The organism is Bacillus sp. FJAT-14266 (genome assembly GCF_001719225.1).
GTDB lineage: Bacteria > Bacillota > Bacilli > Bacillales > Bacillaceae > Bacillus > Bacillus subtilis.
Genome location: NZ_CP017072.1, coordinates 1965130 through 2021142, shown reverse-complemented (window position 1 = coordinate 2021142; position 56013 = coordinate 1965130). Strand labels below are relative to the sequence as shown.

At 42.8% G+C, this 56013-nt stretch carries 67 protein-coding genes, 1 pseudogene and 2 riboswitches (1 of these 70 only partly in view); of the genes and pseudogenes, 7 read left to right on the top strand and 61 right to left on the bottom strand.

Annotation, left to right across the window (positions count from 1 at the left end; all coding sequences use genetic code 11):
- Positions 1-25 precede the first annotated feature (25 nt).
- Genes BGM23_RS10705 through BGM23_RS10695 form a run of 3 tightly spaced genes read right to left on the bottom strand, consistent with a single transcriptional unit; the run spans position 26 to position 1706 of the window.
- Positions 26-220 (bottom strand): capping complex subunit for YIEGIA, encoded by a 195-nt coding sequence (locus BGM23_RS10705; RefSeq protein WP_014480135.1) that lies wholly within the window; start codon positions 218-220, stop codon positions 26-28.
- Positions 217-1110, bottom strand: coding sequence for a YIEGIA family protein (locus BGM23_RS10700; RefSeq protein WP_003230562.1), 894 nt, complete (start codon positions 1108-1110; stop codon positions 217-219). Before BGM23_RS10700 ends, BGM23_RS10705 begins: the two co-directional genes overlap by 4 nt.
- Positions 1107-1706, bottom strand: a complete 600-nt coding sequence (locus tag BGM23_RS10695; RefSeq protein WP_032726048.1) for a YphA family membrane protein — start codon at positions 1704-1706, stop codon at positions 1107-1109. Before BGM23_RS10695 ends, BGM23_RS10700 begins: the two co-directional genes overlap by 4 nt.
- A 77-nt stretch (positions 1707-1783) precedes the next feature.
- On the opposite strand from BGM23_RS10695, the gene BGM23_RS10690 reads away from it, so the two are divergent.
- Positions 1784-1915: a YpzI family protein gene (locus BGM23_RS10690; protein WP_010334754.1), complete on the top strand. Its 132-nt coding sequence runs from the start codon at positions 1784-1786 to the stop codon at positions 1913-1915.
- A gap of 42 nt (positions 1916-1957) precedes the next feature.
- Here BGM23_RS10690 and fni read toward each other — a convergent pair whose 3' ends face one another.
- The 17 genes from fni to BGM23_RS10605 all read right to left on the bottom strand — a co-directional run bounded on the left by fni (position 1958) and on the right by BGM23_RS10605 (position 17825).
- A complete protein-coding gene (gene fni / locus BGM23_RS10685) occupies positions 1958-3007 on the bottom strand; it encodes a type 2 isopentenyl-diphosphate Delta-isomerase (RefSeq protein WP_046663913.1) in 1050 nt (349 codons plus the stop codon).
- Positions 3008-3019: 12 nt separating this feature from the next.
- Complete coding sequence (gene rpsA / locus BGM23_RS10680) at positions 3020-4168, bottom strand: 30S ribosomal protein S1 (RefSeq protein WP_014477197.1); 1149 nt, start codon at positions 4166-4168, stop codon at positions 3020-3022.
- A 232-nt stretch (positions 4169-4400) separates the two neighbouring features.
- Positions 4401-5075 carry a (d)CMP kinase gene (cmk, locus tag BGM23_RS10675; protein ID WP_024572170.1) on the bottom strand — a complete coding sequence of 225 codons (675 nt, stop codon included), beginning with the start codon at positions 5073-5075 and terminating at the stop codon, positions 4401-4403.
- A 78-nt stretch (positions 5076-5153) separates the two neighbouring features.
- Positions 5154-5330 (bottom strand): YpfB family protein, encoded by a 177-nt coding sequence (locus BGM23_RS10670; RefSeq protein ID WP_003230553.1) that lies wholly within the window; start codon positions 5328-5330, stop codon positions 5154-5156.
- 44 nt (positions 5331-5374) lie between these two features.
- On the bottom strand, positions 5375-6028 hold the full coding sequence (dgrA, locus tag BGM23_RS10665) for a cyclic di-GMP receptor DgrA (RefSeq protein ID WP_038427785.1): 654 nt from the start codon (positions 6026-6028) through the stop codon (positions 5375-5377).
- A 93-nt stretch (positions 6029-6121) separates the two neighbouring features.
- Positions 6122-7474, bottom strand: coding sequence for a germination protein YpeB (gene ypeB / locus BGM23_RS10660; RefSeq protein WP_029726759.1), 1353 nt, complete (start codon positions 7472-7474; stop codon positions 6122-6124).
- A 34-nt stretch (positions 7475-7508) separates the two neighbouring features.
- Entirely contained in the window at positions 7509-8426 is a 918-nt protein-coding gene (gene sleB, locus BGM23_RS10655; protein WP_014480142.1) for a spore cortex-lytic enzyme, read from the bottom strand.
- A 138-nt stretch (positions 8427-8564) separates the two neighbouring features.
- A complete protein-coding gene (gene prsW / locus BGM23_RS10650; RefSeq protein ID WP_003230542.1) occupies positions 8565-9221 on the bottom strand; it encodes a glutamic-type intramembrane protease PrsW in 657 nt (218 codons plus the stop codon).
- Between the two features lie 119 nt (positions 9222-9340).
- Positions 9341-10315, bottom strand: a complete 975-nt coding sequence (locus BGM23_RS10645) for a YpdA family putative bacillithiol disulfide reductase (RefSeq protein WP_029317974.1) — start codon at positions 10313-10315, stop codon at positions 9341-9343.
- 108 nt (positions 10316-10423) lie between these two features.
- Positions 10424-11698 carry an NAD-specific glutamate dehydrogenase gene (gene gudB / locus BGM23_RS10640; protein ID WP_003230536.1) on the bottom strand — a complete coding sequence of 425 codons (1275 nt, stop codon included), beginning with the start codon at positions 11696-11698 and terminating at the stop codon, positions 10424-10426.
- 154 nt (positions 11699-11852) lie between these two features.
- On the bottom strand, positions 11853-12437 hold the full coding sequence (locus BGM23_RS10635) for a genetic competence negative regulator (RefSeq protein ID WP_003230533.1): 585 nt from the start codon (positions 12435-12437) through the stop codon (positions 11853-11855).
- A gap of 158 nt (positions 12438-12595) precedes the next feature.
- Positions 12596-13375 (bottom strand): metallophosphoesterase, encoded by a 780-nt coding sequence (locus BGM23_RS10630; protein WP_029726758.1) that lies wholly within the window; start codon positions 13373-13375, stop codon positions 12596-12598.
- 85 nt (positions 13376-13460) lie between these two features.
- Entirely contained in the window at positions 13461-13904 is a 444-nt protein-coding gene (locus tag BGM23_RS10625; protein WP_014480147.1) for a YpbF family protein, read from the bottom strand.
- Between the two features lie 62 nt (positions 13905-13966).
- Positions 13967-14704: a LysM peptidoglycan-binding domain-containing protein gene (locus BGM23_RS10620; RefSeq protein ID WP_046663505.1), complete on the bottom strand. Its 738-nt coding sequence runs from the start codon at positions 14702-14704 to the stop codon at positions 13967-13969.
- Complete coding sequence (locus BGM23_RS10615; protein ID WP_038429217.1) at positions 14655-15257, bottom strand: CPBP family intramembrane glutamic endopeptidase; 603 nt, start codon at positions 15255-15257, stop codon at positions 14655-14657. The genes BGM23_RS10620 and BGM23_RS10615 overlap by 50 nt, the downstream gene beginning before the upstream one ends.
- Before the next feature lie 26 nt (positions 15258-15283).
- Complete coding sequence (locus BGM23_RS10610; protein WP_015251799.1) at positions 15284-16774, bottom strand: RecQ family ATP-dependent DNA helicase; 1491 nt, start codon at positions 16772-16774, stop codon at positions 15284-15286.
- Positions 16767-17825 carry a YpbB family protein gene (locus BGM23_RS10605; RefSeq protein ID WP_004398594.1) on the bottom strand — a complete coding sequence of 353 codons (1059 nt, stop codon included), beginning with the start codon at positions 17823-17825 and terminating at the stop codon, positions 16767-16769. The genes BGM23_RS10610 and BGM23_RS10605 overlap by 8 nt, the downstream gene beginning before the upstream one ends.
- 265 nt (positions 17826-18090) lie before the next feature.
- Between BGM23_RS10605 and BGM23_RS10600 the strand changes: the two genes are divergently transcribed.
- Positions 18091-18339 carry a ferredoxin gene (locus BGM23_RS10600; RefSeq protein WP_003225461.1) on the top strand — a complete coding sequence of 83 codons (249 nt, stop codon included), beginning with the start codon at positions 18091-18093 and terminating at the stop codon, positions 18337-18339.
- A 39-nt stretch (positions 18340-18378) separates the two neighbouring features.
- On the opposite strand, the gene fmnP is transcribed toward BGM23_RS10600, so the two are convergent.
- A complete protein-coding gene (fmnP, locus tag BGM23_RS10595; RefSeq protein WP_004399159.1) occupies positions 18379-18951 on the bottom strand; it encodes a riboflavin transporter FmnP in 573 nt (190 codons plus the stop codon).
- A 153-nt stretch (positions 18952-19104) separates the two neighbouring features.
- Positions 19105-19239: riboswitch (FMN riboswitch) on the bottom strand.
- A gap of 208 nt (positions 19240-19447) precedes the next feature.
- Between fmnP and serA the strand changes: the two genes are divergently transcribed.
- Positions 19448-21025, top strand: coding sequence for a phosphoglycerate dehydrogenase (gene serA, locus BGM23_RS10590; protein WP_004398713.1), 1578 nt, complete (start codon positions 19448-19450; stop codon positions 21023-21025).
- Positions 21026-21067: 42 nt separating this feature from the next.
- On the opposite strand, the gene aroD is transcribed toward serA, so the two are convergent.
- The 15 genes from aroD to scpA all read right to left on the bottom strand — a co-directional run bounded on the left by aroD (position 21068) and on the right by scpA (position 34945).
- The gene (gene aroD / locus BGM23_RS10585) at positions 21068-21835 is read right to left on the bottom strand and encodes a type I 3-dehydroquinate dehydratase (protein WP_015714185.1); all 768 of its coding nucleotides are present in this window, start codon (positions 21833-21835) and stop codon (positions 21068-21070) included.
- 111 nt (positions 21836-21946) lie between these two features.
- Positions 21947-23050 carry an anti-sigma-X factor RsiX gene (rsiX, locus tag BGM23_RS10580; protein ID WP_015714186.1) on the bottom strand — a complete coding sequence of 368 codons (1104 nt, stop codon included), beginning with the start codon at positions 23048-23050 and terminating at the stop codon, positions 21947-21949.
- Positions 22986-23570: an RNA polymerase sigma factor SigX gene (gene sigX / locus BGM23_RS10575; protein ID WP_003230521.1), complete on the bottom strand. Its 585-nt coding sequence runs from the start codon at positions 23568-23570 to the stop codon at positions 22986-22988. The genes rsiX and sigX overlap by 65 nt, the downstream gene beginning before the upstream one ends.
- A gap of 203 nt (positions 23571-23773) precedes the next feature.
- Positions 23774-25543, bottom strand: a complete 1770-nt coding sequence (gene resE / locus BGM23_RS10570; protein ID WP_015714187.1) for a sensor histidine kinase ResE — start codon at positions 25541-25543, stop codon at positions 23774-23776.
- Positions 25540-26262: a DNA-binding response regulator ResD gene (resD, locus tag BGM23_RS10565; RefSeq protein ID WP_003246107.1), complete on the bottom strand. Its 723-nt coding sequence runs from the start codon at positions 26260-26262 to the stop codon at positions 25540-25542. The genes resE and resD overlap by 4 nt, the downstream gene beginning before the upstream one ends.
- A gap of 80 nt (positions 26263-26342) precedes the next feature.
- Positions 26343-27518 carry a cytochrome c biogenesis protein ResC gene (gene resC, locus BGM23_RS10560; RefSeq protein ID WP_015714189.1) on the bottom strand — a complete coding sequence of 392 codons (1176 nt, stop codon included), beginning with the start codon at positions 27516-27518 and terminating at the stop codon, positions 26343-26345.
- Between the two features lie 19 nt (positions 27519-27537).
- A complete protein-coding gene (gene resB, locus BGM23_RS10555; protein WP_015251793.1) occupies positions 27538-29166 on the bottom strand; it encodes a cytochrome c biogenesis protein ResB in 1629 nt (542 codons plus the stop codon).
- Positions 29163-29702: a thiol-disulfide oxidoreductase ResA gene (gene resA, locus BGM23_RS10550; protein ID WP_003230513.1), complete on the bottom strand. Its 540-nt coding sequence runs from the start codon at positions 29700-29702 to the stop codon at positions 29163-29165. The genes resB and resA overlap by 4 nt, the downstream gene beginning before the upstream one ends.
- Positions 29703-29796: 94 nt before the next feature.
- Entirely contained in the window at positions 29797-30531 is a 735-nt protein-coding gene (gene rluB, locus BGM23_RS10545; RefSeq protein ID WP_004398815.1) for a 23S rRNA pseudouridine(2605) synthase RluB, read from the bottom strand.
- A 91-nt stretch (positions 30532-30622) separates the two neighbouring features.
- Positions 30623-31159, bottom strand: a complete 537-nt coding sequence (gene spmB / locus BGM23_RS10540; protein ID WP_003230509.1) for a spore maturation protein SpmB — start codon at positions 31157-31159, stop codon at positions 30623-30625.
- 4 nt (positions 31160-31163) lie between these two features.
- A complete protein-coding gene (gene spmA, locus BGM23_RS10535; RefSeq protein ID WP_004398980.1) occupies positions 31164-31754 on the bottom strand; it encodes a spore maturation protein SpmA in 591 nt (196 codons plus the stop codon).
- Positions 31742-32890, bottom strand: a complete 1149-nt coding sequence (dacB, locus tag BGM23_RS10530; protein ID WP_003230505.1) for a D-alanyl-D-alanine carboxypeptidase DacB — start codon at positions 32888-32890, stop codon at positions 31742-31744. Before dacB ends, spmA begins: the two co-directional genes overlap by 13 nt.
- Before the next feature lie 122 nt (positions 32891-33012).
- Positions 33013-33552, bottom strand: a complete 540-nt coding sequence (locus tag BGM23_RS10525; protein ID WP_014477219.1) for a YpuI family protein — start codon at positions 33550-33552, stop codon at positions 33013-33015.
- Between the two features lie 54 nt (positions 33553-33606).
- A complete protein-coding gene (gene scpB / locus BGM23_RS10520; protein WP_015714191.1) occupies positions 33607-34200 on the bottom strand; it encodes an SMC-Scp complex subunit ScpB in 594 nt (197 codons plus the stop codon).
- Positions 34190-34945, bottom strand: coding sequence for a segregation/condensation protein A (gene scpA, locus BGM23_RS10515; RefSeq protein WP_015714192.1), 756 nt, complete (start codon positions 34943-34945; stop codon positions 34190-34192). Before scpA ends, scpB begins: the two co-directional genes overlap by 11 nt.
- 273 nt (positions 34946-35218) lie before the next feature.
- Here scpA and BGM23_RS10510 point away from each other — a divergent pair, with 273 nt between their 5' ends.
- Positions 35219-35743 (top strand): DUF309 domain-containing protein, encoded by a 525-nt coding sequence (locus BGM23_RS10510; protein ID WP_015714193.1) that lies wholly within the window; start codon positions 35219-35221, stop codon positions 35741-35743.
- A 13-nt stretch (positions 35744-35756) separates the two neighbouring features.
- On the opposite strand, the gene ribT is transcribed toward BGM23_RS10510, so the two are convergent.
- The 7 genes from ribT to sipS form a co-directional block, all read right to left on the bottom strand.
- The gene (gene ribT, locus BGM23_RS10505; RefSeq protein WP_003223910.1) at positions 35757-36131 is read right to left on the bottom strand and encodes a GNAT family N-acetyltransferase RibT; all 375 of its coding nucleotides are present in this window, start codon (positions 36129-36131) and stop codon (positions 35757-35759) included.
- A 112-nt stretch (positions 36132-36243) separates the two neighbouring features.
- On the bottom strand, positions 36244-36708 hold the full coding sequence (gene ribH, locus BGM23_RS10500) for a 6,7-dimethyl-8-ribityllumazine synthase (RefSeq protein ID WP_003223915.1): 465 nt from the start codon (positions 36706-36708) through the stop codon (positions 36244-36246).
- 32 nt (positions 36709-36740) lie between these two features.
- Positions 36741-37937: a bifunctional 3,4-dihydroxy-2-butanone-4-phosphate synthase/GTP cyclohydrolase II gene (locus BGM23_RS10495; RefSeq protein ID WP_015714194.1), complete on the bottom strand. Its 1197-nt coding sequence runs from the start codon at positions 37935-37937 to the stop codon at positions 36741-36743.
- A gap of 14 nt (positions 37938-37951) precedes the next feature.
- Entirely contained in the window at positions 37952-38599 is a 648-nt protein-coding gene (gene ribE, locus BGM23_RS10490) for a riboflavin synthase subunit alpha (protein WP_014480161.1), read from the bottom strand.
- 10 nt (positions 38600-38609) lie between these two features.
- Positions 38610-39695 (bottom strand): bifunctional diaminohydroxyphosphoribosylaminopyrimidine deaminase/5-amino-6-(5-phosphoribosylamino)uracil reductase RibD, encoded by a 1086-nt coding sequence (gene ribD / locus BGM23_RS10485; RefSeq protein ID WP_015714195.1) that lies wholly within the window; start codon positions 39693-39695, stop codon positions 38610-38612.
- A 129-nt stretch (positions 39696-39824) separates the two neighbouring features.
- Positions 39825-39969: riboswitch (FMN riboswitch) on the bottom strand.
- A 119-nt stretch (positions 39970-40088) separates the two neighbouring features.
- The gene (locus BGM23_RS10480) at positions 40089-40433 is read right to left on the bottom strand and encodes a hypothetical protein (protein ID WP_003230488.1); all 345 of its coding nucleotides are present in this window, start codon (positions 40431-40433) and stop codon (positions 40089-40091) included.
- A 234-nt stretch (positions 40434-40667) separates the two neighbouring features.
- Positions 40668-41219, bottom strand: coding sequence for a signal peptidase I sipS (gene sipS / locus BGM23_RS10475; RefSeq protein ID WP_015251786.1), 552 nt, complete (start codon positions 41217-41219; stop codon positions 40668-40670).
- Between the two features lie 239 nt (positions 41220-41458).
- Between sipS and BGM23_RS21415 the strand changes: the two genes are divergently transcribed.
- Positions 41459-41698 carry a hypothetical protein gene (locus tag BGM23_RS21415; RefSeq protein WP_015251784.1) on the top strand — a complete coding sequence of 80 codons (240 nt, stop codon included), beginning with the start codon at positions 41459-41461 and terminating at the stop codon, positions 41696-41698.
- On the opposite strand, the gene BGM23_RS10470 is transcribed toward BGM23_RS21415, so the two are convergent.
- The 3 genes and pseudogenes from BGM23_RS10470 to BGM23_RS10460 all read right to left on the bottom strand — a co-directional run bounded on the left by BGM23_RS10470 (position 41641) and on the right by BGM23_RS10460 (position 42682).
- Complete coding sequence (locus BGM23_RS10470) at positions 41641-41847, bottom strand: zinc ribbon domain-containing protein (RefSeq protein ID WP_003230483.1); 207 nt, start codon at positions 41845-41847, stop codon at positions 41641-41643. The two genes, BGM23_RS21415 and BGM23_RS10470, sit on opposite strands and share 58 nt — an antisense overlap.
- Before the next feature lie 119 nt (positions 41848-41966).
- Positions 41967-42170, bottom strand: a complete 204-nt coding sequence (locus BGM23_RS21410; RefSeq protein ID WP_231940261.1) for a phosphatase PAP2 family protein — start codon at positions 42168-42170, stop codon at positions 41967-41969.
- A 309-nt stretch (positions 42171-42479) separates the two neighbouring features.
- Positions 42480-42682 (bottom strand): annotated as a pseudogene (locus tag BGM23_RS10460) (hypothetical protein).
- A 484-nt stretch (positions 42683-43166) separates the two neighbouring features.
- Here BGM23_RS10460 and BGM23_RS10455 point away from each other — a divergent pair.
- Positions 43167-43379 carry a spore germination protein gene (locus BGM23_RS10455; RefSeq protein ID WP_003230479.1) on the top strand — a complete coding sequence of 71 codons (213 nt, stop codon included), beginning with the start codon at positions 43167-43169 and terminating at the stop codon, positions 43377-43379.
- Between the two features lie 143 nt (positions 43380-43522).
- Here the strand turns inward: BGM23_RS10455 and BGM23_RS10450 are convergent, their stop codons facing one another.
- A complete protein-coding gene (locus BGM23_RS10450) occupies positions 43523-43954 on the bottom strand; it encodes a peptidylprolyl isomerase (RefSeq protein ID WP_003223931.1) in 432 nt (143 codons plus the stop codon).
- A gap of 256 nt (positions 43955-44210) precedes the next feature.
- Between BGM23_RS10450 and BGM23_RS10445 the strand changes: the two genes are divergently transcribed.
- On the top strand, positions 44211-45083 hold the full coding sequence (locus BGM23_RS10445) for a DUF1002 domain-containing protein (protein ID WP_009967658.1): 873 nt from the start codon (positions 44211-44213) through the stop codon (positions 45081-45083).
- A 29-nt stretch (positions 45084-45112) separates the two neighbouring features.
- Here BGM23_RS10445 and lysA read toward each other — a convergent pair whose 3' ends face one another.
- The 14 genes from lysA to deoB form a co-directional block, all read right to left on the bottom strand.
- Positions 45113-46432, bottom strand: a complete 1320-nt coding sequence (lysA, locus tag BGM23_RS10440; RefSeq protein WP_004398851.1) for a diaminopimelate decarboxylase — start codon at positions 46430-46432, stop codon at positions 45113-45115.
- Between the two features lie 105 nt (positions 46433-46537).
- Positions 46538-48019, bottom strand: coding sequence for a spore germination protein SpoVAF (gene spoVAF / locus BGM23_RS10435; RefSeq protein ID WP_003230471.1), 1482 nt, complete (start codon positions 48017-48019; stop codon positions 46538-46540).
- Positions 47970-48581, bottom strand: coding sequence for a stage V sporulation protein SpoVABEA (spoVAEA, locus tag BGM23_RS10430; protein WP_003230469.1), 612 nt, complete (start codon positions 48579-48581; stop codon positions 47970-47972). Before spoVAEA ends, spoVAF begins: the two co-directional genes overlap by 50 nt.
- A gap of 7 nt (positions 48582-48588) precedes the next feature.
- Complete coding sequence (gene spoVAE / locus BGM23_RS10425) at positions 48589-48939, bottom strand: stage V sporulation protein AE (protein ID WP_003230467.1); 351 nt, start codon at positions 48937-48939, stop codon at positions 48589-48591.
- Between the two features lies 1 nt (position 48940).
- Positions 48941-49957, bottom strand: a complete 1017-nt coding sequence (gene spoVAD / locus BGM23_RS10420) for a stage V sporulation protein AD (RefSeq protein WP_003230465.1) — start codon at positions 49955-49957, stop codon at positions 48941-48943.
- Between the two features lie 12 nt (positions 49958-49969).
- A complete protein-coding gene (gene spoVAC, locus BGM23_RS10415; protein ID WP_029726751.1) occupies positions 49970-50422 on the bottom strand; it encodes a stage V sporulation protein AC in 453 nt (150 codons plus the stop codon).
- Positions 50423-50434: 12 nt separating this feature from the next.
- Positions 50435-50860 (bottom strand): stage V sporulation protein SpoVAB, encoded by a 426-nt coding sequence (spoVAB, locus tag BGM23_RS10410; protein WP_003230463.1) that lies wholly within the window; start codon positions 50858-50860, stop codon positions 50435-50437.
- Entirely contained in the window at positions 50850-51470 is a 621-nt protein-coding gene (gene spoVAA / locus BGM23_RS10405) for a stage V sporulation protein SpoVAA (protein ID WP_015714205.1), read from the bottom strand. The genes spoVAB and spoVAA overlap by 11 nt, the downstream gene beginning before the upstream one ends.
- Positions 51471-51596: 126 nt before the next feature.
- Positions 51597-52364 (bottom strand): RNA polymerase sporulation sigma factor SigF, encoded by a 768-nt coding sequence (sigF, locus tag BGM23_RS10400; RefSeq protein WP_003230458.1) that lies wholly within the window; start codon positions 52362-52364, stop codon positions 51597-51599.
- An 11-nt stretch (positions 52365-52375) separates the two neighbouring features.
- On the bottom strand, positions 52376-52816 hold the full coding sequence (gene spoIIAB, locus BGM23_RS10395; protein WP_003230452.1) for an anti-sigma F factor: 441 nt from the start codon (positions 52814-52816) through the stop codon (positions 52376-52378).
- Positions 52813-53166 (bottom strand): anti-sigma F factor antagonist, encoded by a 354-nt coding sequence (gene spoIIAA / locus BGM23_RS10390; protein ID WP_004398633.1) that lies wholly within the window; start codon positions 53164-53166, stop codon positions 52813-52815. The genes spoIIAB and spoIIAA overlap by 4 nt, the downstream gene beginning before the upstream one ends.
- Before the next feature lie 95 nt (positions 53167-53261).
- A complete protein-coding gene (dacF, locus tag BGM23_RS10385; protein ID WP_004398637.1) occupies positions 53262-54431 on the bottom strand; it encodes a D-alanyl-D-alanine carboxypeptidase DacF in 1170 nt (389 codons plus the stop codon).
- Positions 54432-54585: 154 nt separating this feature from the next.
- Positions 54586-55401: a purine nucleoside phosphorylase I, inosine and guanosine-specific gene (locus tag BGM23_RS10380; RefSeq protein WP_017695927.1), complete on the bottom strand. Its 816-nt coding sequence runs from the start codon at positions 55399-55401 to the stop codon at positions 54586-54588.
- A gap of 12 nt (positions 55402-55413) precedes the next feature.
- A protein-coding gene (deoB, locus tag BGM23_RS10375; protein ID WP_015251776.1) for a phosphopentomutase crosses the window boundary here: on the bottom strand, positions 55414-56013 show its 3' portion. 585 nt of this gene lie beyond the right edge of the window; the window shows 600 of its 1185 coding nt (coding positions 586-1185); its start codon lies off the right edge, out of view; the stop codon is at positions 55414-55416.

Here is a 56013-nt window from a genome sequence, read left to right as displayed (position 1 = left end):
GTTTTTACTGGGATCACAACTATTCTTAAAAATGTTTCACGATCAAATACACGTCATCTCCGATTCTGTGAGCTATTCCATCAAGGATCGCCTCAAGATTTTTAGCGAAAAGCTCCATCTCCTTTTGGTCATTGCAAAAAAAGACAGGTGCTCCCCCTGCAACCCGGTTTGGATTTGTCGTGATTACAGACAAAATCACTTTCGTAAGAGATTCACTCATCCTATCACCTTATCCTGATTCTTGATAAATTCAGTCGGCATTCTAATCGCATTTTCCAGGGTTGGAACATTGCTAATAATTTGAACAGCCGTTTCGGGATGGTGAATTTGCGGGAGAACAAATACTGCCACTCTCCCATCATTTAAATCCCGTTTTGCAATTGGTGTCAAAGATGGCTCTCCTGAATCCCGATAAACCCCGAGCACATTGGAAACATCAAATAAAATGGCCTGACGCTGCCCTAAATTTGCTATCGTCGCTGCTGAATTAAAGTTTTTCGGCGTCAAAATAAAGCCCATGCCATGCTTTAAAATCAGTTCCTGTTTCTCTGGAAGCCCGATATTCATCATATAAATATTATCAACAAACAGCCCAGGACCGTCAAAGCGCGGCTTTATGTACTCGATATCTACAATATCCTTCAACACACTGCCCGACATAAACTTCATAGCCAGTAAAAAACAAACGACAGCCGCTATGACAGCAGCCCAGATGGATAAAAACACATACGCAGAGGTTGTCAAAAGCGCTGTAAAGATCACAATATAATTTCTGCTTTCAAACGCAATGGCAATCCCCTCAATATATGTGCTTCCCCTTGAGACAAGTTCATACGAATCCATTTGCGTCAATGTGTTCCGCTCCATGTTTCGGACATCTCTAAATTGCGTCGCTGCCAATGTTAAAAATGTGATGGCCGTAAATTCCTCCTGCAAAAGCGCCGGCATAATAATTGCACCTAAACCAGCCGCTATCAACCCCAGTGCGATGTGAATCACTTTCCCATGAACATAGGTCGGATACTGGCGGTAATCCGTTTTCAGCATATAAAGCCTTGTCGCAATTCCGGCAATGACCCCAGCAATAATCGGATAGATGTAATCACTCATGACATTTTGGTAGCTCCTTTGTTTGATCTTTTGCTTTTCTGACCAATCTGGCTTGCGAGGTGTTCGTATTTAGATATGCCAAACAGCAATATCATCCCCGCAGAACACGCATTCAGCCATTGAAAGCCGCCGACAGCCATAGCCCCGGCCAACTTCTGGATCACAAATGAATACACCAGTTCGCCTTGGCACATCCCTAGGACAAATAAGACAAGCTGCTTCTCAAAATTCCTTTCAACAGAAGCTGTTAAAAGCACTATTAATATAACAGCAGCCCACTCAGGTTTTATGATGAACCAAACCGGGTCATATAATGCAAAAAGATAAACAAACGCATACGCGGCAACAAGCGTCAGATAGACCATGATGTAACGAAAACGATACATTCCCAAATACCCGGCATAGACACATCCGCAAACGAAAAACATCATATATGCAGCATTCAGGGAAAAATATAAAGCAATGTCATGTATGCTTAGAATAATATTAGTTAAAATAAAGACAGAGACGGCAATTCGTCTTTTCGTCTTTTCAAAAATAAATGTTGTCAAAACCCACAGAAACCACATTGACCAATAGTAATAAAATTGTTCCATTTTACTTCCTCCATATTCCCAGTATGGAGTTCAAGCACATTTTTTAAACAATCGATCTCACATTAAGGAGTATGATCATGGGAAAAGACAGACAAGAGAAAAAACTCAAAGCTTCAGGCAGAGTCGAATCAGACCGCGACCAGTCCATTCACTATGACGGGGCGACAAGCCTTGAACAAAACGGAAAATTCAAAAAGCGAAAATCATAATACAAAAAGCCCAAACCACATATGGTTTTGGGCTTTTATCATTTATCGCACACTATAGCTTGATGTATTGACCCCTCTCTCTGTGAGCCAATGATGGGTTTCACCTTTGATCACAAGGGGCGCCTTTTGTAAATCGGCAATCGTTCTGGCGCCCAGCACGGTCATAATCATCTTTAATTCCTCAAGGATCAGCTGAATCTCCTCAAGCAGTCCTTCCTCACCACTGTCAGTCAGCGCTTTTAAAAAATGCCCTGCCATTCCGGTGCAAGAGGCCCCCAGCGCAATTGCCTTTGCCACGTCAAGCGCATCTTGCAGACCGCCAGAGGCGATCATGGTGCTTGCAGGAAACTCAGAGCGGATTTCCGCCAAACTTGCAGCTGTCGAAATGCCCCATGAATTAAAAAAGGAGATTTGCCGCTGTCTTCGGAGATTTTCGATTTTCGAGAAATTTGTTCCCCCATAACCGCCAATATCAATAGCTGCAGCACCAGCTTCATACAGCTTTCCTGCTGATGCTTTGCTCATACCGAAGCCGACTTCTTTCACAATGACCGGTACACTGACCCGGCTGCAAATTTGTTCAATGCGTTTCAATGCGCCGCTAAAGCTTCTGTCCCCTTCAGGCATCACAATTTCCTGAATCACATTGAGGTGGATCTGCAGTGCGTTTGCTCCAATCATCTCAACGGCTTCCTTTGCCTGAGCAGCCGTTGCCTCGCTTCCCAGGTTGGCAAAAATCAGCCCGTTTGGGTTTTCCTTTCGAACAATTTCATAGGAAAGACGCTCTGATGGATCTTTTAATGCTGACATTTGCGATCCCACAGCAAGGGGAATTCTAGCCTGAGAAGCCGCTCGCGCAAGCGATTTATTAATCTCATATGTAAGTTTTCCGCCGCCGCCAGTCATTGCATTGATAAAAATCGGCGAACTGCTTGAAAGTTCGCCGATTTTTGTGGAAATATCTACTTGTTCTAATGCAAGATCGGGCAGACTGACGTGAACAAACGTAATATCATCAAGACCTGTTTCCCGCTTCTGGCCGGTGGACAAGGCATGATTGATGTGTTGTCTTTTTCGTTCTGCTCGAGTCACGTTTATCACCAATTATTTTAGTTTATTCAGCTTATCTCCGATCAGATCTCCAAGCTGGAAGCCAGTGCTTGTTTCTTCCTTCGCTTGATATTGACGGTAATCTTCCTGATCAGCTTTAGGCGTTTCTTCAAGTTCACGCATGCTTAATGAAATGCGCTCCTCATTTTCATTCACATCAAGTACCTTCACTTTTACAGTCTGTCCTTCTTCAAGGACTTCATGCGGCGTGCCGATGTGTTTATTGGAAATTTGAGAAATATGAACGAGACCTTCAACACCTGGAAGGATTTCAACAAAGGCACCGAAGCTTACAAGACGCTGTACAGTTCCTTCAAGCACATCGCCAGGCTTCACTTTTTCGCCGATTTGGCTCCAAGGTCCAGGCAGTGTATCTTTGATCGATAAAGAAATACGTTCATTATCACGGTCAACCGATAACACTTTCACTTTTACTTCTTGTCCCTCTTCAACAACGTCAGACGGCTTCTCTACATGAGAGTGGGAAAGCTGTGAAATGTGTACAAGTCCGTCAATGCCGCCAATATCAACAAACGCGCCAAAATCAGTCAGGCGCTGTACTTTGCCATCAAGTACACTTCCAACTTCAAGAGACTGAAGAAGTTCTTGTTTTTTATTCGCTTGCTCACTTTCAACAACAGCACGGTGTGAAAGGATCACGCGGTTTTTATCACGGTCAAGCTCTACAACGAGCAGTGACAGTGTTTTTCCTTTATAGTCAGTGAAGTCTTCAACGAAATGTGCTTCAACAAGTGATGCCGGAATAAAACCGCGAACGCCGATATCAACGACAAGGCCGCCTTTCACGACATCTTTCACTTCAGCTTCAAACACTTCTTTTGTTTCAAATTTTTTCTCAAGGTCTTCCCAAGCGCGGTCTGCATCAACAGCACGTTTAGATAAAATCAAAGCATCGTCTTCCACTTTTGTTACTTTCAGGTCAAGCTCGTCGTCTACTTTAACAACATCCGATGCTTTCTCTACATGAAGACTTGATAATTCACTGATTGGAATAATACCGGATTGTTTAACATTGATGATTTCTACATCTACATGTTTGTCCTCTACCTTTGTCACAATCCCTTTAACTACATCTCCAACCTCTGGCACTTGAACATCAATTTGATTCATTTCCTCTGTCATTTGAATAACCTCCTTGGTCCAAACCTACACAGCTTAATTAAAACGGTTTGAAAGCTGAACATATAACATGCCCGCTTTTAGCCGAATATGTATTAAAGAATCATCCAAAAAAGTTTTTTGAATGATCAATAAAAAGTTTTATTAGTATTAACTTCTAATAAAAGGACAGGTTTGTCAAGCAATAACATTCTATCTTCGTTGAAAAATTCAAAAAAAGTGGCATTTGCCATCCTCAGCGGGACTTTTGCTCCACAGCCTCGAGGATTTTATCAGCTACCTCTTGAATGGAAAGCGATGTCGTGTCGATTTCAAGAGCGTCTTCTGCTTTACGCAACGGAGATACTTCGCGCTCTGAATCAAGCTTGTCTCTTCTTGCAATTTCCTCAATTAATGTTTCGAAGTTGACATCAAAGCCTTTTTTCACATTTTCTTCATAACGACGTTTCGCTCTCTCTTCCACAGATGCCAAAAGAAAGATTTTTACTTCTGCATTTGGCAGCACATGCGTCCCGATGTCACGACCATCCATGACGACGCCGCCTTTTTCCCCAAGCTGCTGCTGGCGTTTCACCATCTCTTCTCTGACACTTCTGTGCTTGGCCGCAATTGAAACTTGGTTGCTGACTTCATCTGTTCTGATCGCCTCAGTTACATCGGTGCCGTTTACAAGCACTTTTTGTCCATCTTTTGTTGTAATCAGCTCAATGTCTGTCCGCTTTAGCAGCTCAGCCAGTTTTTCTTCATCTGTCAAATCAACGTTTTCCTGTAAAGCCGCGTACGTAATCGCCCGATACATCGCTCCTGTATCAATATATATGTACGATTTTTTCTCAGCCACAATTTTGGCAACGGTGCTTTTCCCCGCAGCTGCCGGGCCGTCGATTGCAATCGATAATTTCTTTTCCATAATTCCTCTCCTTGCTCTTTTCTCCTCTATGGATTGTATCACGAACTTTATGAAAAAGGGTGAAAAATTGATGAATAATTAATGTTTGAAGGTTTCAATCCTATTGTTTTCCTCCATTTTATCCACCCCTTCATATTGAATCACTTTTGATACGTATGGTTCAATATGCTGATAGTGAAAAAGAAATTGGACACCAAGTAAAATGATGGCCTGAATGAACAATAATTTGATCAGCAGCCGTTCAAATGTTTTCATTGGAGCACCTCCATTACAAATAGTATGGAAGTGTTTGCCGATGTTTATTCCATTCGGGCCTTTCTTCTCTTATTTAACTGGCGCCTGATGCAGTATTGAAGCAAAGCCTGCTGGTCACCTGCTGCAATTTCTGAATACTCTAAAGTCATTTTTCGTTTTTCTGACTTGGGGTCATTAAAGATTCGTCTGACAACTGCTTCTGTTTCTATTTGACGTGTGTGCTCCTCTTCAGGAAGACGGATGATCAGGCGCAATGATTCCCCCGATTGAAAAGAAAGGCCATCAGCTAAAACCACGGCGATGCCGCCTGCACTGATGTTATAGGATAGTGTGCGGATCTCTTCTTCATTTCCCGGCTGAATTTGCACATCTAATACCGCATCAGTTCTTACATATTGGCGGCGCTGGATTCTTTTCATTTTTTCACGTGGAGGCACTTCAAGACAGATCATTTGAAGTTTGTCCTTCACTTTACCTTTTATACGGCTTGTAAAGCGATAAGGAACTTCGTCTTTTCCCACAAACTCTACCGTTACTTCCATATCGTTATGTAAAATCACAGTTCGCCCTGTAACTATATCAACAGGATACGCGATCAAAAGTTCATTGTTTTCAATGCTGACCGCCTTGCTTTTTGCCTTTTTCAATTCATTTTCTTCTATATATTCTAAAAGTACATTTTCTCCAATCTCTATCATCGACTTCACTCTTTCGCATTCAATATACTCACGTTTTTATTAAAGCACGTAATGAAAAAAAGGAAAAGACATTTAGTCCTTTCCTCCTGTTTTTTATAGGTCTTTATATATAGGTTCTGCATTTTTTAGTTTTTCAACCTTTTCTTCCGATCCGTCTTTGGCATTGATATACATTCTGAATGTGTCATTTTCAATTGTCCCAAGCATTTCGTAGCATAACACTTCTTGACCTAGTTCATTTGTAATCAAAGCGAGCCTTGTTTCTCTCACTTGTACATTTTTATTTAATTTAGACTTTGCCTCTGCTTCAGTAATTGCAGGCTTAGGTATGGTTCTTTTTCTGTGAGATGTGAGGAAGTCTCTTGCTGAAAAGCCGACAACCTCACCGTCATCCAAGGCCACTTTCATACGAATTGCCTCCGGGTACATCCGGACTTTATTTTCAACAGGAACATATGAAAATACACCGATTTTATCATATTGCGCACTTTCATCAATTTCCAAATCATCTGTTTCAAATCCGTTTTTCTTTAAAAATGCAAGCGCTCGGTTCGATCCGTCATTTAAACTGATTTTCTGATCTTTCACTTCTCTGTTTTGGATCAAGTATACCGGATGCCCGCCCTTCTTCGTAATATCCATATAAATCACTGCTTTATGGTCTGGATCTTTCATGCTGATGCTATATACATCGCGATTTGTTTTTTTTCCGCTCTTTACCACTTTAATTGAATAATTGTCATCTGGGGCAAAGCGCTCAGCAATTTGTTTTGCTTCCTGTTCAGAAATTTGTTTTCCCTTCAGATGGCTGAAGCCTTTCTCTTCTTTTTTCGTGCTGGTAAAACTCGGACCAAGATCAGTGCCAGTGGAGAATGCACCAACATTTTTTTCGACTGTTTTAAAGCTGTTGATAATCGTATTATCACTTTGTTTTTCGTCAGAAGCCAAGGCCATTTCTACGTCCATCCAGCGAAGGTTTTTGCTCATGACAAGGTGCTGAACATGACGCAATTCGTTTTGTATATCTTCGGACTGCTGATATAGCTTATTTAGTGATGTATACTCGTTTTTATCAAGCGGCTTTTGGTCCAAATCTCTGACTGACGTTTTATAGCTGAAATCGCCGATCTTTGATAATAGCTCTTCAGTTTTATTAAACGGCATTAATGTAAGCGGCAGCTGACTGACACTGTTATGAGCTTCTGATGTAATCCTCCACACATCGATCAATGCAGGCGACAGTGATTTTTGGCTGTTCATGGCAAGTGTTGTTCCGATTTTATCATGAAGTTGATCCATCTGATAGGTAAGCTCATGAAACGCCCGCTGATAGTTATTTTCAGCATGAAGAAGAACTGCGTCTTTTTCCTGGTGTTCTTTGTATCCCCAGTAGCCTGTACCGACTATTGCAATACCAAGCACGGCGATTAAAATTCCTCTGATCATTTATCACACCTCTTTTTATGCTTTCTCATATCTGCTACTCACAGAAAATGTGTTTACCGATTCTTTTAATCTGCGGACGCCCCCAAATCCACGGACTTGTAGCCGTATCCGGATTAAAGTAGTAAAGTGCTTCCTCTGATGGGTCCCAGCCATTGATGGCATCCAGCACTGCTTCTCGGGCCGTTTCATTCGGCTGCATGTAAATTTGTCCGTCAGCTACTGCTGTGAAGGCAAGCGGCTCAAAAATAACCCCCGCTACTGAATTTGGAAATAACGGGCTGTTCAAACGGTTTAAAATGACTGCTGCAATAGCAACCTGCCCCTCGTACGGCTCGCCCCGGGCTTCGCCATAAACCGCTTGAGCAAGCAGCCTGATATCGTTGTTGGAAAATCCGCCAGGCATGTTCGCTGCTACCGCATCCTGTTTTCTTGCTTTTGCTGGTGTATTGTTTTGCTGTTTATTCGCATTCGCTTTAGGCTGCTGCGTTGTTTTTTCCGCAGGCTGTTTCTGCCGTGCTTCTGCTTGTTGTCTTGCCTTTTGTGTTGCTGCTTTTGATGGTTTCGTCTGATACTTTAGCGGAATTTTTCCGTAATGCGTGAATGTATTCCCTTTATTGAGCTGTTCCATGACATATTCACGATAGTATTTTGATTTACATATTAAGGTTTGCTTTGTTTTAGCTCCTACAAGGCCGTCAACCTCTTTTAACCCGAATTGATCCTGAAAATTTCGAACTGCCCAGTACGTCCCCCATCCATAAACCCCGTCAATTTTTCCGTTATAATATCCGTTGTATTGAAGACGCGCCTGAAGTTCGACCACATCGTCCCCGGTTGCCCCTCTTTGAATGACCTGATTCGAAAAGGCAGAGATGGTTTCAGTATTGAAAAACGTCGTTATTGTAAAGGAAAAAAGGATGAGACATGCCATAATCGATCCTTTGGACTTCATCTTTTCAAGCCTCCTACTGCAAATTTTTAAGTGTAATCGTATTTTCTGTAACGAGGTTATTTTTATACACTCTTTCCTTGTTATCCCTCAGAACATAAAAACTGCACACAAAAAAGCCGCACGGTTGCTGTGCGGCTTCTATACTTGCATCATATTAACGGAACGGGCTTTTTTCGCTTTACGCAAACCAAACCACCATAAAAATACCATAAATGGAAGCATATAATAAATCCAATTGCTAAGCGCTGTTAGGATAAAATCATATGATCCATGCAAAAGGGATGGGACAACTAAAGAAAGAGTAAGCCACTTTACACGCGCCTTATCAGCGGAAAAACGGGCTTTTCCAAGGTAAAATCCCATTATAACGCCAATCAAGGCATGGCATGAAACAGGCAGCAGCGCCCTGACAAACGCATGCTCCACGCCGTGGCCAATTAAATAAAGAATATTTTCGAGGGTTGCAAAACCGAGTGATACACTTGCACCGTACACAATCCCGTCATAATGCTCATCAAAGTGGGCGTGCGGGTAGACACTGATCATCAGTATAAACCATTTTAATGATTCCTCCAAAAACCCCGAAGATAAAAAAGAAACGAAAAAGCTTCCGCCTCCTACATTCTCTTTTTCAAGTACATACTGGATAAACATGATGGGAAATACAAGAACAACCCCGAGAAAAAACGACCGTAGCACCATATGTACAGGTTCATTATCATACTGATCTTTTAAATAAAAATAACTTAATAACGCTATGCCGGGGGCAATTCCTGCAGAGATGATTGCAAACATCAGGCAACCTCTTTCCTTTATATTCCTACGTCTATCCTACCATGTTGTTTAAAATTTTACATCTGTCTGCACTTAAAAAAACAAAAAGAGCATACGAATGCATCATATGCTCCTCATCTTTAATGGTTTTCTCTTTTGGCGATTTCCGCTGCGATATGCCCCCCGTGAAACCTGCCGTTTTCAATAAATATTTCATTTGCATTGTTTCCCGCAGCAATAACACCGGCAATAAAGACACCTTCAACGTTCGTTTCCATCGTTTCTTCGTTGAAATATGGACGCCCTGTTTCTTTATCAATTTCAACACCAATTTTTTCTAGAAATTGATGATCAGGATGATAGCCTGTCATGGCAAATACAAAATCATTTTTAATGGTAATGAGTTCTTTCTCTCCGGAGCGAAACACAACTTCATCCTCGGTGATTTTTTCGACACAAGCGCCAAATTCCATACGGATTGTACCGTTTCTGACGAGAGCTTCAAATTCCGGCAGAATCCACGGCTTAATGCTTGGAGAATACTCATTGCCCCTATATAAAACTGTGACACGCGCCCCAGATTTCACGAGTTCAAGGGCGGCGTCCACGCTTGAATTTTTCCCGCCGATAACAACAACATCTTTATCAAAATACGGGTGGCCTTCTTTAAAATAATGAAATACTTTCGGCAAATCCTCACCGGGTATATTCATATAGTTTGGATGATCATAATAGCCTGTGGCGATGATACAATATGGCGTCGTGTAGGTCTCTTTTGACGTCTCAATAACGAATGTGTTTTTTTGCGTTTTCGTCACTTTATGCACCATTTCAAACGCATTAACACGGATGTTTTTCCGTTTAACGACTTCACGGTAATACGATAAAGCCTGGATTCTGACAGGCTTCCTGTTCTCTGTAATAAATGCGACATCTCCGATTTCGAGCTTTTCACTTGAGCTGAAAAAGGTTTGATGCGTCGGATAATTGTAAATACTGTTAACGACATTGCCTTTTTCAATGACGAGGGCATCAATGCCAATTTGTTTTAGGTGAATGGCAGCAGATAGTCCACAAGGTCCTCCGCCTATAATAATTGCTTTTTCTTGAATCATTTCTGTCAACTCCTGCGATTGGCATTTCACTTCATATTTTCTATTTCCGAATAAAAAAATCTCCTATTTTATCATAGGAGATTTTTTATTTTTATGCAAATCATCAACTTATATCCAGCCTCTAAAACGCGAAGCTTCAGCCATTTTGCGAACGCCGACCATATATGCAGCGAGCCTCATGTCAATTCTTCGGTTGTTAGCCATTTCATAAATATTGTTAAATGATTTGACCATCATTTTTTCTAATTTTTCTTCTACCTCTTCTTCACTCCAGTAGAAGCCTTGGTTATTCTGAACCCATTCAAAATAAGAAACTGTTACGCCACCGGCACTTGCCAGCACGTCTGGTACAAGCAGAATGTCCCGGTCTGAAAGAATCTTTGTTCCTTCAAGCGTTGTTGGCCCATTCGCTGCTTCAACGACAATTTTAGCCCGGATATTATGGGCATTTTCTTCTGTAATTTGATTTTCAATCGCAGCAGGAACGAGAATATCACAATCCAGCTCCAGCAGCTCTTGGTTGGTAATGGTATCGTTGAAAAGCTTTGTTACGGTACCGAAGCTGTCGCGTCGGTCGAGTAAATAATCGATATCAAGGCCTTCCGGATCATAAAGTCCGCCATACGCATCTGAGATGCCGACAACTTTTGCCCCTGCATCATGCATAAATTTTGCCAAATAGCTTCCCGCGTTTCCGAAGCCTTGGACAACGACACGGGCACCTTTAATATCGATGCCTCTCTTCTTAGCCGCTTCTTTAATACAGATGGTAACACCTTTTGCTGTCGCAGATTCTCTCCCGTGAGATCCGCCAAGCACAAGCGGTTTGCCTGTAATAAATCCAGGCGAATTAAATTCATCAATTCTTGAATACTCATCCATCATCCAAGCCATGATTTGTGAGTTTGTAAATACATCCGGTGCCGGCACGTCTTTTGTCGGGCCGACAATTTGGCTGATCGCTCTGACATACCCTCTGCTCAGACGCTCCAGCTCTCTAAACGACATATCCCTTGGATCACAAACAATTCCGCCTTTACCACCGCCATATGGAAGATCAATTATGCCGCATTTTAAACTCATCCAAATTGAAAGCGCCTTCACCTCTTTTTCTGTTACGTTCGGGTGAAAACGTATCCCGCCTTTCGTTGGACCGACAGAGTCATTGTGCTGCGCACGATATCCTGTGAAAATCTTTACTGAACCGTCGTCCATACGAACAGGTATTTTTACCGTTAATAATCTCATCGGCTCTTTTAACAATTCGTATACCTCTTCGGGATATCCCAATTTTTCCAGAGCCTTATGTATTACGGTTTGGGTTGATTTTAATACATCAAGTTTGTCCTCTTCTGTATGACCGGTGTTTCGATCGGCTGCCATTTGAGTTAACCTCCTAGAATCTTCTGTTTCTCACATGCTCCCTTTCAGAGAATAGTATACACCTTCATATGATCTGTGCATAGAATAAACGTTATGTTTTTCCATGTTTTTTAACGAAAAAAACTGCTGAAATCAGCAGTTTCCCGTTTCATTCTTATGAAAAATGAGTTTGTATCGTTTCTACGGCATTACCGTCCATAATGAGCTTACCATACTCTTGCAGGCGATAAATCGTTAAAGTTGTCGGATTGCCGTATTCAGCCAGAACCGCCACAACCCCTTCAGCCGTATGTGACCCTAGATCTTCAAGGCTTAAAAAGTACTGCCCGTCATAGTGGTAGACAGTTCCCCCTGTGATACCGATTCGCTGTAAGCTTTCTGAAAGCTGAATGATATCTTCAAAGGAATGGAATTGATATATGATGTCCGCGCTTTCATCAAGCTTGACTTGCATTTCGATGTAATCATCATCATACTCATCGTCTTCTGAATCGGCGTCTTGGTTCTTTGTTACAATCACGACCATCCCTTGTGCTTGGAGAGAATACACTTCCACTGCAATCGGTCCATTCGCTTCAAAGCCGAGCTCTGTATTTGCTTCATTCATCATATCTTTAAATAACTGGTGGACTTTAAATGAGTCCTTCCAGAGGTCTTCTTTTGTCAATCCCCGGTCTGTCAAATCATCGAGGGTTAAAAAGATTTTGATCTTATTATAATTCAGACGCTCAAGCCGCATAACGTTCCCTCCTGCCTCTACTTGCACACAAATCATATAACACATTATATGAGATGATGAGTCATAGGTTCTTAATTGTTATCAGTTTACACTGAGTTCACTAGTAAGACAAGCACAATGCAGTTTTTATTGCCATACGGATTTTTGCTTTTTAGAAGTTATTCTGGCCCGCAAAGAGTCACAATGTGAGTTTCAGGCTCAGCACCTAAACGAAGAGGCACTTTTGTCGTGCCGTAGCCGTTGCTGATCAGATATGCTGCGTTTTTAACAATACCTGTTTTCCCCAGTTCATAAGGGCCGAATTTTCCAAACCTGATCTGGCCTCCATGGGTATGTCCGCTGAGTATCACATCAATACCGTCATCTTCATTGATTTGTTCATGAATCTCCGGATTATGGCAAACCAGAATATTCAGCTGGCTTTCATCAAGTTCTTTGATGGCTTCCTCATAATGATCCATCTCCATCCTGATATCATCAACCCCCGCAATCGCAATCGTATGCCCATTGTATGAAAACGGGACTGACTCATTTCTCAGAGTGATGACGCCGTGCGCTTTAAATATGGAATACAGCTTATGCTGCCTGACTTCATAATCATTATTCCCCCACACAAACACGATAGGGACCCCGAAATGTACGAGCCTTTTGATGTTTTCCTCGATTCTCGCACTGGGCACCCCGCCCTCAGCTAAATCACCGCCGATTATAACCAAGTGGGGGGCATGGCTTCGCGCTTTTTCTAAAAGGTCTTGATCGATGAGACGTTTGTGAATGTCTGAAATAAAAAAGATTGTCAGAGGCGGCTTGCCCTTCATCTTTGATAAAGGAAACGTATGTGTCTTCAAATGATTGCCTTTTGCTGTTGCATACATTTTTGCCGTCATTGCCACTGCCGCAACAGTTAGTACACCGGCAATTTTCACTGATAGCTTCATAAAAAACTCTCCATTCTTTTTAGAACTTATCAATAAGACGGACAATAAAAAAAGACGTTTCTATCGTTTGAGAAAACGCCCCATTTTATTTACTTTCAAAATATAGATTAATGTCATATTTGTGCTTCATCATATGAAAAACAGACTCTCTCGCCTTCCATTTATCGGGCTGCGGCCAGAGATCAGTGCTTTTCTGAATAATTTCACATCTCAGTTTATGGAAATCGGTCTCGGATTTTTCTTCCTTTTTCTTGAAATAATATGAAGTGCAGTAGGCAAAAGCGGTTGCCAGCATCCAAAATAAATAAAAGGTATGGCTGAGTATTTCTTGAAGTATAAGCTGAGGCTCCGGGCTTTTGCTCATGATCATAACACATAATAAGCCTAGGCAGATAAGTGAAGCCCATCGCCATCTGCGGCATTGTGCTGCATAATTTTCGAATTTTTGTTTTCGTTTTACAAGCGCTTGGAGCATCTGTTTGGTCGGCGCGTCTGTAAACTGATCCAGCTGATTCCATAAGGATTCCATACGCTTCACACCTTGTCCATTTTCATTGCTACAATATATGAACGTAAAATAAAAATAATACCCTATTCATCCATTAAAGGGATGTCCAAAACTTGTCCGGTGTAAACATCATTTCCATTCAGATGATTATACGCTCGAATTTTTTCTTCTCCTGTCCGGCTTTTATAATACTTCATGGAAATGCGGTATAGCGTTTCTTTCTTTTGGACGGTGTGCTTGACAACGCGATTCGGCACATTTTGAACTGGCTCAGCCGGCTGCTGTTGCTGTTCTTGCTGTTGTACTGTTGATTGGGAAGAGGAAGCAGCCGCGGCGGTTGCTTCCTCCTTATTTGCCGAGTCTTCTTTTTCTGCTACAGCAGTCTGTTTCTTATCATCAGCGGTTTTTGCCGGCTCTTTTGGCTTGGAATCTTCAGGCTCTTTTTTTGACTCCTTCTGCAGTGCGGTCTCTTTAGTGTCTGCGGTATCGTTTTTATCCTCTGATTTCGGGACAACCTCATATTTGCTTTGGCTGCTGTCAATAAAAACATCTTCATAATCGTCATGATTATCCGGGTGGCTCTTTAGATAAAATAAGGTGACTAAAACGATAACCGGCACAAATACAAATATTACTGCGAGTACTGTGAATAATGGCGTTTTTGTTTTGCCTTGCTTTTTTTTCTGTTCTCTTTGATTTTTTACAGATTGTCTTGTCGGAAGGCTTTCTCCATCATCGACATAATCGTCCGCCAATGCGGCGTTTTGATCTTCATAAAGATTCTGGGCTTTTCTTCTCTCTACTCTCGACATGTTCGTCATGTTTATCCCTCCTCACATGTTCAAAACGAATCTGACAGGCAAACACGGCATCAATGATAAAATGCGCCGTCATCGGAACAAATAAGTTGCCGGTCCATTCATACATCAGACCGAGCAAAAAGCTGATTGCTGTCACCATAATAAATAACAGCCATTTTGACAAATACCGAAAGTGCAGAGCGGCAAATATAAGGCTGGCCGCCCATAAACCGATATGAGTCTGCAGCACTCCTCTGAATAACATTTCTTCCGCGAAAGCAATCAGAAGCGTTAAAAATATAATATGAGGGATTGACCTCTTACTGAATATTTTTTTATTGATTCCGCCGTCATCATATAAATGAGACGGAAACCATTTCATTACTGCCATATCGGCTAAAATAACAATAACAGCTATAGAAACACCATACCAGATGATTCGCATATCGCGAATGTCCCAGAGCTTTAATACGTCCCGTACATCCTCAAAAAAGAACAGTCCTGCTGCAGCAGCGGCAAAGATGATGAGTAGCTGCGTCAAATATAACTGCTTCAGCATATCATGGTCAGTCATATGCTGAATATAATCTTTTTGCTGTTTCAGTTCAGCTCACCTACAGTCTGCAAGCTGAATATCCGGTGCAATTCCGAACTCCAGCTGTCTAATGGCGCCATTTTACTCCGTTCCCCTTTTTGTTCATACAAGGATAAATCAAAACCGCAATGTGAACAGCACGGGAGGTTTCCGTCATCAGGCTCGTATGATTCATCAAAGTAGGTTAACAGTGCCTGCCTTAAACAGCCGTCACGCTGAAGCAAAAATGATACACGGTGCATTTTTTCCAGCTTCAGCTCCATGCGATATGAAATTTCTTTCTTCATCAGTTCAACTGATGTTTTTCCCTGCATAAAGAGATGAATCATCATACGGGCCTGTGTCTCTCCGACGCCATACTGAAGTAATACGTCACGCAGCCTTCTCTCATCCCGCTCCTCCGTCTTCTCTAGCACACGGATTACGTCGGCGATTTCTTCAGCTGTGACACTCTCCATTTGGATAATCTGTTCCTGCAATTCAAAATCCCCTGGCGCCCGCAGCAAAATGCTGACACTCGGCTTTCCATCACGGCCCGCTCTGCCGATTTCCTGCATAAAAGCTTCTGCCGTCTGCGGGAGATGAAAATGAATCACATATCTGATATCAGGTTTATCGACACCCATTCCAAACGCATTCGTACAACATATCACATCAAGCTGGTTATGAATAAACTGCTGCTGAATTAAAATCCTGTCCCCTGACTCCAAACCGCCATGGTAAAAGTCGGCTCTGCTGCTCGTTTTGCTTTTAATTTCACCCGCTAATTCCTCGGCCCATTTCCGTGTTGGACAATAAACAATTCCCGGACCTTGCAGGTTTTCAACCAGCTGAATGACCCTATCTATTTTTTCGGCAGTATCCGCCGCATTTTCAACCCTCAGTGCGATGTTTGGGCGGTTGACTGAGTTGAGATGGCGTACAGCATGCTGCAGCTCCAGCAGGTTCATGACATCTTGCAGCGTTTCCTTTGTAGCCGTGGCGGTCAATGCCAGAACGGGCGGGTGTCCAAGTTTTTTTCTCAGCTGTCCGAGCTTTGAATAATCAGGCCTGAAGTCGTGTCCCCATTCAGAAATACAATGCGCTTCGTCAATAACAAATAGGCTGATCGGGACGCTTTTCAATTTTTCCAATACATATGGAGACTGTAAAGCTTCAGGAGACAAGTACAAAAATTTATATCGATGAATATGTTCTAAAACAAATTGTCTTTCCTGCCTGTTAAGCATGCTGTTCAAAGCTGCAGCACGCTTTTCCCCCCGGGCTTTGAGCTGCTGCACCTGATCCTCCATTAAAGAAAGCAGTGGAGAAACGATTAATACCATGCCGTCAAGCATATAACCAGGCAGCTGGTAGCAAAGCGATTTCCCTCCCCCAGTCGGGAGCATTGCAATGGTATCCTTCCCGCTGAGTATGCTTTCAATAATGTCCTGCTGCCCTTTTTTAAAGGAAGTAAAACCAAAAAACTGATATAACGTTTGCTGTAATTTAGTCATATTGCTGCACCTGCTTTGTCAATGCCAGTCTGATTTGAAAGTAGCTGAACCGCTGTTCCAGCCCGTCGCGAATTTGTTTGATTTTATTCGTCCGCATCCGTTTGGCAAACTCTGCGATTTGAAGCTGGTCTTCTGCTGATACATAGTCATTAATCATAAACGCAGGCTCATGGAGAGAAATCTCGACAATGTGGTCTTCAATCGTCGCTGTTTTCAGCTTTCTGATTTCAGCAATTCGCTGTATCGGAAACCCTTGTTTGACCATCTGCCATGTTTTCCTCGTCGACTCTGTCAGGGCATTATCTAAGTGCACATCAGAAAGGAGATCCTTTAACAAAGCATCTTCACACTCCGGAAGAGAATGAATAAAATAATGTACCGAAGCCCAAAACATGATATAGACATACCATTCGTCTTCTTTCAGCGTATCAGCAAGCTGCCTGCTCGTATAACCGATCCGATGGTGCGAGGTTAAGGAGTAGACAAAAATTTGCGCTGCTTTGTTTTCAATCTTTTTCAAATGCGCCTCAAGCATGGCAAAAAGGCTTTTTGCCATCTCTATATGATCCGTATGCCGGGACAGGTATTTCTTTACCCAGTGAAGTGTCTTATGATCCTTTGTGACAGGGATATACTGCCTGCTCCCTTGCTGTTTATGGGATAGGACCTGCACAAGCAGCGAAAGCCTTTTCCAAAGCACGCCGGCAGCCTGCTGATAATGAGCGCCGTGACAATGAACGGGCCAAGGCCGCTCGCTAAGGGCATGTCTCAAAACTGCTGCGCCGCTGGCTGTCACTTTGTATGTATCTGATTCAGACATTGGCGCGAGATATGAATGCTTTTCAAGCTTGTCAAGCGACGCAGAAATATCGCTTCTCGAACATTTTGCCGCCATTCCAAAGTATTTTGCAGTCTGAAATAAGCCGGCATCTTGAATGGTCTGTGACGATCTCTTGCCTTTGAATAGGTGAAAAACAGCGCTTCCCGACCGTTCCCCGTTTATTTTGCAAAGACAATCGAGAACCATAATATCGAAGTAATTTAATGACAACCTATCCACCTACATTCTTCCTGACAAAAATCGTTGATTTGCTCTTTTTATTTTAACAGATTTCACACAGAAATCGACGTTTAAAGTCATCATTAAGGGGGATGTTATGTAGATAACCCCTTATGTGATAAGCATTCTCAATCATTTTTCTGTTGAAATGTGGCAGCAACATCATTACAATAAGTAAGAGGAATAGGTGTTAAATTGATTAAATATAAAGATTGATCCATTTGTTCCACCAAGAACAATCTGGGAGGTTTTATTCATGGCAAAGTACACAATCGTAGACAAAGATACATGTATTGCATGCGGCGCTTGCGGAGCTGCTGCACCAGACATTTACGATTACGATGATGAAGGCATCGCGTTCGTAACGCTTGATGAAAACAAAGGTGTTGTCGAAGTTCCTGAGGTACTGGAAGAAGATATGATTGACGCATTTGAAGGATGCCCTACTGATTCCATCAAAGTGGCGGATGAGCCATTTGAAGGCGACCCGCTTAAATTTGAATAGAAGTAACTAAAAAAAGCTCCCGAACGGGAGCTTTTTTATTTAATGGATATGTGCACTTCGCTGCTGCTCAATCCATGGCTTAAGCTTGATAAAAATTAGTGAGAATACAACCGTAATTACAATACCTTTTATCATGTTAAACGGCAGGATACCTGCGACGACTGCTGTTTTTAGCGCGCTGTCGGATAATGCCGGTGAATGTAAAAACCACGTGTATGCCGGAAGAATCAGAACATAATTTAAAATACTCATTAAAATGGTCATCGCTGCAGTTCCCAAAAGCAGGCTGACAGCCAAGCCCTTTGCTGAGTTGAGTTTTTTAAATAAGAAAGCAGTCGGTAATATAAAGAGTGTTCCTGCAATAAAATTCGCAACTTGCCCTACAGGAACTCCGGCCATGCTTCCCTGAATGATATACTGAAGAACATTTTTTATCGCTTCTACGGCAATACCCGCCAAAGGTCCGTAAATCAGAATGGCAATAATAGCGGGAACGTCGCTAAAATCGATTTTTAAATAATCCGGAAGACCCGGAAACGGGAAATTTAACAGCATCAAAACAAATGCAATGCTGCTCAGCATGCTGACCACAACTAATTTTTTTACTTTCACTTCATTCTCTCCTTTTCGATCACATCTTACTCGAAAACGGAAAGGTTCTTTTCCAGCCAATAAAAAAACCGCTTCATATATAAAAGCGGGGTTTCGAAAATTAAGCTAGGCAAAGAAACGTTTGAAAAATTCAATTTCAAAACGCTTATGAACCTCCATCTTCTCCCATCCAGACTGTACTGTCGGCTCCGGAATCTCACCGAATCCTGCTGTAAAGACAGCTCGCGGGCTTAGAGCCATTGGCTCATCACCGCCGGTAGGGAATTTCACCCTGCCCCGAAGATTGATCATATGAAATTTAATTACATTATAAACGATAACTGGTTGGCTGTATAGAGAATTGCTTCAAATTATATATATTACCTGCAAGCTGTCAGATCATTGATTTATTAGGCTTTACTTTTATCCTTTACTGCGTCAATACACGTTGACACTCTTTTGAGAATATGTTAAATTATCAGATATTTAGTTTGTCAATTTAGGAGGAAATCTAACGATGTTTCGAGTATTGGTCTCAGACAAAATGAGCAACGACGGTTTACAGCCACTTATTGAATCAGACTTTATTGAAATCGTTCAAAAAAACGTAGCAGATGCAGAAGATGAATTACATACTTTTGATGCTCTTTTGGTGCGAAGTGCGACAAAAGTAACAGAAGACCTTTTCAACAAAATGACTTCTTTAAAAATTGTCGGAAGAGCCGGTGTCGGTGTCGATAATATCGATATTGATGAGGCTACGAAACACGGGGTAATCGTGATCAATGCTCCGAACGGCAACACCATTTCGACAGCTGAGCATACATTTGCAATGATCTCTTCTTTAATGAGACACATTCCGCAGGCTAATATCTCAGTGAAATCCAGAGAGTGGAACCGCACAGCTTATGTGGGTTCAGAGCTCTATGGAAAAACGCTTGGTATTGTAGGATTAGGCCGAATCGGAAGTGAAATTGCACAGCGTGCGAGAGCGTTCGGTATGACTGTGCACGTTTTTGATCCTTTCTTAACGGAAGAAAGAGCGAAAAAAATCGGCGTAAACAGCCGTACATTTGAAGAAGTGCTTGAAAGTGCGGATATCATTACCGTTCACACGCCTTTAACAAAAGAAACAAAAGGCTTATTGAATAAAGAAACGATTGCAAAAACGAAAAAAGGCGTTCGCTTAATTAACTGTGCGCGAGGCGGAATTATCGATGAAGCAGCACTTCTCGAAGCTTTGGAAAACGGGCATGTTGCGGGAGCAGCGCTTGACGTTTTCGAAGTCGAACCGCCAGTTGACAACAAACTTGTTGATCATCCATTAGTCATTGCCACTCCTCACTTGGGAGCATCAACGAAAGAAGCACAGCTCAATGTCGCCGCCCAAGTGTCAGAAGAAGTTCTGCAGTTCGCAAAAGGCCTGCCTGTCATGTCAGCTATCAACCTGCCTGCCATGACAAAAGATGAATTTGCTAAAATTAAGCCTTACCATCAAATTGCAGGAAAAATTGGCAGCCTTGTATCACAGTGCATGAAAGAACCAGTACAGGATGTTGCCATTCAATATGAAGGCACAATTGCTAAACTCGAAACATCGTTCATTACAAAAGCCCTTCTGTCAGGCTTTTTAAAACCGCGCGTTGACTCTACTGTTAACGAGGTCAATGCCGGGGGTGTCGCAAAAGAACGCGGCATCAGCTTCAGTGAAAAAATTTCCTCTTCTGAATCTGGATACGATAACTGCATCAGCGTAAAAGTGACAGGAGACCGCAGCACCTTTACTGTAACGGCTACGTATATTCCTCATTTCGGAGAACGAATTGTCGAGATCAATGGATTTAATATTGATTTTTATCCGACTGGTCACTTGGTGTATATCCAGCATCAAGATACAACAGGTGTCATCGGCCGAGTAGGACGTATTCTCGGAGATAATGATATTAACATTGCAACTATGCAGGTTGGCCGTAAGGAAAAAGGCGGAGAAGCCATCATGATGCTTTCCTTTGACAGACATCTGGAAGATAAAATTGTGAAAGAACTAACAAATGTCCCTGATATTGTGTCTGTGAAGCTCATTGATCTGCCATAATTAAAAAAACTCAAGCTATATAGCTTGAGTTTTTTTATTGTTCTATCCCCGTGTGTTTTTATGCAAAATATCTAAGACACTCCTTAGCTCAGAAACAGGAATTTGGCCTGGTGCGGACGCCTCTTCTCCAGCTCCAAAAGTACAAGCCGATCCAAAAACCTCACCGCTCAGCCTGCTGATGAGCCCTGTTGCAGCCATTGACATTGTAATAATGGGGCGGTCTGCATATTTTGTTTTCATTGTATACGTCGCATCAAGCAGTGTTAGGAGATCTCCAGTATCATTCGGCATGACAGCCATTTTTGGAATATGCGCGCCTAAGTCCTGCATTTTTCGAAGTCTGGAAAGAATTTCATCTTTTACAGGTGTTTTTTCAAAGTCGTGATTTGACATCACCACATAGACGTTGTTTTCTTCCGCCAGCGATACTAACGCTTTTACATTTGCATCTCCTGAAAATAATTCGATGTCTATCAGATCGATGTCTTTTGTTTGGATTGCCGATTCCAGCAAAGCAAGATAGGAGCTTTCGTCCATCTCCATGCTCCCGCCCTCTTTGTGGGTTCTGAATGTAAATAGAAATAGCTTGTCTTCTAAAGATTTACGAAGCTTAGAAATGAGCTTTGTGACCGCTTCTCTGTCATTCGCTTTTTCAAATACGTCGACTCTCCATTCAACAATGTCCGGATTCAGTAATTTTACTGCCTCTGCTTCATTCAGAATTTGTTTTTCCGTCTTTCCCATCAGCGGAACGATGATTTTCGGCATTCCTTCCCCGATGGAAACTCCTTTAATTGTTAACACGTTCACTCATCTCAAATCCTTTCAATCGTTACCTTGTTTTATTATACACGTACAACTTTTTTTTGAAAATTTCTATTATATGAATAGCAACTAAAAAAGAGCCTCAAAGGGCCCATTTTAGTTTAAGAAAATCGGATTTGGAGCAGCCGGTACCGGAATTGCATCTGATACGTCATATTTGCCGATTTTGTTTGTTCTGGTTTCGGTAAAGGTCACTTCTGTGAAGCCAAACTCTTTTGCGGTTAAAAGAAGTCCCTCAATCATTAAAATACCGGCAATAGAATCCTCAACTTCTGAGTCCTTTGAAAAGCGGATATATAAGTGTTTCTGTTTCTTCGTTACAGATTGGACAGCACCCGCTTGAATAAGCGGTGTTGTATCTTCTTGGCTGCTCGATTCCATTTCCTTAATCGCTTCTTTTACTGTATCAAATGTTTTTTCTGACGGAATGAGAAAGTTCCCTTGTTTATTTTTGTACAAGTAGTAAGCTCTTTTTGACTGTTTGGGAATCGAAATTTCCGTAAAAGTGCCATATGAGCCAATCCGAACCCCAGTCTCATTTTGATCCGATAAAAATTTGACTTTTTCATAAGGACTCCATTTTAAGGATTCTTTAAGCAATTTTTTTAACAGTGTATCATCTTTTACAGAAAATGCCGTAGCTGGCTGATGGACTCGTATACTTAATTCCTTCTGCTTTGGTTTTTCCTTTATTTCTACTTCATCTATGAAGGTTGGAATTGTAATGGCATGATCAAGGATGCCCAATTCACTACTTTCAAACAGCATATCCTGGATCGTTTGGTCTGCATTTGTTTTTTGGATGCTGACGGGTATGATTGCGGATGTATCGGCATCAGCAACTGCTACAGTGATGTAATTGTCTTGTTCCTTTTCAGGTACAACAAACGATGTATGATCCAAGGACGATGCAGCTTTTGGGCTGTCTTCTGTCTCAGTTTTCGTTACTGCGTTCTCTTGGGACGCTTCTTTTTGTTGAGGCTGTGCCTGATCAAAGAAATGAGGAGAAATAATGAAGGCGATATAAACCGCAATTGCAGCGGCACACGCGGGGCCAATCCACCTGACAGCGGGCTTATTTTTACGCTTTGCCATCGTCAGCCGCTTGTAAATATCCTGAGGCGAACGATGGTCTTTAACTGCCGGAAGTTGACTTAACAACTCCTTTATCTGTTCTTCGTTCCATTCTGACTTCATCATCCATTAGCTCCTCCCTCAAAAGCTCCATATGTTTCCGAAGTACTTTGAGCCCTCTGTGTTGGGTCGTTTTTACTTTGCTTTCCGAGAAGCGCAGAGCCTTGGCTGTTTCCTGTATTGAATATCCCTGAATAAACCGCAAGATAATCACAGCTCTTTGATCGATTGTACATTGATCAAGCGCAGCATAAATTTCCCGGACATTTTCATGTTGAACCGCAAGTTCGTCCGGCAGCAATTGCTGATCCCTGACATCCTGTGTATCCCAGTCAAATGTACCGAGTATACGCTGTCTGATTGTTTGCTGTTTACGGAACCAGTCTATCGCAACATGGCGTGCGATAGACAATAGCCATGTTTTTTCACTGCTTCTTCCTTCAAACGTATGATAAGAATTTAATACCCGGATATAAACCTCTTGAAGAAGGTCTTCTGTCTGGTTTTTATCCTTTACCATATAAAATAAAAATTGGTACAAATCTTGATGATATGTATCATATAATAATTGAAAGGTTTCTTCCATTTGAAACCCCTCCGTTCACTTTTTTGTCGTATGAATAGCTTGAAAAGTTACATTACAACTATATTACGAGTAACTGGAATTTGGAAGGGAATTTATATTAACATATCCTTAAATTTTATTAATGTTGGCTATTAAAAAAACACCCGCTCAGTCAGCGGGTGTTTCTTATGGAACAAGATTCTTCGGCAAATTCAGACTCGATTTTACCGTTTTGTCGGAATATAAAAAGTAAATGTTGTTCCTTTATCTATTCGGCTGTGCACAGTGATTGATCCGTTGTGGGCTTCCACGATATTTTTAACGATAGCCAGCCCTAACCCGGTTCCTGCTCTGCCCCTTGTCCGCGCTTTATCTGCCTTATAAAACCGTTCAAAGATAAATGGCAGATCTTCTTCCGGTATGCCGGACCCGGAGTCTTTGATATCAATTTTCAATCCATCCTTCACAGAATGGACTGAAATGGAGACACTGCCGCCGGCTGAAGTATGCCGCAGCGCGTTATCGATCAAATTGGTAAATACCTGCTCCATCTTGTCTTCATCAAACATAAATTCCTCTTCTGTGAGAGAAATGTCATGATGTAAAGCAATATTTTTTTCTTTAGCAACACCGGAAAACTTCCGAATGATCTTTTCTAAAAACTCATTCACATTGATTTTTTCATAATGTAAGCCTGTATGGCCTGATTCCATTCGGGCTAAATCAAGCAAATCATTAACTAAACGGCCCATTCGGAGTGATTCGTCATAAATGATTTGGGCAATTTCTTTCCGGTCTTCTTCAGAGCTTGCAATGTCATCAACAATTGCTTCACTGTATCCCTGAAGCATGGAGATCGGTGTTCTCAGCTCATGACTGACATTTGCGATAAAGTCCTCCCGCAGCTTATCAAGGCGGCGTTCTTCTGTCATGTCACGCAGTACGGCAACCGCTCCTCTTACGTGCGATTCCGCATAAAGCGGCGACATCAAAAGCACCCATGATCTGCCTTGCAGCGTCATCTCAATCATTTGTTCTTTTTCAGTGCTGACAGCGTTTTGAAACAGCTCTTTTGCTTCAGGCGGAAGGTTGTCGCCTTCTTTGATATTCATGTTCTGTTCATAATACCAAGCCTGAAGAAAACGTTCAGCCGGCGGGTTGGTCACAAGAATCGTACCGTCAATATTAATGGTAATAACCCCGTCAGCCATACTGCTCAAAATGTTAGAAAGCTGCTCTTTTTCTTGATTGAGCGCATTGATATGAAAGTTAAGCTGCCGGCCCATTTGATTAAAAGCGGTCGCCAGTTCACCGATTTCATCCTGAGTTAAAATCGGGATTTTTGTATCGAACTTGCCCTTCGCCAAATCCTGCGCGCCTTCTCTCATTTTTCGGAGAGGGTACGTGACCCTGCTTGATAAAAAGAATGCGAAAAATGTGGTCAGCACAATCGCAATTCCAGCGGCAAGAAAAATATAGCGGGTCGTATGTTTTGTTGTATCTTTAACGGCAAGCAAAGACTGGGATAAAAAGACCATGCCTTTCTTTCCGTCTTTTTCATACGGGACACCTACAATCAGGCGTTCATTATCCGTGTCTGTATCGCTCAGTCCCGTCCGTTTGCTTACTTTTTTATGGTCTTTGAGAGCTTTATTTAAGTCTTTGTCATGCTGTATTTGCTCAACCGTAATAGACGACAGGCGATTTTTATCATTCGGAGAATACCAGTGGTTCTTCTCATCCTGGATGATGGCAATGCTTGTTAAGTTATCAGCGAGCTCCCAAGTGATTGACCTTGCCAGTGCCTGGTCCTCGTGATTTTCTAGGATGACAGCAACTTTATTCGCAAGCTGTGTTAAATCATTCTCGGCTTCTTCCACATGGTAGTTTTCAATAAACTCCAGCAAAAGAACCGTTAAAATGAACAATACGATCAAGACGAGTGAAAGGATCGTAAACCACAGCTTGCCTACTACGCTTTTCCAAAATTTCATTCAGCGCCGACCTCAAATTTATAACCTACACCCCATACGGTGACAATTTTTTTCGCAGCCTCCGGAGAAACCTTGTTCAGCTTCTCTCTCAAGCGTTTGACGTGAGTGTCCACTGTCCGTAAATCACCAAAAAACTCATATTGCCACACTTCTTTCAGAAGCTTTTCCCGATCATACACCTTGTCAGGCGTTTTCGCTAAGAAATATAGAAGCTCATACTCTTTTGGCGTCAGGCTCACTTCTGTACCATCAGCTGTTACGCGGTGAGCGTCATGGTCTATGGACAGATGTGAAAACACGAGCACATTTTTCGTCGGTGTATTGGCATTGAAATAAGAGGTTTGGGATGCTCTTCTCAAAAGGGCCTTTACACGCAGCACGACTTCTCTCGGGCTGAACGGCTTAACAATATAATCATCTGTTCCCGCTTCAAACCCCTGCACCCGGTTTGCTTCTTCTCCTTTTGCGGTCAGCATAATAATGGGTGTCGCTTTTTTTTCACGAATTTGCCGGCACACTTCAATTCCATCAGTCCCCGGCATCATCAGATCAAGCAAAATTAAGTCATAATTGGCTTCAAGCCCTTTGGCAATGGCCTCATCACCATTTTCCGCTTCATCTATAGCATAATTTTCACGTTCAAGATACATTCTTAAAAGGCGGCGAATTCTGGCTTCGTCATCAACTACTAATATTTTTGTTTCGTTCGTTTGGTCCATGTTTTCCCCCTGCTTTCCTTCTGTTACTTTCATTTTATCAAATCGTGAGAAAGTTTGAGAACTGTGTCGCTTTCAAAGGACTATGCATAAGAATGAAGTCCGGCAAGCACAAGATTTACGAATATTAAATTAAACATAATAATAGCAAAACCGATTACGGCCAGCCATGCTGACTTCTCACCGTGCCAGCCTCTTGACAGTCTTAAATGCAAGTAAGCGGCATAGAACAAAAATGTGATCAGCGCCCATACTTCCTTAGGGTCCCAGCCCCAAAATCTGGTCCACGCGAGCTGAGCCCAAATCATTGCAAAGATCAGCGCGCCGAGTGTAAAGATCGGAAATCCGATTGATACGGCCCTGTACCCAACCTCATCCACCAGATCAAGATTGACGTTTTTCACCAGCGGATGTAATAGAGCGCTGATTCTTTTTCTGATGATCAGACGGAGAGCCCCATACAACACAAGACCTGCTCCAAATGACCAAATGACAGTGTTCACTTTTCTGCCTGAGAAAAGCGCGGGAAGATCAACAAGCGGTTCCATTCTTCCTTCGGTCAAAAGCTCTCCCTGATGCGGACCGACAAGCGCGGGCATTTCGTACACCATCACGCTTTTTTCTTTATTTTTGTCCACCCAGTTAAACTCCGCTTCATAGCCTGCAAGACGAAATGCTGATGTGATTGCAATAAAGGCGACGGTTGTGACCAGGATAAACATAATCGCTTCAAGCCAGAAGGTCTTTTTGCTTGGCTTTGTCTGGTCTACATGCTTCAAAAGAAAGATGACACCAGCGACAAAGCTGATGGCAAGTATAGCTTGCCCAAGCGCGGCCGTTGTTACATGAATATACAGCCAGTTGCTTTGGAGCGAAGGAATTAAAGGCGAGATATCTGTTGGAAACATGCTGGCGTAGGCAATCAGCAATAAAGCAATTGACAGCGTAAACAGACCTAATGAAGGCAATCTATAGAGAAAATAAAGAATGATAAACGCCAAAACAAGCATCATGCCAAAAGCGGTGGTGAATTCAAACATATTGCTGACAGGCGCATGGCCGCTGGCAGCCCACCTTGTGATGAAATATCCAAGGTGGCAGAAAAAACCAACAATAGAAAGGGTGATTCCAATGTTGGCCCATCGGTTTGGCCTGCCCTTTTTATCTTTATTCCCGCGTATGGCCCCGCCGAAGATTGGGACAGCGATTAAATACACAAGAAAGGCCGCATAAAGAAAATTTCCGCTCAGCTCTGCCATGACATCACTCCCTTTTCGCCTATTTCTGTGTTTTGATTAATTCTTTTTGGTCCACCGGTTCAGTCAGTCCGGAATCAGCCAATATAAATGCTAAATCCTTCTTCAGGCCAAACCAGTTTTTATTGGTATGCCCCGCTACCATAACTGCACCGTCCTGTGAGTGCAGCCAAATTCTTCGATGCTGCCAGTACATACCTTGAATAACACCGATCATAAAAATGGCTCCGCCGACAGCAAGCACCCAGAGTGTCAGATCCTTTCTGACTGTAAGTCCAGTAATGTTTTTCGTTTCGACATGGTCAAATTTCAGCTTGTATTTATTATTGCCTGATCCTTCGATGGTTTCTTGGATGGCGACAAAGCTCTTTTCGCCTTTCGGTTTGTCCGGCGTTATGATATTAAAGACAAAAGCCGGATTGTTAGGGATCTTTGTTTTTGTGCTCGGCTCTCCGTCCTGATTAAAATAGAAGTCAGGCAGGTAGCTGGCGATTTCCACCTTGTAACCGTTGCCAAGATCATAGACTGAATCTGGATCCAGAAGGTTGATCTTCAGGCTCCCAAAGGATTTTTTTGTTTTTTTATCAATCAGCTGGAACACCATTTGGTCAAGCTGATTCTCTTTGTAATCCACCTGGTAAACGGAAAAAGAATCAAAACGCAGCGGCTGATTGACACGGATGTCTTCTTCTGTTACTTTTTTCAGCTTCGGCTTCTCGCCATAAACAATTTTCCCTTCTCTCTTGTAGAGTACGGCATCGGTTTGAAAGTTCTTTGCCACTCTACCGTCCCCGACTCTGTCAATGGCATCTGCAAATACCTTTTTTTCCGTTTTGCTGTTATAGGTCTCTACGCTGAATTGATTGTTTTTCAAATAATATTTTCCGTCTGTACCCGGAATTGCTGCGGTTTCGCCTTCTCTGACCCAAAGCGTCTCATCGACGTACATGCCAGGCACAAATCTCAGCATCGCACCAATCAGAAAGATGATCAATCCAATATGGTTGACATACGGGCCCCAGCGGGAAAAGCGTCCTTTTTCAGCAAGAATGCTGCCCTCTTTTTCTCTGATTCTATAATGTTTTTTCTTTAATAGAGAAACTATCTTTTCTTTCGATTCCCCGTTCAGTACAGTAACTGTTTCACTGAACAAGCGCTGCCTTCTTAAAAAGGCCGGGCTCCTTCTGACGCCTTGGTTTTTTAACGCTCTGTACAACGGAATGACCCGATCAAGGCTGCAAATCACGAGTGAAATGCCGATCGAGGCAATGAGCAGCAAATACCACCAAGAACCATATAAGTGATGAAACCCGAGCAAATAATAAAGCTGGCCGAACGTGCCGTACTGCTCCTTGTAATAAGTATCAGCCTGTGCGCCCGGAGGCAGATAGGCTTCCTGGGGAAAAATGGTGCCGAACGCTGATGCGGCAAGGGTTATGACGATAAGCCATATTCCCACCTTAACCGAGGAAAAGAAATTCCAAATTTTGTCGATGATCGTTTTGTTATAGGTTTGCGAACGTCTTGCGCTTCCGTCATATCTCATATCAGCGAGCGGAGGTTGAGTTTCCTGAAGAGCTCTTCCGCACGATTCGCATAAAACGGTTCCGACCGGGTTTATATGTCCGCATTCACATTTGACTTGCTTCATCCCGAAGTCTCTCCGGGTTTTATGAGATTCATATAATCGTGTATCATGCTTTCTGTCATAGTGCCGGTCACCACCTTGACAACTTTTCCTTCCGGATTGATCAAAAAGGTTGTCGGAAGCGGAGATACGTCATAGGCATCAAGCACTTGGCGATCTGTATCCAGAACAACCGGGAAATTGACTCCGTAGGATTTCATAAAATTATGTACTGCTATCTTTGACTCCCCAACATTTACAGCGACAATTTCAACACCTTGGCTTTTAAAATGCTTATATTGGTTTGCCATATAAGGAAACTCTTTTTTGCACGGTTCACACCATGTACCCCAGAAATTCAAAAAAACACCTTTCCCTTTTAAGTCACTGAGCTCGATACGTTTCCCATTCGTATCCTCTAGGACAAAATTCGGTGCGTCGGACCCTTCGGATATACTCTCTTTGCCGGCAAATACAGCGTTGTAAATGGTATAGCCGAGTGCGCAGATTAAAACGAGAAGGATGCCGGTCCGAATGAATAAACGCCTTTTTTTCTTCATTGTCCACTGCCCCCTTCCCCCTATTGCAGATCCATTCAATTATATCATTGCACGTTCATTTCACATTTCTTACTTTTTGAAGGTTATGTGAAATTTAGAAAGCGTTTTTACCGTGATCCGCCAGTGCTCTGAGCCTTTTTACTTCGTGAGGCGTAAGCTCTCTGGCATCGCCCGTGTGCAAGCCTCGCAGGTTTAAAAACGCGTATTCCTCACGCTTCAGCTTGATTACCTCATGTCCGATCGCTTCAAACATGCGGCGCACCTGTCTGTTGCGTCCCTCATGGATCGTCAGCTGAATAATGCTTGTCTGCTTTTTCTTATCCAAAGACAGCAGCTTCGCTTTAGCAGGCGCTGTTTTGCCTTCCTCCAGCCTAATTCCGCGCTCCAGCTTTCTGAGCAGCTCTTTAGGCGGGATTCCTTTCACCTTCGCCACGTATGTTTTGTCTATTTCATACTTAGGATGCATTAGCTTATTGGCGAATTCGCCGTCATTGGTTAAAAGCAAAAGACCGCTCGTATCATAGTCCAGACGCCCAATCGGATAAATGCGCTGCGGAATATTTTTAAAAAAGTCCGTCACCACTTTGCGTCCTTTATCATCTTGCGCTGCGGAAATAACGCCTCTTGGTTTATATAAGAGAAAGTAAACCGGCTCTTCGCGTTCAACCTTTAACCCGTTTACCTCAATCTGATCAGAACCGGTGACCTTAACACCTAGCTCTGTTACTACTTTGCCATTCACCTTTACTTTTCCTTCTTTAATCAGCTCTTCTGCCTTTCTGCGCGACGCAACTCCGGCATGAGCAATCACTTTTTGCAGTCTTTCCATGTCTTTCACCTCAAGTATTATCTTACTTTTTTCAACCTTAACAAACAAGCTTTTTCAAATTCCTATGCCAAATCTAAAAAAAACGCCGTTTTCAGGCGCTCCCAAATAATAACGTAACGATGATGATAGATGCAACTACGCCGATTAAATCTGCAAGAAGTCCCACCTTTAATGCATCACCCATTTTTTTAATGCCGACTGCTCCGAAATACACAGTCAGTACGTAAAGCGTTGTATCTGTAGATCCCTGCATGACGGAAGCCAGCCTGCCGATAAAGGAATCGGGCCCGTATACTGCAATTAAATCGGTCGTCATTCCAAGTGCGGCCGTACCGGAGATCGGGCGGATCAGAGCAAGCGGCACTACTTCAGCAGGGATGCCGATAGCGGAGAAAGCCGGTTTTAAAAGATCCATTATAAAATCAAGCGCGCCTGATGATCTGAAAACAGTTATAGCGACAAGCATTCCGACTAAATAGGGGATAATGGAAAAGGCAATTTCTATCCCCTCTTTCCCGCCTTCGACAAACGATTCATATGTCGGAACCTTTTTGATCGTTCCATAAAGAAGAATTCCGGCAATAATGATTGGAATCATGGCTAAAGACAGCCAGTTGATGATTTCCATCCGCTCACCTTCCCTTCTTTTTGCGGCGGTAATAAAAATACCGATCAATGATAATGGCACCGATTCCGGAAATAAGCGTTGCCAAAATGCTTGGCCCGACGATATCTGTCGGCGTTTTGGAGGAATAAGCCATTCGGACAGCGATCACCGTTGTCGGGATGAGTGTGATGCAGGACGTATTAACAGCTAAAAAAGTAATCATCGACCGGCTTGCTTCCGATCGGTTTCCGTTCAGCTTTTTCATTTGTTCCATTGCTTTAATGCCAAGCGGAGTTGCTGCATTTCCGAGGCCGAAGAAATTCGCCATAAGATTAGATAAAATATAGCCCATCGCCGGGTGATCCGGCGGTATATCAGGGAACAGTTTAGATATAAAAGGCCTGCACATCCGGCTGAAAATATCCAAAAGCCCTGACTGCTCGGCGATTTTCATTAAGCCAAGCCAGAAAACAAGCACGCTCATCAATCCAAATGAGATCGTAATCGCTTCTTTTGCACCCTTAAACACGGCTTCATTTACATCTTGCAGAGTTCCGTTGCACATCGCAAAAACGAGTCCGATCACGGTTAAACTGACCCAAATTATATTGACCATTTTGCTCCGCCTGCCGCATTCAGAAAGATTGATTTAAACGTTTCAAAAAATTGTTTCTTCGGTTTTTGATGCCGCTCATTTTCATAATAGATCGGCACTTTTGCGATGGTTGCATCGTTGAACATGATCTCCATGTGCCCTACGATGTCAGGGATTTTCGAGGCATCTTTTTCCCATGCTTTTTTCGGCTTGAGCAGTGTGGTATTAATTTTTACATTTTCTTTTTCCTCTTCGGTCAGCAAATAGGTGATATCACGTTTGATAAAAGCCTTCGATTCATAAAATGTGCCTTTCAGCTTTGGAATATCCCCTTTTTTTGCAATTAAATAGGTTTGATAATGCTCAAACACATAGTTAAACATCTTCATATGGTCATCCCAATCATTAGGGTCATTAATGGTGACGGCTATCAGGTCAATGCCGTCCTTTGAAGCCGTAGAGACCAGTGTCCGTTTTGCAAGTTTTGTATAGCCTGTTTTTCCTCCTGTGCTGTACGGATATAGCATGGTCAGCAGTTTATTTTTGTTTTTCCATACGCTTTCCATCGTTTCCGCTTTGTATATTTTTGTGCCTGAAATCTTTTGATAGTCTTTCAGCTTCATAGCATACTTAGTTAAAATGGCCATGTCATAGGCTGTTGAATAATGATTTTCATGGTCGTCCAATCCGTGCGGGTTTTGAAAACGGGTGTTCTTCATACCAAGCTGCTCGGCTTTTTGATTCATCATATAAACAAACCCATCGAGGCTCCCACCGACATGCTCAGCAATCGCGACAGCGGCGTCGTTTCCTGATCTTAGCATCAGGCCATACACAAGATCTTTCAGCTTTACTTTTTGACCTTCTGTTAAATAAATGGCGGAGCCTTCTGTTCTGACAGCATTTGCCGAAACCGTCACCGTTTGATCCATTTTGCCGGATTCGATGGCGAGGACGGCGGTCATAATTTTTGTGATGCTCGCGATCCGCCTTTTTTGATGCTCATCCTTGGCATATAACACTCTGCCTGACGCACCGTCAATAATGATCGCGCTTTTTGCACTGACATCTATAGCAGCATGTGCTGTATTCACATTTACAGTTGCAATAAGAAAAGAAATCATGATCACGAATACTGCTTTTTTGAAAATGCGCATGTTTGCTCACGTCCTTGTGGTGGTTTGTACAAGTTTATGCGCATGTCCATCAGTTATGAATAACAATTATATTTCTGGAAGCAAACATAAAAAAACTCTCCCTGAAAAAGGGAGAGTAAACGTTATCTGATTGGCGCCATGCTTGATCCGGACGCTTCGTAATGAGCCAGCTCTTCCCTCATCTTCAGAAAGGCCGCGCTCAACGGCAATAATAATTGCTCAAGCGACGCAGGAACAGCATGATAAAACTCAATTGCGCTGACCCCGGTATAAGACGCCCGGCTATTTTCACACCACGTGTCTTTTTTCGGCATAAAGAACTCTTCAATGCATTGGTGATACACATTATAAAGTGTTTTTTCCGCTCTGGCTTCCTGAAAAGGCTCCTGCATCAGGAGACGGCGGCACGCTTCTGCGCCTCCTTCACAAAATACTGCCATTCTTCTCAGAGTGCTCAGCACATCACAGCAGTATCCTTTTTCAATAGGCAATTCAGCCTGTAAGGACTCAAGCGTCGTTTGATTTAGGTAATCGTTCACGGTATTGACAACCATTGATAAGAATTCGCCTGTTTTTTGAGTCTGCGCTCGCACAATCGAATGTCCCATTTCGTTTGGTATCTTCCCCTCATGTCTTTGTCTCTCACATTTTGCTTCTTTCATGATAGCTTCTTCCTTATATCTTATGATGATGAAAAAGCGCGATTCATTAAACTTCTATTTTATATCTTCGAAGGTTTGGTTAAAGTTTTCAAAAAATAAATCTGCTTCTTCTTGAAGAACGTCTTCTTCCGCATTTTCAGGCAGCGGCGGAAGCTCGTCCAGCGTTTTCAGACCGAATTGTTCAAGAAAAGTCGGCGTAGTACCGTATAAAATGGCCCGCCCCGGACCATCGGCACGCCCTACTTCACACAATAGCGCCTTCGCGACAAGACTGTGTAAAATCCGCTCTGATTTTACTCCTCTGATTTCTTCAATTTCTGCTCTCGTAATTGGCTGTTTGTATGAAACAATGGCCAGTACTTCTAAAGATGCTTGAGAAAGGCCCTTTGACGGCACTTCAATCAGTTTTTTCAAGTAAGGCGCAAAGTCTTTTTTGGTAGAGAGCATGTACGTATCTGCATACTCAATAAGTTCAATCCCTCGTGTATCTCCGCGGTATTCGTCCGCCACATCCGCCATGACAGTGTTCAGTTCAGGCTCTTCGATTTCAAGCACTGTTAACAGCTGCTTTTTTGTAAGCCCTTCATCGCCTGCCGCATAAAGAAGGGCTTCCACAATAGCTTTCCAATTCACGATATCAAGCCCCATGAATGGATTCACTCCCCGTAATGTAAATATCTGAAAAATTGTGCTCCTGTTCAATGAGGACCAGCTGATTTTTCATCAGCTCGAGAACAGCTAGAAAGGTCACTACTAAATGTTCTTTTTGCTCATATGGAAACAGATCCATAAAGTTGATTCTCGTTCCTCTAGATTTCAAGCTGTGCACGATTTCGTTCATTCTGGCTTCGATTGGTATGTCCTGTCTTGTAATTGTTGTTTCCATCGGCCTGTTTATTTTTTTGCGTTTCAGCACTTTTTGAAAAGCTCCGATCATATCATAGACCGTGACAGAGAGCTTTTGCTCAGACTGTTTTACTTCTTTTGCATATTCACTCAAATCACTCGGCGGTTTCGTGAACGATTTTTGTCTTTCTTCTTCCCGTTCTTTTAATTCCTTCGCCGCATCTTTATATTTTCGATACTCAATCAGCTTTTCAATCAGTTCCTCCCGCGGATCTTCTTCTTCAAGCAATTCATCTTCAAAAAGCTCCTCCTCTTGCTTCGGGAGCAGCATTCTGCTTTTAATGCTGAGCAGCGTGGCAGCCATAACCAAATACTCGCTGGCCATATCGAGCTCAAGCACACGCATCGTATGTACATATAATAAATATTGTTCAGTGATCTTCGCCACAGGTATATCATATATGTCAATTTCAAGACGATTGATTAAATGAAGCAGCAGGTCCAATGGGCCCTCAAACGTATCAATTTTCACTTGATATTCTTCCATCATCTCACCATTTTCAAGTATCACTCTCATTGCCGAAAAAACTGGCTACCCTATAGTATAAGCCACCAAAAAGCTCTCGTCCAATACTATTTCATTTCCTGTTTTGAACAAGTTTATGCAGAATATTCAAAACACGAGAGGTGTTTGCTCGGAGCGCTGAAGCGGGAGAAAAAGCCTTAGCTTCTGGTTTTCCTTTCTAATAGAGGCCGAGCGTTCTTTTTTCCTTTTATCCCTTCTATGGTACACTAAAAGCACATTAAAGGAGGAAGCACCTTGTATCCGAAAGCTTATATAGATTATCTCGTTGAGTTTCACGCGACACGGGATTATTTTGAATGCCATGAAATATTAGAAGAATATTGGAAGGAAGATCCGCCAAAGAAACGAAAACGCTATTGGGTGGGCTTTATTCAGCTTGCAGTTGCTTTATATCATCACAGAAGGCAGAATACAGCCGGGGCAAAAAGACTGATGGCGAACAGCATCCGGATTCTTCAAGCAGAACACCGGGCAGTCGAAGACTTAGGGCTTGATCATGGCCGTTTGCTCGAACTTATGCAATCGGTTTACGAACAAATTGAAACGGGCTCTGCCTATAAAAGCATTATGCTGCCAATCAAAGATAAGAAACTGGAGGAAGCATGCAGGATCGAATGCAGGAAAAAAAAGTATACATGGGGGCAGCCCAGTGCACTCAGCAACATATTTCTTATCGACAAACACCGTTTGCGGGATCGGACTGACGTCATCCGTGAACGTGAAAAAGAAATAGAACGCAGAAAAAAAAGCAGAGACTGATCACAGCCTCTGCTTAATTATTGTATGAAATGTCTTGATCCTGCTGACCTTGACAACGTTCGAAAAAGCTCTGCGTTAATTCATTTGGAACCAGTACTTGCGTTTTGAATAAATGCTTTAAAGCATCCATCATCTGTTTTCCGATTCCTTGATGGCGATGAGAAGGATTCACACTGATATGCCGGATCTCAACCTCAGAATCCTTTTTTTCGACTCCGATTGCTCCAACGATATCCTCGTCCTCTTTCCAAAGAAAGAGCTGGCGGTCTGTATCCGTTTCGTAGTCCTTAATTGTCTGCTGAAGCTGCTTAAGGTCTTTTTCATTCGGCATAAACGAAAGAAGCCCCATCGCAATCTTTTCAAACGATTTTTTATAACGAATTAACATAAAAACCCCTCTATATCCAAAATGTCCAGTCTGCTATTAACGGATACGAATAGGTGATCCGTTTTCTCACATTATATCATTTTCGCCATATTTTTAAACTGTTTTCAGCAAATTATTCAAATGAGCGGTTTAAATTTGCCATTTCAATGGCAGAAACAGCACAATCTACACCTTTGTTGCCCGCTTTTGTGCCGGCACGCTCGATAGCCTGTTCGATGTTTTCAGTTGTTACAATTCCAAAGATGACAGGTACACCAGTAGTGTTTGCTGCTTGCGCGATGCCTTTTGCAGCTTCATTGCAGACATAATCGTAATGTGTCGTCGCGCCTCTGATGACAGTGCCCAATGTGATAATAGCATCATATTTTTTTGTTTCCGCCATTTTTTTCGCAGCAAACGGTATTTCAAATGCGCCTGGAACCCAAGCCACATCAATGTCATTTGTGTCTACGCCATGTCTGAGCAACGCATCTTCTGCTCCGCTCAGCAGCTTGCTCGTAATAAAATCATTAAATCTTCCTACTACGATTCCGATTTTAAGACCTGTACCAACTAAATTTCCTTGTATGATATTCATATGATTCCCATCCTTTTTTGTGATATTTGTGATTAGAAATGAAGTAAATGACCTAGCTTGTTCATTTTGGTTTGCAAATATTTTTTATTGTGTTCTTTCGCCTCCATTTGAAGCGGCACTCTTTCTGAAATACTGAGTCCGTAGCCTTCAAGGCCTGCGATTTTTCGCGGATTATTCGTCAAAAGCTTCATATTCCGGACACCGAGGTCGCGTAAAATTTGTGCTCCGATGCCATAGTTGCGAAGATCCGGCAAGAATCCAAGCGCCTCATTGGCTTCTACGGTGTCATAGCCTTGTTCCTGAAGCTTATAAGCTTTTAATTTATTGATTAAACCGATGCCTCGTCCTTCTTGGCGCAAGTACAGGAGCACTCCACGGCCATCTGCGGCAATTTGGTTCAGCGCGGCGTGCAGCTGCGGTCCACAATCACAGCGATGAGAGCCAAACACGTCACCTGTGAGACATTCTGAATGCACCCGGACCAATACCGGTTCTTCTCCGAACGGCACATCTCCCATCACAAATGCGACATGCTCTTTTCCATCTACCTCATTTGTGTATCCATAAACCTTAAATGTCCCAAAATCAGTAGGCAGCGTAATGTCAACTTCACGCTCGACAAGTGTTGTCAGATTGTAACGGTATTGAATCAAATCCTTAATGGTGATCATTTTTAATTGATGCTTTTTCGCAATTTCAATGAGCTCAGGTACTCTCGCCATCGTTCCGTCTTCATTCATAATTTCACAAATGACGCCGGCTCCTGGAGATCCGCAGGCTTCAGCAAGATCAACAGCAGCTTCTGTATGGCCCGCTCTTTTCAGGACACCTCCTTTTTTCGCAATCAGCGGAAAAATGTGCCCCGGACGCTGAAAATCAGATGGCACGGATGTGCTGTCCAGCAATGCTTGAACGGTAAAAGATCTTTCTTGAGCGCTGATACCTGTCTTCGTTTCACGATGGTCTATACTTACGGTAAATGCAGTGTGGTGAGAATCTGTATTATGCTCAACCATAGGGTGAAGATCAAGCCTGTCTGCGATTTCCTCACTGAGCGGCGTGCAGATCAGTCCTCTCCCATGTGTCGCCATAAAGTTAATGACTTCCGGCGTTGCATGCTCGGCAAGAGCCACAAAGTCTCCTTCATTTTCTCTGTCTTCATCATCTACAACGATGATGACTTCGCCTTTTTTTAAAGCGTCCAGTGCTTCTTCTATCGGATGAAACATGCAAATCTTCCTCTCTAAAAGCCGTTTTCGCTTAAGAAGGCTTTTGTAATGGTTTGTTGGGTCTTATTTTCATTGGCTTTATGCAAAAATCGATACATATATTTTCCGATCATATCGCATTCGATATTCACTTTAGAGCCGATCGTTTTTTCTGAAAAAATCGTTTCGCTGATCGTATGCGGTATTAAGGAGATCGTCACTGTGTCTTCTGTCAGGCCGAATATGGTTAAGCTCACGCCATCCACAGTAATTGATCCCTTTAAAACCAATGTTTTTGTTAATGACGGGTCCATTTTTAAATCATAGTAAACTGCGTTGCTTTTCTCTTCAATTCGTGTGATTTCCGCAGTTCCGTCGACATGGCCTGAGACGAAATGGCCTCCGAAACGGCCGTTTGCCGCCATCGCTCTTTCCAGATTTACTTTGCTTCCTTTTGTTAAATCATTCAGTGACGTAGCTTTGACTGTTTCAGGCATAACATCCACTGTGAATTGATTTTTTGTAAAATCAGTGACAGTCAGACAAATGCCGTTCACTGCAATGCTGTCGCCAAGATGAACATCCTCTAAAATCTTTGAGCATTTAATAGTTAAGGCCATTGAATGCCCTGCTTTTTTCATGGATTCGATTGTGCCTGTTTCTTCGATAATTCCTGTAAACATGGTCACCATCCTATTCCTTTGTCGGTTTTGCCGTCAGTTTGATATCACGGCCGATTTGGGTTATATCAGTGAATTGTAATAAGGGGACATCTTTCATTGATTGAAAACCTTCACCGGAGATTAAGCTGGGAGCATGCGTTCCTCCGATTAGTTTAGGGGCAAAATAGAAGATGATTTCTTGAAAACAGCCTTCTTTGACAAAGCTTCCGTGAACAGCTGAACCGCCTTCCACATACACCGACATGATGCCTTCTTCCGCTAGGATCTTCAAAACATCGGGAATTTGAATGCGCTCGGTTTCAAGTGTAAATATGTTCACTCCGAAAGCTGAAAGCCGTTTTTTCTTTTCCTCGTCTGCGCGTGCCGTCGTAAAAATCCATGTCGGCGCTATTTGATCGCAAATCACTTTAGCGTCCTCAGGAATCGAGAGTACGGTATCAAGTATGACCCGAACCGGCTGTTTTGTTACATTCGGCAGTCTGCAGGTTAAGCTCGGATTGTCGGCTTTCACTGTGCCAACTCCGACTAAAATGCTTTGGTGTGTTTTCCTGTATTGCTGAGCATCCTGTCTTGCAGCCTCTGACGTGATCCATTTGCTGTCACCCGTGCTGGTAGCTATCTTGCCGTCAAGGCTGGCAGCCGCTTTTAGCGTGACGTACGGAAGGCCTGTCCTCATAAAGTGCAGAAATTTTTCATTCAGCCTCTCCGCCTGGTCTGCCAGGATACCTTCCCTTACCTCAATGCCGGCTTCTTTGATCATGCTGATCCCTCTTCCAGCCACAAGCGGATTAGGATCTCTCATCGCCACGAACACTCTTTTGATGCCAGAGTTGATAATCAATTCTGCACATGGCGGTGTTTTTCCGTAATGGCTGCACGGTTCGAGTGTAACGTAAATGTCGGCACCCTCTGCATGTGCTCCAGCCATATGGATGGCATGAACTTCTGCATGAGCTTCACCATATTTTAAATGGGCGCCCATTCCGACAATTTGTCCGTCCTTTACGACAACAGCGCCGACGAGCGGATTGGATTCGGTCTGTCCTTCGCCCTGCTTCGCAAGATCTAAGGCCAGCTTCATATAATACTCTTCCATTTGTTTCCCTCCCCTCTTTTGTTATTTACCGTCAAAAAAGCCCCGAATTTATAAAAAATTCGGGGCTTTAGGTATTTTACGCAATAGGAAATAACACTATGCATTTTTAAACATTTTGCATAGCGGCTCATCATCCTTCTCCCATCCAGACTTTCACTGTCGGCTTCAGCTTAAACTGAATCCACCGCGTGCTTATGCACACGGGTCACGGGCTCTAAAGCAAATGTGCTTTACTACCGCCGGTCGGGATTTCCACCCTGCCCCGAAGGATACAATCTTTATTCATTTGTCCTTATTGGCTATTATAGCGATCCTTTTTAAAGTACGCAATGAAATAAACTTACAATTTGAGAAAAACAAAACATCACCCTTCGATCCGAAAGGTGATGTTTTTTAATCATTCACTTTTGCAACCTTGATTAATCCGTCGATCCGCTTTGATTTGCTGAAGTATGCCTTAATCTTGTCACCTTCTTTTATATCAGATAAATCCTGATTTAATTTTTTTCCGTTGAAGATGATTTTCGTTCCGTTTTCTGCTACTCCATGATACTCTGAGCCGTCAATTTTCGTCACTTTATATTCCTGGATGGTGTATTCCTCTTCTTCCGAGGACAAGGTTTGTCCAATTGCTGTCGGAACATCCTTCAGCTCAACATCATTTATGTACATATAACCGCCTGCAAGTAAAAGCAAAAGCACTAACAGAATGGTAATCTTGGTTTTTATTCTTCCCATTTCTAAACCTCCAGCCAATATGAATCTATTCATTCATATGAGTTATTCCTTTTTTTCATGAATAAAAAACCGTAAATTCTCGTAAATTATTAATATAACGATGCATAACGGGAATATGTTTCACATTTCTGCAAAAATTTCTTTTCTATAGATATACGAATTTATGTTCTGTTTTTAGGGGATGACCGTAAAAAAGATATAAAAAAAGCAGCCCCAATGGGAAACTGCTTGATCCTAATTTGTTTTGCGCATTTCGTTAAACGGGTAGAATACAAACTTTGATGTACCCGCAATTTGTTTTTTCGTGAAGAGGCCAAGTCCGTTACGGCTGTCCATGGAATTCCGACGATTGTCACCCATCACAAAATACTTGTTATCAGGCACTTTAACCGGGCCGAAATCATCGGTCAAATGTTTACCGTCCTGTTTCGCTATCTTTTTATTAGCTGCCAAATAAGGTTCGTCCACCTTTTTCCCGTTAATATAGAGCTGGTCATTTTTCATCTCAACCGTATCGCCGGGAAGGCCGATAATACGTTTGACATAGTGAACATCATCTCCGTTTAACACGACGATGTCTCCTCTATCAAACTCGCCGATGTATTTGACTGTCATATTGACAAAGACCCTTTCACGGTTGTGAAGTGTAGGATACATAGAGTCACCATCAACGACATACGGCGCAAAAATAAAGTTACGGATGAGCAAAGCAAGAACGACAGCAATCACAATTGCTTTTGCCCATTCTAATATTGATTTTTTCTTCGAAACATTTTCTGATTTCAACTGATTTCCTCCAATAAACAACGGTCTTCAATTTATGTTATCACGAATCGAAAAAAAATCCCATTAGGACCATTGAAGTGATTTTACAAACACATCTTCTACCCACATCATGCCTATTTTTCTTGTCGATCATAACTAAGCCTGCAAATATTGAAAGAAATGAATCGCATAATTCAGAAGCGATGGACTCAGAAGAAAGAGAGTTCTCATATGCTAAATCTTTAGATCGTATATAAGGCATGAGGTTACGAACAGTTTGTTCATTTATCTCCCAGTCCATGATATCCATGGCACTTGACAAAACAATTCACATCAAGAAGGTTACTGGAATGTTTGCGGCAATCTATTTCACAGGTGATAACCGCACCCCGTTTTTTGCTTTCATAATATGTTTAAAATCATTCAAGCTCGAAAACATGGATCAGCCTCCAAAAAATAAATCCAATATATTCCCGGCAGTTGAAGACTCTTTATTATAAAACTCTGAATATCCGCAGTTCTTACAGTAAACCACTAGAAATCGGTTATGCTGCACGTCAAACAGCTTTGATAATCCCGTGCCGGTTGTGGCTATTTCTTTTTGTCCGGCTTCAGTACTGCCGCATTTTATACAGCCTTTGTTGTCCATATCGCGTTCTCCTTTTCATTACATCACGTTTGTTTGATTTATTTTACTACAAAATACCAATCCCCATGAACCGTACTACTTTAAAGTTTTCTTAATTTTGATCACCCATTCTTTACATACTAATTGGGTTCGTTTCTCAGCTTGGTAAATCTTCTGGAGAAACGGAAAAGCTCCATGACCAAAACATTTAAACCCAGCCAAACACCGCCGAAGGCGTAACCCGCAGCAACATCACTCGGATACTGCTCATTAACGTACACACGGCTCAGCCCAATGAGGAATAAAACGATAATAAACAAAAAAACGCAACAGTTTGCAGACACGCCTTGTGAGAATGACGAACAAAAAGATAAGCACAAAAACCAAAAATGACAAATGCCGTTAACGTCTGTTCGCTTGGGAATGGATATAATACATGACTTTCCAAAGGAGCGTGAACAGGATGAAGGGAATGAAAGAGCCGTCTGATTCCCTCTTCATAAAGCTCTCCACCAATGACTAGGAAATATAAGAAAGAGAGTTCGATTTTCCAACCTTGCCCTTTGAATACCGTCCAAAGAAAAGTTAGAACAATAACGGCTAATAGAACACCTCTCGACGCAAAAGCTTTCTGAATTGCAGCTGGGCCCAGTCTATACCCGATCCAATACGACATCACTCCCACACAGCTCCCCAATCCGGCCGCTAACATGCTTAGCACCCAGTTTAACTTTTCTTGAAACACCAGGACACCGGCAAACTCTCCCGGTCCAAGTAAAGTTAGAAGCTCTAACATCAAGACAATAAACAAGACGGCATATACGTACTGTTCGAGCAAACCCGTCAAAACTTGCACGGATTTCCCTTAAACTTTTTTGTTCTTTTATCATTCCCAATCCACTTTTTGTATAATCAGCACAATTTCACCTTCAGTCGTTCAACAACATGTTTGAGGTTCGAAATGATAAAGTATTTCACTTAGTTTCGTACATGAAGAGGTAAATTCTTTGCTCACCGAACTAGGATAGCGGCGCATGACGATTACTGCATTGCATAACCACTAGTTATTTAGTGAGCCGGGTGCAATGTATATGCATTTTGAGTCAGCACAGGATGATCCTATTACATTCGCCAGAAAAGCAGCTGCCGCATTCAGAGTAGTTAAAAGAATAGACAGATAGCTAGTCTTCCGGAAGCTTTAAAGGAGGCGCTTTTTTCGAGTTTTTTTAAATCAATGAAAACAGGCATCTCCTAAATATTTTTGCCGATAAGTTTACGCTAATCAACTCTAGCACTAATACATATAAAAAATAGAATGATATGAAAGGAGACTTGATAGTATGATTGATTATCCTATTAATATAAACAACGTTTCCGGGAACAGTGTAATTAACGTAGGCGGCGCTTTTATGATCAGGCCTTTAACTTTGTCGAAATCTGTGTTTGGCTCCGGAGGTTTAAACACAGGAATTGTTTTTGAAAATAACTTTGTAAGCAAGGCTAAAATGATTAATCATCAATTTACTGATCAGAACGTCACCAAAACTTTTTAATCTATTCATTACGGGGGCTTGCGATGTCTCACTAACTAAACACCTGGTTTTGCCAACCGCCATCAGCACTCGGCGGTTTTTTATTGAACATTTTTACCCAATAAAAAAGCTCCCTCTATATGAGGAAGCCTTTTGCCTGCCAATTAGCCTTCTACGCGAACTTCTTTCATGACATCGCCGTTAGACATGTTTTTCGCGAATTCTAATCCGCTTGTTACTTTACCGAATACAGTGTGAACACCGTTCAAATGAGGCTGTGGCTCATGAACGATGAAAAATTGGCTGCCGCCAGTGTCTTTTCCGGCATGTGCCATAGAAAGTGCGCCCGCCTCATGTGTATGCGGGTTTCCTTCTGTTTCACATTTGATTGTGTATCCCGGACCGCCAGTACCAGTTCCGTGCGGGCATCCGCCTTGGCTGACGAAGCCAGGGATCACTCGGTGGAATGTAAGCCCGTCATAAAAGCCTTCGTTCGCAAGCTTTTCAAAGTTTGCAACAGTTCCAGGTGCAGCTTCAGGATAAAGTTCAAATTCAATTTTGTTCCCGTCTTCTAATAAAAAGTAACCTGTTTTCAATTGTATGCCTACTTTCTTTATTTTAATTTTCAAAGGAGATTATGTATGATAGGTTATAGCCTGTCTCTCCTTGTCGCGGCTATTATACCACACCTTTCGGGGGAAAACGAATCTCCCGAGCTTTACTAAAAAATAAAAATGAAACCTGAATCTCTTTATCTCCGTCTAACCTAACGGAACTGTATTTTTCATGATTCAGGTCCTCACAAAGCAGCACTATCCAGCTGCTTGTGAAATTGAAGGAGGTCAAACTGCTTTGAAGAAAATTTGGATTGGAATGCTGGCAGCGGCCGTTTTGCTGCTGATGGTTCCGAAGGTCAGTCTCGCGGATGCCGCAGTTGGAGATGTCATTGTAACACTGGGTGCTGATTTGTCAGAATCTGACAAACAAAAAGTGCTTGATGAAATGAATGTCCCTGATAATGCCACAACGGTAACCGTGACCAATAAGGAAGAACATGAATATTTAGGAAAATATATATCGAACGCGCAAATCGGATCGAGAGCGATTTCTTCATCGTCAATCACCATTGCCAAAAAAGGCTCCGGATTGAATGTTGAGACCCATAATATCAGCGGCATCACAGATGAAATGTACCTGAATGCACTGATGACAGCCGGTGTTAAAGATGCGAAGGTGTATGTTACAGCACCGTTTGAAGTATCCGGGACTGCCGCTTTAACTGGATTGATTAAGGCGTATGAAGTTTCTTCTGACGAAGCGATCTCGGAGGATGTTAAGCAGGTCGCCAACCAAGAGCTTGTCACGACATCAGAGCTTGGAGACAAAATCGGTAACGAAAATGCGGCAGCCCTGATTGCAAAAATCAAAGAAGAGTTTGCTAAAAACGGGGTGCCTGATAATAAAGCTGACATCGAAAAACAAGTGGATGACGCAGCTTCTGATTTAAACGTCACACTTACAGACAGCCAAAAGAATCAGCTTGTCTCCCTATTCAATAAGATGAAAAACGCTGACATTGACTGGGGACAGGTCAGTGACCAGCTAGATAAAGCGAAAGATAAGATTACGAAATTCATAGAATCAGATGAAGGCAAAAACTTCATCCAGAAAGTCATTGATTTCTTCGTATCTATCTGGAATGCGATTGTATCTATATTCAAATAAGAAAAGCGCCGAAAAATCGGCGCTTTCTTTTATTGCTTTACACCCGTTTTAAATGGCAGATCAAGTTTTACAATATCTTCGTATGTTTCTCGCTTCACGACTAAATGAGCCTCACCGTTTTCGACAAATACAACGGCGGGTCTCGGAATACGGTTATAATTGTTGGCCATGCTGTATCCATAAGCGCCTGTACAAAAAACGGCAAGAAGATCGCCTTCTTTTACTTCCGGCAGGTCAATATCCCAAATCAGCATATCTCCGCTTTCACAGCACTTTCCGGCAATTGATACCGTTTTGTCATGCGCTTCTCCGATCCTGTTGGCTGCCGCAGCTTCATATTTAGCTTGGTAAAGCGCAGGACGAATATTGTCGTTCATGCCTCCGTCTACAGCCACATATTGGCGGACACCCGGCACTTCTTTTTGAGAGCCAACCGTATAAAGAGTTGTGCCTGCGTCTCCCACGAGAGAACGGCCCGGTTCGATCCAAATTTCCGGGATGTCAAAACCGTAACGGGAAGCATTTTCTTTCACAGCTTCGATAATTTTTTCAACGTATTCAGTGGCATGAAGCGGTTCATCATCTTCCGTATAACGAATGCCGAAACCTCCTCCAAGATTCAGCACCTTGGATACAAATGAATATGAATCTCTCCATTCGTCTAGTTTTTTGAAGATTTTTTCCGCTGCTAACACAAAACCGGCCGTATCAAAGATTTGCGAGCCGATATGGCAATGGACACCCAGCAGCTGAATGTGTTCCGATTGTAATACTTGTTCAATGGCCCGTTCAGTTTGTCCGTTATGAAGATCGAAACCAAACTTTGAATCTTCCTGGCCCGTTGTAATGTAGTCATGCGTATGCGCTTCTACTCCGGGCGTGATCCGAAGAAGAACATCGATGGAGTGACCCGTTTCTTTACATAGGTCTTCAAGAAGCGCGATTTCATAGAAATTATCCACCACAATGCAGCCGATGCGGTGCTCAAGCGCCATCCGCAGTTCTTCCCTGCTCTTATTGTTTCCATGAAAGTGGATGCGTTCTGCCGGAAAGCCTGCTGCAACAGCCGTATATAGCTCTCCTCCGGATACGACATCTAAAGAAAGTCCCTCTTCCTCAGCGAGCTGAATCATTGCGACTGATGAGAATGCTTTGCTCGCATATGCCACCTGTGCTTTCAGCCCTGCAGAAATAAACGCCTGCTTAAAGCTTTTAGCACGCTCACGTATTAAAGCCACATCATATACGTAAAGAGGTGTACCATATTTCTCCGCTAAATAGAGAGCATCCACACCTCCGATTTCTAAATGACCATGTTGATTTTGTCTGCTTGTGCCGTGTAAGAACAATGTCATTCCCTCTTTCTCCGCTTATGGATGAAAGGACAGTTTTATGGACTGTCCCTTCATAATTAAGACATACATTATCATACTCTTCAGTCAGTTTCAATGCGATTATGAATTGGTAGGCTGCCTTAAGCGATTTTTGGGGTGAACGATGCTGGGTCTTACTTTTGCGCCAGGTTTCGCTGTGCGGACAAGAACCTGCCACAGCGCCTTTCCGTTAAAGGGAATCAGCGGCCATAAGTACGGTGTCTGAAGGGATTTGATGCTTGCCATGGCAATAATTAGCACTGTAAATCCGATGACGAGCCCTTTTATATGAAATAAAGCAACGAGTATCATGAGGACAAGACGGCTCATTTTGTTTGCCAAGCTTAATTCATAACTAGGCGTCGTAAAGGTTCCAATCGCCGCAAGTGAGACGTACAGAATCACCTCAGGAGAAAAAAGGCCGACCTCAATCGCAATCTGCCCGATCAGAACAGCGGCAATTAAACCCATTGCTGTCGATAAAGCCGTCGGTGTGTGAATGGCAGCCATTCTGAGAAACTCGATTCCTAAGTCAGCTAAAAATATCTGCAGGATGATCGGGATATGCGTATCTTTATTTAAACCGATAAATTTCATGTTGTCCGGGAGCAGATCAGGCTGAAGCACAAAGAGAAACCAGATCGGAAGAAATAAAGTAGAAGCAAGAATACCGAAAAATCTTACCCATCTTAAAAAGGTCCCGACTGAAGGCGCCTGCCTATATTCTTCAGCATGCTGCACATGGTGAAATAAAGTCGTCGGGGTAATGATCACACTCGGCGATGTGTCCACTATAATGATAACATGGCCTTCTAGAACATGATTTGCGGCCACATCCGGTCTTTCTGTATAGCGCACGAGCGGAAAAGGATTATAGCTTTGATTAACAATGAATTCCTCGACAGTTTTGTCTGCCATTGTTAATCCATCGACATCAATGGATGCAATTTCTTTTTCTACGATCTCAACCAGATCCGGATCAGCTATATCTTCTATATAACAAATGCTTAAATCCGTCTTTGACCGCTCACCAACTTTAGTCATCTTGACTCGAAGGCGTTCGTCTCTGATCCGCCTTCTGAGAAGGGCCGTATTGACGACGATATTTTCAACAAATCCGTCTCTGGCTCCCCTGACCACCTTTTCCGTATCAGGTTCTTCCGGGTTTCTGCCCGGATAGCTTCTGACATCAATTATAAATGCGAAGCCTGCACCTTCAACAATGACAGCGACGAGCCCGGACAGCACTTGGTCGGTGGTTTCATCCAAGGTTTTTACTTTTTCGACCTGGGCGTTAAGCAGCCTGTTTTCGACGATGTCGACCAGCTCATCAGGGTCTTCTTTCCGATTGTTAATGGCAACAAGCTCTCTCATTAAATGAATAATATAGGCTGTATCGCATAATCCATTTAGATAGTAAAGCTGGATCTCTTTATCTAAAATCGTGAGCTTGCGAACACCTACATCATAGCTCGTCCCCATCCCAACACGGTTTTTGAAATACTCTTCATTTTTAGCTGGATTCCGATAAACCCGAATTTTCTCTTCCTTGTGGTCCGGCATGATACCCGCTCCTTTCTAAAATAAACTCGACCGCTTTCATGGTGATTGGCGACCCTTTTGAGATATCGTCTTTTCTGCCCATTTTGCCGATATCCCCGATACCGACAATAAGCGGGAGATCAAGTTTATCAAGGCAATAGACTGTATCTCCACTCATTCTGTGGTCATCAAATTCCCTTTCCCCGACTTTATCGACGCCGTATTCAGTTATTTCTCCATTGCGGTCAATGCTTACATCGACCCTGGTCCATTCAGCCTGATGTGTTTTTGACGCGACCGCAATCACACCGAGCACTTCAATAGACGGATGGGTTGCGACATAGGTTAGAGCGGCTTCTCCCGGGCCCTCTCCTTGAAGGCCGGAGTCGTCAAACATGACAAATACAGGATCATACGGTGCTGAGGCGATCAGCTTGACAAGCTCGGCGCCGCTGCGGGTGGAAGGATTCCCTTTTGATTGTGAAATACATCGGCCTCCCACTTTGCTTGCGGCGTATTCAATTGTTTTAGCGGCATAAACATCCCCGTCTGTTACCAGTATGACCTTGCGTTTTGTCGTCATGTCGGCATTATCCTTTCGGTTTGAAAATAACAGCTACGATAAAGGCGAAAAGAATAGCGGCTGAGATACCGGCCGAGGTCAGCTCAAAAATCCCCATGCCGATTCCGATAAATCCGTGTATATGCGCCTGATGCATGGCGCCGTGCAGAAGACTGTGACCGAAGCTGACGATCGGAACGGTGGCGCCTCCTCCGGCAAATTCAATAAATTTATCGTAAATGCCGAAACCATCTAATATTGCACCGATTACAACAAATGATGTCATGACATGAGCTGGCGTCAATTTAAAAATATCCAAGAGCAGCTGGCCGACGATACAGATGGCCCCGCCGCAGACAAAAGCCAAAAGGTAGTCCATATTAAGATGCACCTCCTGCACGCTCAAATACAACCCCGTGGGCGATAGTCGGGATGGTTTCTTTTTGCTGGATCATCGTCGGGCTTAATAGCGCCCCGGTCGCCACGACAAATACACGGTTTAGTTTTCCTTCTCTCAGCTGCTTAAAAATATGAGAGTAGGTGACAACCGCTGAACAAGCACAGCCGCTCCCCCCGGCAAAGACCTGCTGATCCGGAGTGTAAATCAGAAGCCCGCAATCATCATGCTTTGTGCCGACTGGATATCCATCTTCTTTTAAAATGTCTTTTACGATTGGAGAACCGACGCCTGACAGGTCACCTGTCAGGATTAGATCATAGTCATCCGCTGTCCGGTTGAGATCTTTAAAGTGCTGCTTAATCGTATCAGCTGCAGCCGGAGCCATAGCCGATCCCATATCAAAAGGATCTGTAATTCCTAAATCAGAAACCTTCCCGACAGTCGCACTTGTGATTTGGATATCACCCGGTGTCTGACTGATGACAACTGCACCGCTTCCGGTTACAGTGGAGGTAGCAGTGTCCGGTTTTTGGCCTCCGTATTCTGTCGGATAGCGAAACTGTCTTTCCGCAGTTGCATTGTGACTGCTAGTGGCAGCGAGTGCCCTTTTGGCAAACCCGCCATCAACTAAGGCTGATGCGACAGCCACTGTTTCCATTGATGTTGAACAGGCGCCAAACATACAAAGAAATGGGATTTTCAAGTGTCTTGCGACATAGTTAGCCGTCACGTTTTGGTTCAGCAAGTCGCCTGCCAGCAATAGGTCAATATCATCTTTTGTCAGATTGTTTTTTTGAAGTGCAACATTAACAGCGTCTTCCATCAGCTGCCGTTCCGCCATTTCCCAGCTTTTTTGATTACAATGCATTTCGTCATAGGTTTTATCAAATAAAGAGCCGAGCGGTCCGTCTTTTTCCTTTGGTCCTGCTGCCGTTCCCGCTGAGTTGACAAATATGGGATGTTCAAATACCCAGGTTTGCTTTCCTGTTAATTTCATTTTCTTCTCCTCCTATGACATCAGTTTCTCAAAAGCAAACCGAATCATTCCAACGATGTATGCAGCTACAACTCCGAAAACAATAACATTTCCTGCCAGTTTAAACATATTTGTCGCTACTCCAAGCACTAATCCTTCACTTTTATATTCAAGAGCCGCGCTTGCCATACTGTTGGCAAAACCTGTGACAGGTACGGCTGAACCTGCGCCTGCGAATTGTCCGATTCTGTCATAGATGCCAAGCCCTGTAAGCAGGGCAGAGATTAATATCAGCGTTGCAGCTGTTGGATTCCCCGCAGTTTTTTCATTGAAATCAAAAAAATGGATATAAAAATTTTGCAGACCTTGCCCGATTGCACAAATCAGTCCGCCCACTAAAAAGGCTTTTACACAGTTCCAGACGTAAGGCGGCTTAGGCTGATATGTTTTCACTTTTGATTTGTAATTTTCTTTTATGTTTGTCATCTTGAAACCTCCTTATGAATGGTCAATAAAGTACAGCCAGTGAAATAAAGATCCCGCGATTTTCCCAATCACGATGGCCATTAACAGAATAATGATTTTACTTCTGAGCCCGATTCGTTTCGCCAAAATCGGCAGGACATTTAAAACCTCTGTAAGAGCAGCCGCTAGCATCCCGACGAACAAACCTGCCAGAAGCCCGACCGGCACAGCTATCCATTTTGTTAGATAAAGATGATTCATATGAAGCGTCTCCCATCCCCCGCAAACCGCGCCAAGAATAACAGCCGCTTCATAAGCCTGAACAAATCTCATTGTTTTGGTGAGCTGCATCAGCCGCGGAATGATTCCCATTACGGTTAAAAAAGCAACGAAACCCGCCCCCACCGTTATGCCTCCGCCGAGCCCGACAAAAATAATGAACAATACACTAACGATCATGCAGATCCTTTATGGTTTCTTGATTCTCATGCATGGCCACATATTGATCGAGATCAAGCTGATAGTTAAACATCTCAACCTCCAGCGGGCTGGGCTCTTCATTTAGGCGCTTTTTAAATATGTGGTTAAAAAACACGATCATCCCCAGTCCCAAACCGATGCTGTATGGGATTTGAAGCAAATATGGATAGTCATTCCTCTCTCCGGTTATGATTTCATATAGTGCGATATGAACATCTCTCATGCTTACATCCTCATGAAAGTTCATGATGGCAAGACACGATCCAATAAACAGAAGCAGCCAGACACCGATAAATAGAACCGTTGATAAATTTCGCTTTCGATATTGAATTTCAACAATGGTTTCTGCTCCGCCTACGGTTTGAACATCAAGTGTCGGATCTTGTAAATGAATGGCTCTGAGGACTTGTATGATATCCAGAATTACGATATTTTTATCTTTTTCGCTCACCTGATAAAGCGGCATAGCCGAAAGTTTCTTTTTCAGCTGAAGCTGCCCTTCTATTTGCGCGGCATCTCCAACGGTAATAATATCCCCTGGATGTGCCAGCACCCGGTGGCGAAGCCGGATAAATATTCGTCGTTCCATCATTGATCACCATCTTTCGGTGGTTATATATGTAGTATGTGGTTCGATTTTGTTCTCATTCATCCGCTCGAAAAGACCATAAATTACCACGCTTTTGCACACAAAAAAGCTAGCCTGCACTGCAGACTAGCCATCCGTATGATCCATTTGAACCTTGATCTGTTTTAATATTTTCTTTTCAAGCCTGGAAACCTGCACCTGAGAGATCCCGAGCCGCTCAGCCACCTCGGACTGTGTCTGGTCTTTATAATATCTGAGATAGACGATTAGTTTTTCCCTTTCCTCCAAATCGCTGATTGCTTCTTTCAGCGCAATTTTGTCAAACCATTTTTCTTCTGAGTTGTCAGCGATTTGATCAAGCAGGGTAATCGGATCTCCGTCATTTTCATAAACGGTTTCGTGAATCGAAGATGGAGCCCTTACCGCCTCTTGGGCCAGTACAACATCCTCAGCTTCAATCTCCAAATGGTCAGCGATCTCCTGCACTGTCGGCACTCTGCCCAGTGTTTTCGAAAGCTCATCCTTCGCGCGCCGGATTTTGTTTCCAAGCTCTTTTAATGACCTTGATACCTTTACGGTTCCGTCATCACGGATAAATCGTTGGATTTCTCCGATAATCATCGGCACTGCATACGTTGAAAAACGCACATCATAGGTTAAATCAAATTTGTCAACAGATTTTAACAGCCCGATGCAGCCGATCTGGAAGAGATCGTCAGGCTCGTATCCTCTGTTTAAAAACCGCTGTACGACAGACCAAACAAGACGCATGTTTTTTTCTATGAGGAGGTCTCTTGCCTGCTGGTCGCCATTTTGGCTTTGTTTGATTAATTCCTTTACTTCATGATCCTTCAGCTGAGCGTTTTTGCCGTTTTTCTTAACCTCCACATCCATAACAAATCTCCTTAATTACAAAGCGCTTTGCTTTTTGATAAGTGCTTTGTTAAGCGAATCGTTGTTCCCATTTCAGGCGATGAATCGATACTGACATCATCCATGAAATTTTCCATAATGGTAAAGCCCATTCCAGAGCGCTCAAGCTCAGGCTTAGTCGTAAATAGAGGCTGACGGGCTTCTTCAAGATCTGTAATGCCTAAGCCTTCATCACGAATAGTCATATATACGACATGATCTTCCAGCGTCACTGAAATGTAAACTTTCCCTTCACAGTTCTCTTCATATCCATGGATAATCGCATTCGTGACAGCCTCTGACACGACTGTTTTGATTTCAGTCAGTTCATCCATTGTCGGGTCCAGCTGAGCTATAAATGATGCAACTGTCACACGGGCGAACGATTCATTCTGACTGAGGGCAGAAAACTCAAGGTGCATTTCATTTTTCATGATGCCACCCCCAGTGTCAGGAGTGCCTGCTGTTCAGATTGTTCAAATCGGATAATTTTAAACAGACCCGACATATCAAACAATCGCTTCACCGCAGGAGAGATAGCGCAAACGACCATTTCCCCGCCAATTTGCTTAATTTGCTTGTATCTTCCTAAAATAACGCCAAGCCCCGAGCTGTCCATAAAGGAAAGGTCCTCCAAGTTCAGCACGATATGGCGAATATCATCCTTCTCCAATGATTGAGTCACTTTTTGCTTCAGGGTTTCAGCCGTATGGTGATCGAGTTCGCCTGTTAATCGAATACAAAGCACAGATTCTTTGACATTCATGTCAATTCCAAGGCTCATGCTCATTCCTCCTTGATATGATCGGATAATGAGTGTTTCGATTTCGACGGAATGAATTCCTTCACCGTGACAAAACTAGTGGTCATTCGGCATAATTACTTAAATTTTGTCCAGTCTCCCATCGTCCGCTTCAAGAATGTGATAAACCCGGCTTTCTTCATATCTTCTTTTGCAGCAACAGGACTTTCAGCGAGTACTTCTCCATCCTTTTTCAGAACAAGAGTGCCAAGCTCTTGGCCTTTTTGAATCGGAGCACTAATATTGTCCTTCATCTTGATTTCTTTTTTCACATCGTTCATATCCTCGCCTTTTTTCGTCAATATTGAAATCGGCTCAGATGTAGTGAGTTCGATAAATTTTTGTTTCCCTTTTTTGACCTTTACTTTTGCTACTGTTTGATTTCGTTTATATAAAGGATGCGTTTCATATTGGCTAAAGGCGAAGTCAAGCATTTTTGTCACTTGCGCGTTTCTTTCTTTAGGCGTGCTCGCTCCGAATACAACCGCTATGGCCCGCATGTTTCCTTTTTTTGCCGAAGCAGTCAGACAATATTTCGCTTCGCCTGTATAGCCTGTTTTTACGCCGTCTACACCAGGATAAAATTTGATAAGGCGATTTGTATTCACAAGCCAAAACTTTTTATCTGTATTTTCACGAAGGTAATCTTCATACGTGCCGGTAAACTTCGTAATTGATTCGTATTTCAATAATTCCTTAGCCATGATTGCCATGTCATAAGCAGAGCTGTAATGTCCTTCCTCGGTCAATCCGGTCGGGTTTTTGAAGGATGTATTTTTCAATCCCAGCTCTTTTGCTTTTTTGTTCATTTTCTTCACAAATTCTTCTTCCGAGCCGGAAATAAATTCAGCCATGGCGACGGAAGCGTCATTTCCCGAAGCGATTGCGATGCCTTTCAGCATTTCTTTGACAGTCATTTCTTCGCCGGGCTCAAGGAAGATCTGTGAGCCGCCCATTGACGCCGCATGCTCGCTTGTACGGACCTTATCACTCATTTTGATTTTGCCTTTATCTAAAGCTTCCATAATCAAAAGCATCGTCATAATTTTCGTCATGCTTGCAGGCGCCAGTCTCTCATTGCTGTTCTTGTTGTAAAGCACTTTTCCTGTGTCACGTTCTATCAGCACCGCAGACTTCGCTTCATGAGCAAGCTCCGATGTACGTTTTCCGTCTTGTTTTGCAAATGCAGACGGTGCAAATGTAAGCAGCATTATACCAATCAACAAAGTGGATAAAAGACGTTTCATCTCAAAAGCCCTCCATTTCATAATCCTTTTTATTTTTTCCAAGCGGGATGGTTTTATACGCCACTGATGGAAAATGTTTCGAATTTTGGGCATAAAAAAAGACAGCTGTGTGATATCAGACACAGCTGTCTTTTGGTCCTGCATTGATTCATTTTTATTCGTACTGAGCGACGATCGCTTTAACAAACTTTAAGAATCCAGCTTTTACTTTTTCGGTCACTTCCATAACTTCATCGTGACTTAAAGGCTGATCCAGAATTCCGGCTGCCGCGTTAGAGATGCAGGAAATGCCAAGAACCCGCATTCCCGCATGATTCGCTACAATGACTTCCGGAACAGTAGACATGCCGACTGCATCAGAGCCCATCGTTCTTAAGAACCGGACTTCTGCCGGTGTTTCGTAAGAAGGTCCTGTCACTGCAGTGTACACGCCTTTTTGAATTGGGATATTAAGGTCTTTCGCAATCTTTTCAGCCAGGCTGGACAGATCTTTGTCATAGGCTGAAGACATATCTGGAAATCTGGCGCCGAAATCTGCTTCGTTTGGCCCGATTAACGGGTTTGTTCCCATAAAGTTGATATGATCGGTAATAATCATTAAGTCTCCCGCACGGAATTCAGTGTTGACACCGCCTGCGGCATTTGTCACGATCAACGCTTCCACACCGAGCGCTTTCATCACGCGTACAGGGAATGTGACTTTCTCCATTGAGTAGCCTTCATAAAAATGAAAGCGGCCCTGCATTGCAATGACGGAAACTCCTTCAAGAGTGCCAAGCACAAGCTGTCCGGCATGCCCTTCAACAGTAGATACCGGGAATTCAGGTATATCTTCATATTTCAGCTTGACCGGATTTTCAATTTCGTCCGCCAAAATGCCAAGACCTGAGCCTAAAATAAGGCCGATCTTCGGAGATTCCGGCAGGTTTTGTTTAATAAAAGCGGCTGCGCGTTCAATTCTGTCCTTCAAGAAACAGTCCCCCTATTGTAATAAAGATAAAAAGCTTTTCCCGTATTTCGGTTTATTCGTTTGGAAATTATCAGCGATCGTTGCACCGATATCAGCAAATGTATCTGCAAGCGGCAGCATTTGCGCTTTCTTATGTTTTTTGCTGTAAGCGAGAATCGGCACATACTCGCGTGTATGGTCAGTCCCATGATGAATCGGATCATTGCCGTGGTCGGCTGTAATAATTAACAGATCGTCTTCTCTCATTTTTTCAAACACTTCCGGAAGCCGCGCATCAAATTCTTCAAGCGCGCGTCCGTAGCCTTCAGGGTCACGGCGGTGTCCGAATAACGCGTCAAAATCAACAAGGTTCGCAAAGCTCAGACCCGTAAAGTCTTCTCCCAGCGTATCGATCACCTTGTCCATTCCGTCCATATTAGAAACCGTTCTGCGTGAAGAAGTAATGCCTTCTCCGTCGTAAATATCAGAGATTTTTCCGATTGAAATCACATCTAAGCCGCTGTCTTTCAATTCATTCATGACAGTGCGATCAAACGGCTTCAGCGCATAATCATGGCGGTTTGGCGTCCGTTTGAATTGACCCGGCTCTCCGACGAACGGCCGTGCAATAAT

Excerpts from the sequence above, each read along its gene's own strand:
- BGM23_RS10705 (WP_014480135.1), bottom strand. The coding sequence starts at position 220 with ATGAGTGAATCTCTTACGAAAGTGATTTTGTCTGTAATCACGACAAAT.
- BGM23_RS10700 (WP_003230562.1), bottom strand. The coding sequence starts at position 1,110 with ATGAGTGATTACATCTATCCGATTATTGCTGGGGTCATTGCCGGAATT.
- BGM23_RS10695 (WP_032726048.1), bottom strand. The coding sequence starts at position 1,706 with ATGGAACAATTTTATTACTATTGGTCAATGTGGTTTCTGTGGGTTTTG.
- BGM23_RS10690 (WP_010334754.1), top strand. The coding sequence starts at position 1,784 with ATGGGAAAAGACAGACAAGAGAAAAAACTCAAAGCTTCAGGCAGAGTC.
- rpsA (WP_014477197.1), bottom strand. The coding sequence starts at position 4,168 with ATGACAGAGGAAATGAATCAAATTGATGTTCAAGTGCCAGAGGTTGGA.
- cmk (WP_024572170.1), bottom strand. The coding sequence starts at position 5,075 with ATGGAAAAGAAATTATCGATTGCAATCGACGGCCCGGCAGCTGCGGGG.
- BGM23_RS10670 (WP_003230553.1), bottom strand. The coding sequence starts at position 5,330 with ATGAAAACATTTGAACGGCTGCTGATCAAATTATTGTTCATTCAGGCC.
- dgrA (WP_038427785.1), bottom strand. The coding sequence starts at position 6,028 with ATGATAGAGATTGGAGAAAATGTACTTTTAGAATATATAGAAGAAAAT.
- ypeB (WP_029726759.1), bottom strand. The coding sequence starts at position 7,474 with ATGATCAGAGGAATTTTAATCGCCGTGCTTGGTATTGCAATAGTCGGT.
- sleB (WP_014480142.1), bottom strand. The coding sequence starts at position 8,426 with ATGAAGTCCAAAGGATCGATTATGGCATGTCTCATCCTTTTTTCCTTT.
- prsW (WP_003230542.1), bottom strand. The coding sequence starts at position 9,221 with ATGTTTGCAATCATCTCTGCAGGAATTGCCCCCGGCATAGCGTTATTA.
- BGM23_RS10645 (WP_029317974.1), bottom strand. The coding sequence starts at position 10,315 with ATGATTCAAGAAAAAGCAATTATTATAGGCGGAGGACCTTGTGGACTA.
- gudB (WP_003230536.1), bottom strand. The coding sequence starts at position 11,698 with ATGGCAGCCGATCGAAACACCGGTCATACAGAAGAGGACAAACTTGAT.
- BGM23_RS10635 (WP_003230533.1), bottom strand. The coding sequence starts at position 12,437 with ATGCGGCTTGAGCGTCTGAATTATAATAAGATCAAAATCTTTTTAACC.
- BGM23_RS10630 (WP_029726758.1), bottom strand. The coding sequence starts at position 13,375 with ATGAAGCTATCAGTGAAAATTGCCGGTGTACTAACTGTTGCGGCAGTG.
- BGM23_RS10625 (WP_014480147.1), bottom strand. The coding sequence starts at position 13,904 with ATGGAATCCTTATGGAATCAGCTGGATCAGTTTACAGACGCGCCGACC.
- BGM23_RS10620 (WP_046663505.1), bottom strand. The coding sequence starts at position 14,704 with ATGACGAACATGTCGAGAGTAGAGAGAAGAAAAGCCCAGAATCTTTAT.
- BGM23_RS10615 (WP_038429217.1), bottom strand. The coding sequence starts at position 15,257 with ATGACTGACCATGATATGCTGAAGCAGTTATATTTGACGCAGCTACTC.
- BGM23_RS10610 (WP_015251799.1), bottom strand. The coding sequence starts at position 16,774 with ATGACTAAATTACAGCAAACGTTATATCAGTTTTTTGGTTTTACTTCC.
- BGM23_RS10600 (WP_003225461.1), top strand. The coding sequence starts at position 18,091 with ATGGCAAAGTACACAATCGTAGACAAAGATACATGTATTGCATGCGGC.
- serA (WP_004398713.1), top strand. The coding sequence starts at position 19,448 with ATGTTTCGAGTATTGGTCTCAGACAAAATGAGCAACGACGGTTTACAG.
- rsiX (WP_015714186.1), bottom strand. The coding sequence starts at position 23,050 with ATGATGAAGTCAGAATGGAACGAAGAACAGATAAAGGAGTTGTTAAGT.
- sigX (WP_003230521.1), bottom strand. The coding sequence starts at position 23,570 with ATGGAAGAAACCTTTCAATTATTATATGATACATATCATCAAGATTTG.
- resE (WP_015714187.1), bottom strand. The coding sequence starts at position 25,543 with ATGAAATTTTGGAAAAGCGTAGTAGGCAAGCTGTGGTTTACGATCCTT.
- resD (WP_003246107.1), bottom strand. The coding sequence starts at position 26,262 with ATGGACCAAACGAACGAAACAAAAATATTAGTAGTTGATGACGAAGCC.
- resC (WP_015714189.1), bottom strand. The coding sequence starts at position 27,518 with ATGGCAGAGCTGAGCGGAAATTTTCTTTATGCGGCCTTTCTTGTGTAT.
- resB (WP_015251793.1), bottom strand. The coding sequence starts at position 29,166 with ATGAAGCAAGTCAAATGTGAATGCGGACATATAAACCCGGTCGGAACC.
- resA (WP_003230513.1), bottom strand. The coding sequence starts at position 29,702 with ATGAAGAAAAAAAGGCGTTTATTCATTCGGACCGGCATCCTTCTCGTT.
- rluB (WP_004398815.1), bottom strand. The coding sequence starts at position 30,531 with ATGGAAAGACTGCAAAAAGTGATTGCTCATGCCGGAGTTGCGTCGCGC.
- spmB (WP_003230509.1), bottom strand. The coding sequence starts at position 31,159 with ATGGAAATCATCAACTGGCTGTCTTTAGCCATGATTCCAATCATTATT.
- spmA (WP_004398980.1), bottom strand. The coding sequence starts at position 31,754 with ATGGTCAATATAATTTGGGTCAGTTTAACCGTGATCGGACTCGTTTTT.
- dacB (WP_003230505.1), bottom strand. The coding sequence starts at position 32,890 with ATGCGCATTTTCAAAAAAGCAGTATTCGTGATCATGATTTCTTTTCTT.
- BGM23_RS10525 (WP_014477219.1), bottom strand. The coding sequence starts at position 33,552 with ATGAAAGAAGCAAAATGTGAGAGACAAAGACATGAGGGGAAGATACCA.
- scpB (WP_015714191.1), bottom strand. The coding sequence starts at position 34,200 with ATGGGGCTTGATATCGTGAATTGGAAAGCTATTGTGGAAGCCCTTCTT.
- scpA (WP_015714192.1), bottom strand. The coding sequence starts at position 34,945 with ATGGAAGAATATCAAGTGAAAATTGATACGTTTGAGGGCCCATTGGAC.
- ribT (WP_003223910.1), bottom strand. The coding sequence starts at position 36,131 with ATGTTAATTCGTTATAAAAAATCGTTTGAAAAGATTGCGATGGGGCTT.
- ribH (WP_003223915.1), bottom strand. The coding sequence starts at position 36,708 with ATGAATATCATACAAGGAAATTTAGTTGGTACAGGTCTTAAAATCGGA.
- BGM23_RS10495 (WP_015714194.1), bottom strand. The coding sequence starts at position 37,937 with ATGTTTCATCCGATAGAAGAAGCACTGGACGCTTTAAAAAAAGGCGAA.
- ribE (WP_014480161.1), bottom strand. The coding sequence starts at position 38,599 with ATGTTTACAGGAATTATCGAAGAAACAGGCACAATCGAATCCATGAAA.
- ribD (WP_015714195.1), bottom strand. The coding sequence starts at position 39,695 with ATGGAAGAGTATTATATGAAGCTGGCCTTAGATCTTGCGAAGCAGGGC.
- BGM23_RS10480 (WP_003230488.1), bottom strand. The coding sequence starts at position 40,433 with ATGGGAAGAATAAAAACCAAGATTACCATTCTGTTAGTGCTTTTGCTT.
- BGM23_RS21415 (WP_015251784.1), top strand. The coding sequence starts at position 41,459 with ATGAGGTTACGAACAGTTTGTTCATTTATCTCCCAGTCCATGATATCC.
- BGM23_RS10470 (WP_003230483.1), bottom strand. The coding sequence starts at position 41,847 with ATGGACAACAAAGGCTGTATAAAATGCGGCAGTACTGAAGCCGGACAA.
- BGM23_RS10455 (WP_003230479.1), top strand. The coding sequence starts at position 43,167 with ATGATTGATTATCCTATTAATATAAACAACGTTTCCGGGAACAGTGTA.
- spoVAF (WP_003230471.1), bottom strand. The coding sequence starts at position 48,019 with ATGCCGGACCACAAGGAAGAGAAAATTCGGGTTTATCGGAATCCAGCT.
- spoVAEA (WP_003230469.1), bottom strand. The coding sequence starts at position 48,581 with ATGACGACAAAACGCAAGGTCATACTGGTAACAGACGGGGATGTTTAT.
- spoVAE (WP_003230467.1), bottom strand. The coding sequence starts at position 48,939 with ATGGACTACCTTTTGGCTTTTGTCTGCGGCGGGGCCATCTGTATCGTC.
- spoVAD (WP_003230465.1), bottom strand. The coding sequence starts at position 49,957 with ATGAAATTAACAGGAAAGCAAACCTGGGTATTTGAACATCCCATATTT.
- spoVAC (WP_029726751.1), bottom strand. The coding sequence starts at position 50,422 with ATGACAAACATAAAAGAAAATTACAAATCAAAAGTGAAAACATATCAG.
- spoVAB (WP_003230463.1), bottom strand. The coding sequence starts at position 50,860 with ATGATCGTTAGTGTATTGTTCATTATTTTTGTCGGGCTCGGCGGAGGC.
- spoVAA (WP_015714205.1), bottom strand. The coding sequence starts at position 51,470 with ATGGAACGACGAATATTTATCCGGCTTCGCCACCGGGTGCTGGCACAT.
- sigF (WP_003230458.1), bottom strand. The coding sequence starts at position 52,364 with ATGGATGTGGAGGTTAAGAAAAACGGCAAAAACGCTCAGCTGAAGGAT.
- spoIIAB (WP_003230452.1), bottom strand. The coding sequence starts at position 52,816 with ATGAAAAATGAAATGCACCTTGAGTTTTCTGCCCTCAGTCAGAATGAA.
- spoIIAA (WP_004398633.1), bottom strand. The coding sequence starts at position 53,166 with ATGAGCCTTGGAATTGACATGAATGTCAAAGAATCTGTGCTTTGTATT.
- dacF (WP_004398637.1), bottom strand. The coding sequence starts at position 54,431 with ATGAAACGTCTTTTATCCACTTTGTTGATTGGTATAATGCTGCTTACA.